General features: G+C 53.0%; 57 protein-coding genes and 1 pseudogene (2 of these 58 cut by a window edge). 41 read left to right on the top strand and 17 right to left on the bottom strand.

The genetic code is table 11. From position 1 onward, the window contains the following. On the bottom strand, positions 1–834 hold the start of the coding sequence (gene mfd, locus IDSA_RS05250; RefSeq protein ID WP_034774783.1) for a transcription-repair coupling factor. Its footprint begins 2,643 nt before the window's first position; the window shows 834 of its 3,477 coding nt (coding positions 1–834); it begins with the start codon at positions 832–834; the stop codon falls past the left edge of the window. Between the two features lie 155 nt (positions 835–989). Here mfd and IDSA_RS05245 point away from each other — a divergent pair, with 155 nt between their 5' ends. The 3 genes from IDSA_RS05245 to IDSA_RS05235 are packed head-to-tail and all read left to right on the top strand — an operon-like array spanning position 990 to position 4,165. Then, a complete protein-coding gene (locus IDSA_RS05245; protein ID WP_034774782.1) occupies positions 990–2,231 on the top strand; it encodes a lipoprotein-releasing ABC transporter permease subunit in 1,242 nt (413 codons plus the stop codon). Between the two features lie 6 nt (positions 2,232–2,237). Further along, on the top strand, positions 2,238–2,936 hold the full coding sequence (gene lolD, locus IDSA_RS05240; RefSeq protein ID WP_034774781.1) for a lipoprotein-releasing ABC transporter ATP-binding protein LolD: 699 nt from the start codon (positions 2,238–2,240) through the stop codon (positions 2,934–2,936). Then, on the top strand, positions 2,933–4,165 hold the full coding sequence (locus IDSA_RS05235) for a lipoprotein-releasing ABC transporter permease subunit (protein ID WP_034774780.1): 1,233 nt from the start codon (positions 2,933–2,935) through the stop codon (positions 4,163–4,165). The genes lolD and IDSA_RS05235 overlap by 4 nt, the downstream gene beginning before the upstream one ends. Here IDSA_RS05235 and IDSA_RS05230 read toward each other — a convergent pair. Beyond that, positions 4,153–4,728, bottom strand: coding sequence for a DUF2062 domain-containing protein (locus IDSA_RS05230; RefSeq protein WP_051986078.1), 576 nt, complete (start codon positions 4,726–4,728; stop codon positions 4,153–4,155). The two genes, IDSA_RS05235 and IDSA_RS05230, sit on opposite strands and share 13 nt — an antisense overlap. Before the next feature lie 39 nt (positions 4,729–4,767). On the opposite strand from IDSA_RS05230, the gene IDSA_RS05225 reads away from it, so the two are divergent. From IDSA_RS05225 to kdsB, 5 genes are read left to right on the top strand one after another with little or no spacing between them, the layout of a single operon-like run. After that, a complete protein-coding gene (locus IDSA_RS05225; RefSeq protein WP_034774779.1) occupies positions 4,768–7,071 on the top strand; it encodes a DNA internalization-related competence protein ComEC/Rec2 in 2,304 nt (767 codons plus the stop codon). A 58-nt stretch (positions 7,072–7,129) separates the two neighbouring features. Further along, positions 7,130–8,893, top strand: coding sequence for a lipid A export permease/ATP-binding protein MsbA (msbA, locus tag IDSA_RS05220; RefSeq protein ID WP_051986077.1), 1,764 nt, complete (start codon positions 7,130–7,132; stop codon positions 8,891–8,893). Further along, entirely contained in the window at positions 8,893–9,879 is a 987-nt protein-coding gene (gene lpxK, locus IDSA_RS05215) for a tetraacyldisaccharide 4'-kinase (protein ID WP_051986076.1), read from the top strand. The genes msbA and lpxK overlap by 1 nt, the downstream gene beginning before the upstream one ends. A gap of 22 nt (positions 9,880–9,901) precedes the next feature. Beyond that, complete coding sequence (locus IDSA_RS05210) at positions 9,902–10,099, top strand: Trm112 family protein (protein WP_198024038.1); 198 nt, start codon at positions 9,902–9,904, stop codon at positions 10,097–10,099. Beyond that, positions 10,096–10,848 carry a 3-deoxy-manno-octulosonate cytidylyltransferase gene (gene kdsB / locus IDSA_RS05205; RefSeq protein WP_034774778.1) on the top strand — a complete coding sequence of 251 codons (753 nt, stop codon included), beginning with the start codon at positions 10,096–10,098 and terminating at the stop codon, positions 10,846–10,848. The genes IDSA_RS05210 and kdsB overlap by 4 nt, the downstream gene beginning before the upstream one ends. Here kdsB and IDSA_RS05200 read toward each other — a convergent pair. From IDSA_RS05200 to IDSA_RS05185, 4 genes are all read right to left on the bottom strand, one after another. Further along, on the bottom strand, positions 10,826–13,894 hold the full coding sequence (locus IDSA_RS05200) for an efflux RND transporter permease subunit (RefSeq protein ID WP_034774777.1): 3,069 nt from the start codon (positions 13,892–13,894) through the stop codon (positions 10,826–10,828). The two genes, kdsB and IDSA_RS05200, sit on opposite strands and share 23 nt — an antisense overlap. Continuing rightward, positions 13,891–17,160, bottom strand: a complete 3,270-nt coding sequence (locus tag IDSA_RS05195) for an efflux RND transporter permease subunit (RefSeq protein WP_034774770.1) — start codon at positions 17,158–17,160, stop codon at positions 13,891–13,893. Before IDSA_RS05195 ends, IDSA_RS05200 begins: the two co-directional genes overlap by 4 nt. Continuing rightward, positions 17,157–18,251 (bottom strand): efflux RND transporter periplasmic adaptor subunit, encoded by a 1,095-nt coding sequence (locus IDSA_RS05190; RefSeq protein WP_034774769.1) that lies wholly within the window; start codon positions 18,249–18,251, stop codon positions 17,157–17,159. Before IDSA_RS05190 ends, IDSA_RS05195 begins: the two co-directional genes overlap by 4 nt. A gap of 258 nt (positions 18,252–18,509) precedes the next feature. After that, entirely contained in the window at positions 18,510–19,790 is a 1,281-nt protein-coding gene (locus IDSA_RS05185) for a citrate synthase (RefSeq protein WP_034774767.1), read from the bottom strand. 328 nt (positions 19,791–20,118) lie between these two features. Between IDSA_RS05185 and sdhC the strand changes: the two genes are divergently transcribed. The 14 genes from sdhC (at position 20,119) to IDSA_RS05115 (ending at position 34,301) form a co-directional block, all read left to right on the top strand. After that, positions 20,119–20,493 carry a succinate dehydrogenase, cytochrome b556 subunit gene (gene sdhC / locus IDSA_RS05180; RefSeq protein ID WP_034774765.1) on the top strand — a complete coding sequence of 125 codons (375 nt, stop codon included), beginning with the start codon at positions 20,119–20,121 and terminating at the stop codon, positions 20,491–20,493. Continuing rightward, positions 20,487–20,843 carry a succinate dehydrogenase, hydrophobic membrane anchor protein gene (sdhD, locus tag IDSA_RS05175; protein ID WP_034774764.1) on the top strand — a complete coding sequence of 119 codons (357 nt, stop codon included), beginning with the start codon at positions 20,487–20,489 and terminating at the stop codon, positions 20,841–20,843. Before sdhC ends, sdhD begins: the two co-directional genes overlap by 7 nt. A gap of 1 nt (position 20,844) precedes the next feature. Next, positions 20,845–22,611, top strand: a complete 1,767-nt coding sequence (gene sdhA, locus IDSA_RS05170; RefSeq protein ID WP_034774760.1) for a succinate dehydrogenase flavoprotein subunit — start codon at positions 20,845–20,847, stop codon at positions 22,609–22,611. 15 nt (positions 22,612–22,626) lie between these two features. Then, on the top strand, positions 22,627–23,340 hold the full coding sequence (locus tag IDSA_RS05165; protein WP_034774758.1) for a succinate dehydrogenase iron-sulfur subunit: 714 nt from the start codon (positions 22,627–22,629) through the stop codon (positions 23,338–23,340). A gap of 100 nt (positions 23,341–23,440) precedes the next feature. Then, positions 23,441–26,245, top strand: a complete 2,805-nt coding sequence (locus tag IDSA_RS05160; RefSeq protein ID WP_034774757.1) for a 2-oxoglutarate dehydrogenase E1 component — start codon at positions 23,441–23,443, stop codon at positions 26,243–26,245. A 12-nt stretch (positions 26,246–26,257) separates the two neighbouring features. After that, entirely contained in the window at positions 26,258–27,907 is a 1,650-nt protein-coding gene (odhB, locus tag IDSA_RS05155) for a 2-oxoglutarate dehydrogenase complex dihydrolipoyllysine-residue succinyltransferase (protein ID WP_034774754.1), read from the top strand. Between the two features lie 59 nt (positions 27,908–27,966). Then, complete coding sequence (gene sucC / locus IDSA_RS05150) at positions 27,967–29,133, top strand: ADP-forming succinate--CoA ligase subunit beta (RefSeq protein ID WP_034774752.1); 1,167 nt, start codon at positions 27,967–27,969, stop codon at positions 29,131–29,133. Beyond that, positions 29,133–30,005, top strand: a complete 873-nt coding sequence (gene sucD / locus IDSA_RS05145) for a succinate--CoA ligase subunit alpha (RefSeq protein ID WP_034774748.1) — start codon at positions 29,133–29,135, stop codon at positions 30,003–30,005. Before sucC ends, sucD begins: the two co-directional genes overlap by 1 nt. 131 nt (positions 30,006–30,136) lie before the next feature. Further along, positions 30,137–31,039, top strand: coding sequence for a DMT family transporter (locus IDSA_RS05140; RefSeq protein WP_084694041.1), 903 nt, complete (start codon positions 30,137–30,139; stop codon positions 31,037–31,039). After that, positions 31,026–31,697, top strand: a complete 672-nt coding sequence (locus IDSA_RS11805) for a response regulator transcription factor (RefSeq protein ID WP_051986075.1) — start codon at positions 31,026–31,028, stop codon at positions 31,695–31,697. Before IDSA_RS05140 ends, IDSA_RS11805 begins: the two co-directional genes overlap by 14 nt. A gap of 87 nt (positions 31,698–31,784) precedes the next feature. Then, positions 31,785–32,522, top strand: coding sequence for a CPBP family intramembrane glutamic endopeptidase (locus IDSA_RS05130; protein WP_034774746.1), 738 nt, complete (start codon positions 31,785–31,787; stop codon positions 32,520–32,522). Next, the gene (locus IDSA_RS05125; RefSeq protein WP_034774745.1) at positions 32,522–32,878 is read left to right on the top strand and encodes a DUF488 domain-containing protein; all 357 of its coding nucleotides are present in this window, start codon (positions 32,522–32,524) and stop codon (positions 32,876–32,878) included. The genes IDSA_RS05130 and IDSA_RS05125 overlap by 1 nt, the downstream gene beginning before the upstream one ends. A gap of 69 nt (positions 32,879–32,947) precedes the next feature. Beyond that, positions 32,948–33,907 carry a calcium/sodium antiporter gene (locus IDSA_RS05120; protein ID WP_051986074.1) on the top strand — a complete coding sequence of 320 codons (960 nt, stop codon included), beginning with the start codon at positions 32,948–32,950 and terminating at the stop codon, positions 33,905–33,907. Positions 33,908–33,926: 19 nt separating this feature from the next. Continuing rightward, on the top strand, positions 33,927–34,301 hold the full coding sequence (locus tag IDSA_RS05115) for a SpoIIAA family protein (protein WP_034774744.1): 375 nt from the start codon (positions 33,927–33,929) through the stop codon (positions 34,299–34,301). A gap of 50 nt (positions 34,302–34,351) precedes the next feature. Here the strand turns inward: IDSA_RS05115 and IDSA_RS05110 are convergent, their stop codons facing one another. Further along, the gene (locus tag IDSA_RS05110) at positions 34,352–34,984 is read right to left on the bottom strand and encodes a NirD/YgiW/YdeI family stress tolerance protein (RefSeq protein ID WP_034774743.1); all 633 of its coding nucleotides are present in this window, start codon (positions 34,982–34,984) and stop codon (positions 34,352–34,354) included. Positions 34,985–35,077: 93 nt separating this feature from the next. Continuing rightward, the gene (locus tag IDSA_RS05105) at positions 35,078–35,710 is read right to left on the bottom strand and encodes a hypothetical protein (RefSeq protein ID WP_034774742.1); all 633 of its coding nucleotides are present in this window, start codon (positions 35,708–35,710) and stop codon (positions 35,078–35,080) included. Between the two features lie 178 nt (positions 35,711–35,888). On the opposite strand from IDSA_RS05105, the gene IDSA_RS05100 reads away from it, so the two are divergent. The 6 genes and pseudogenes from IDSA_RS05100 (at position 35,889) to IDSA_RS05075 (ending at position 39,472) form a co-directional block, all read left to right on the top strand. After that, positions 35,889–36,107, top strand: a complete 219-nt coding sequence (locus tag IDSA_RS05100) for a hypothetical protein (protein WP_034774741.1) — start codon at positions 35,889–35,891, stop codon at positions 36,105–36,107. Between the two features lie 198 nt (positions 36,108–36,305). Continuing rightward, a pseudogene (locus tag IDSA_RS12195) lies at positions 36,306–36,446 on the top strand (excalibur calcium-binding domain-containing protein); the annotation flags it as partial. 47 nt (positions 36,447–36,493) lie between these two features. Continuing rightward, positions 36,494–37,177 carry an SDR family oxidoreductase gene (locus IDSA_RS05090; protein ID WP_034774738.1) on the top strand — a complete coding sequence of 228 codons (684 nt, stop codon included), beginning with the start codon at positions 36,494–36,496 and terminating at the stop codon, positions 37,175–37,177. 18 nt (positions 37,178–37,195) lie between these two features. Beyond that, positions 37,196–37,765: an HdeD family acid-resistance protein gene (locus IDSA_RS05085; RefSeq protein ID WP_198024036.1), complete on the top strand. Its 570-nt coding sequence runs from the start codon at positions 37,196–37,198 to the stop codon at positions 37,763–37,765. Between the two features lie 51 nt (positions 37,766–37,816). Then, positions 37,817–38,182, top strand: a complete 366-nt coding sequence (locus IDSA_RS05080; RefSeq protein ID WP_034774736.1) for a hypothetical protein — start codon at positions 37,817–37,819, stop codon at positions 38,180–38,182. Between the two features lie 15 nt (positions 38,183–38,197). Continuing rightward, entirely contained in the window at positions 38,198–39,472 is a 1,275-nt protein-coding gene (locus tag IDSA_RS05075; protein WP_034774735.1) for a hypothetical protein, read from the top strand. Position 39,473: 1 nt separating this feature from the next. Here IDSA_RS05075 and IDSA_RS05070 read toward each other — a convergent pair whose 3' ends face one another. Continuing rightward, positions 39,474–40,409 (bottom strand): hypothetical protein, encoded by a 936-nt coding sequence (locus IDSA_RS05070; RefSeq protein ID WP_034774733.1) that lies wholly within the window; start codon positions 40,407–40,409, stop codon positions 39,474–39,476. Beyond that, positions 40,396–40,740 carry a PadR family transcriptional regulator gene (locus IDSA_RS05065; RefSeq protein WP_034774732.1) on the bottom strand — a complete coding sequence of 115 codons (345 nt, stop codon included), beginning with the start codon at positions 40,738–40,740 and terminating at the stop codon, positions 40,396–40,398. The genes IDSA_RS05070 and IDSA_RS05065 overlap by 14 nt, the downstream gene beginning before the upstream one ends. A gap of 172 nt (positions 40,741–40,912) precedes the next feature. Between IDSA_RS05065 and IDSA_RS05060 the strand changes: the two genes are divergently transcribed. From IDSA_RS05060 to IDSA_RS05045, 4 genes are all read left to right on the top strand, one after another. Beyond that, positions 40,913–41,860 carry an MBL fold metallo-hydrolase gene (locus tag IDSA_RS05060; protein ID WP_051986073.1) on the top strand — a complete coding sequence of 316 codons (948 nt, stop codon included), beginning with the start codon at positions 40,913–40,915 and terminating at the stop codon, positions 41,858–41,860. A 149-nt stretch (positions 41,861–42,009) separates the two neighbouring features. After that, positions 42,010–43,257 carry an acyl-CoA dehydrogenase family protein gene (locus IDSA_RS05055; RefSeq protein WP_034774728.1) on the top strand — a complete coding sequence of 416 codons (1,248 nt, stop codon included), beginning with the start codon at positions 42,010–42,012 and terminating at the stop codon, positions 43,255–43,257. Further along, on the top strand, positions 43,254–44,330 hold the full coding sequence (locus IDSA_RS05050) for a phosphotransferase family protein (protein WP_034774727.1): 1,077 nt from the start codon (positions 43,254–43,256) through the stop codon (positions 44,328–44,330). The genes IDSA_RS05055 and IDSA_RS05050 overlap by 4 nt, the downstream gene beginning before the upstream one ends. Continuing rightward, positions 44,330–45,094, top strand: a complete 765-nt coding sequence (locus tag IDSA_RS05045) for an SDR family oxidoreductase (RefSeq protein WP_034774725.1) — start codon at positions 44,330–44,332, stop codon at positions 45,092–45,094. Before IDSA_RS05050 ends, IDSA_RS05045 begins: the two co-directional genes overlap by 1 nt. On the opposite strand, the gene IDSA_RS05040 is transcribed toward IDSA_RS05045, so the two are convergent. Together IDSA_RS05040 and IDSA_RS05035 are read right to left on the bottom strand one after the other, a co-directional pair. After that, the gene (locus IDSA_RS05040) at positions 45,091–45,585 is read right to left on the bottom strand and encodes a hypothetical protein (RefSeq protein WP_034774723.1); all 495 of its coding nucleotides are present in this window, start codon (positions 45,583–45,585) and stop codon (positions 45,091–45,093) included. The genes IDSA_RS05045 and IDSA_RS05040 overlap by 4 nt on opposite strands. Continuing rightward, positions 45,582–46,523, bottom strand: coding sequence for a pirin family protein (locus IDSA_RS05035; protein WP_084694040.1), 942 nt, complete (start codon positions 46,521–46,523; stop codon positions 45,582–45,584). The genes IDSA_RS05040 and IDSA_RS05035 overlap by 4 nt, the downstream gene beginning before the upstream one ends. 138 nt (positions 46,524–46,661) lie before the next feature. Here IDSA_RS05035 and IDSA_RS05030 point away from each other — a divergent pair, with 138 nt between their 5' ends. From IDSA_RS05030 to glnS, 7 genes are all read left to right on the top strand, one after another. Then, positions 46,662–46,841, top strand: coding sequence for a hypothetical protein (locus IDSA_RS05030; protein ID WP_034774722.1), 180 nt, complete (start codon positions 46,662–46,664; stop codon positions 46,839–46,841). Then, a complete protein-coding gene (locus IDSA_RS05025; RefSeq protein ID WP_051986071.1) occupies positions 46,831–47,118 on the top strand; it encodes a hypothetical protein in 288 nt (95 codons plus the stop codon). Before IDSA_RS05030 ends, IDSA_RS05025 begins: the two co-directional genes overlap by 11 nt. 28 nt (positions 47,119–47,146) lie before the next feature. Next, positions 47,147–47,551 (top strand): hypothetical protein, encoded by a 405-nt coding sequence (locus IDSA_RS05020; RefSeq protein ID WP_034774720.1) that lies wholly within the window; start codon positions 47,147–47,149, stop codon positions 47,549–47,551. 10 nt (positions 47,552–47,561) lie between these two features. Continuing rightward, entirely contained in the window at positions 47,562–48,302 is a 741-nt protein-coding gene (locus tag IDSA_RS05015; RefSeq protein ID WP_034774718.1) for a 5-oxoprolinase subunit PxpA, read from the top strand. Beyond that, the gene (gene pxpB, locus IDSA_RS05010) at positions 48,299–48,991 is read left to right on the top strand and encodes a 5-oxoprolinase subunit PxpB (RefSeq protein ID WP_051986070.1); all 693 of its coding nucleotides are present in this window, start codon (positions 48,299–48,301) and stop codon (positions 48,989–48,991) included. The genes IDSA_RS05015 and pxpB overlap by 4 nt, the downstream gene beginning before the upstream one ends. Then, positions 48,988–49,941: a 5-oxoprolinase subunit C family protein gene (locus IDSA_RS05005; protein WP_051986069.1), complete on the top strand. Its 954-nt coding sequence runs from the start codon at positions 48,988–48,990 to the stop codon at positions 49,939–49,941. Before pxpB ends, IDSA_RS05005 begins: the two co-directional genes overlap by 4 nt. Before the next feature lie 76 nt (positions 49,942–50,017). After that, positions 50,018–51,679, top strand: coding sequence for a glutamine--tRNA ligase (gene glnS, locus IDSA_RS05000; protein WP_034774716.1), 1,662 nt, complete (start codon positions 50,018–50,020; stop codon positions 51,677–51,679). A 21-nt stretch (positions 51,680–51,700) separates the two neighbouring features. Here glnS and IDSA_RS04995 read toward each other — a convergent pair whose 3' ends face one another. The 5 genes from IDSA_RS04995 to IDSA_RS04975 all read right to left on the bottom strand — a co-directional run bounded on the left by IDSA_RS04995 (position 51,701) and on the right by IDSA_RS04975 (position 55,220). Further along, positions 51,701–52,969 carry a DEAD/DEAH box helicase gene (locus IDSA_RS04995; protein WP_034774714.1) on the bottom strand — a complete coding sequence of 423 codons (1,269 nt, stop codon included), beginning with the start codon at positions 52,967–52,969 and terminating at the stop codon, positions 51,701–51,703. Between the two features lie 121 nt (positions 52,970–53,090). Then, positions 53,091–53,537 (bottom strand): ferric iron uptake transcriptional regulator, encoded by a 447-nt coding sequence (gene fur / locus IDSA_RS04990; RefSeq protein WP_034774713.1) that lies wholly within the window; start codon positions 53,535–53,537, stop codon positions 53,091–53,093. A gap of 83 nt (positions 53,538–53,620) precedes the next feature. Beyond that, positions 53,621–54,145: a flavodoxin FldA gene (gene fldA / locus IDSA_RS04985; RefSeq protein WP_034774712.1), complete on the bottom strand. Its 525-nt coding sequence runs from the start codon at positions 54,143–54,145 to the stop codon at positions 53,621–53,623. Between the two features lie 29 nt (positions 54,146–54,174). Next, positions 54,175–54,390: a DUF2788 domain-containing protein gene (locus IDSA_RS04980; protein WP_034774710.1), complete on the bottom strand. Its 216-nt coding sequence runs from the start codon at positions 54,388–54,390 to the stop codon at positions 54,175–54,177. Between the two features lie 44 nt (positions 54,391–54,434). Further along, positions 54,435–55,220, bottom strand: coding sequence for an alpha/beta fold hydrolase (locus IDSA_RS04975; protein WP_034774709.1), 786 nt, complete (start codon positions 55,218–55,220; stop codon positions 54,435–54,437). Positions 55,221–55,301: 81 nt separating this feature from the next. Here IDSA_RS04975 and IDSA_RS04970 point away from each other — a divergent pair, with 81 nt between their 5' ends. Both IDSA_RS04970 and pgm read left to right on the top strand, forming a co-directional pair. Further along, complete coding sequence (locus IDSA_RS04970) at positions 55,302–55,811, top strand: N-carbamoyl-L-amino acid amidohydrolase (RefSeq protein ID WP_034774707.1); 510 nt, start codon at positions 55,302–55,304, stop codon at positions 55,809–55,811. Continuing rightward, a protein-coding gene (gene pgm, locus IDSA_RS04965; protein WP_034774705.1) for a phosphoglucomutase (alpha-D-glucose-1,6-bisphosphate-dependent) crosses the window boundary here: on the top strand, positions 55,811–56,050 show its 5' end (the start). Its footprint extends 1,401 nt past the window's final position; the window shows 240 of its 1,641 coding nt (coding positions 1–240); its start codon is at positions 55,811–55,813; the stop codon falls past the right edge of the window. Before IDSA_RS04970 ends, pgm begins: the two co-directional genes overlap by 1 nt.

Here is a 56,050-nt window from a genome sequence, read left to right as displayed (position 1 = left end):
ATCGAATAAGCTGGCTGTTTCGTCAAAAAACAGCGGCAGATAATACTCGATACCGCCCGGGAACTGGCGGTTGGATACCTGGTGATAAACAGAATCCCGCTCATTGGAGGCGCCAAATTGCTCGCGGTAGCGCGCCCGGAACCCGTCGATGGCACTGGGGGTTGTTGGGAACTCATGGGCCGGCAGCAGGTTTATTGCTTCGATTTCAGTCGATGACAACTGGGTTTCGGGATCAAAGACCCGGATTGAGTCAATTTCTTCATCAAAAAAGTCGATGCGGTAGGGCTCAGTGCTGCCCATCGGATACAAGTCGAGCAACGAGCCCCGCGCGCAGAATTCGCCATGTTCCATCACCTGATGCACATGGCGGTAGCCGGCCCGTTCAAGCCGCTGCCGCAAGCCGTGGATATCCAGCACCTGGCCTTTATTGAGCTGTAAGGCCTGTCCGCTGACATAGCCCGTCGGCGCAATACGGTGCATCAGGGTATTGATCGACACAATGAGGGCGCCGCGCTGCATGTCAGGCAGGCGTGCCAGTACGCTCAGCCGTTCGGAGATGATGTCCTGATGGGGCGAAAAGCTGTCGTAGGGCAAGGTTTCCCAGTCGGGAAAGACCATGATCTGGTCGCGCAGGCTGGGCGCAAAATAGCGGATTTCCTGCTCGAGCCGGTGTGCCTGAGGCGCGTCGGGCGTGACGATCAGAACCGGACGCTGATGCTGCTCGGTAAGCTGCCCCAGGGCCAGCGCCACGCTACTACCGGAAAGCTGCTGCCAGGTTATATCTTTGGTGGCGTTCAGGGGCTTGGGCGGAGTTAAAATGGAAGCCTTTGTCATGAATGGGGTAAGTCTCTGCTACGTGACTGCAAATGGATTGCAATAAAGTATACCTGAACTTGCTGCTTGGATCAGCGCGCAGATTTCTTTATGCTTGCAGCGCACCTACCTGGCGCTTGAATCTGGGAGAACTCTGGGAGAATTCTGGGAAAACTATGTTTCAGCCGACCGCTTTATTTCTTGGCTCACGTTATAGCCGTGCTCGCCATGGCAGCCGCTTTACGCGGTTTATTAATCGCTTCGCGCTGGCGGGTATTCTGGTGGGCGTCGCTGCGCTTATCGTAGTCGGCTCGGTAATGAATGGCTTTGAGCAGGAACTTAAACAACGCATTTTAGGCGTAGTACCCCAGCTGACCGTAACCCCGGTGGATCAAAAAGGCCTGCGCGACTGGCAGCAACTGGCCGCGCGGCTACCGGTAGTGGAAGGGCAGCGCGCGGTGCTGCCGCAAGTAAGTAGCGCCGGGGTTATTCAGGGCGCAGGCCGGTTGCGGCCGGTGCTTATTCAGGGTGTTTTTCCTGATGCGCCGGGCAGTGAAGTGCAGATGCGACCGCTGCGCGAGCATTTACAGGTTGGTGAACTTGAGGCACTGGTGCCCGGTAGTTACCGGATTCTTATCGGTCAGGCGTTAGCGCAGGAACTGGATGTGTGGCCCGGTGACTCGCTGCGGGTAATCGCGGCAGCGGGCGGCATGTACACGCCACTGGGGCTGATGCCGGCCCAGCGCCGCTTTACCGTCGCCGGTATTATCGCCATGCAATCCGAAGCCGATAGCCAATTACTCATCATGCATGGCGTCGATGCCGCACGTTTATTGAGGATGGCCGATGGCGAGGTATCCGGGTTACGCTACTACTTTGAGGATCCGTTCCAGGCATTACCGGCGCAGCAACAATTGCAGGCCGTGTTAAGTGACGATTATCAGCTGGAAAGCTGGCGCGAGCGCTACGGCGAGCTCTTTGATGCCGTGAGCATGGAAAAACGCATGGTCAGCCTGATGCTGGGGCTTATTATCGCGGTGGCGGCCTTTAATATCGTTTCGTCACTGATGATGCTGATTCAGGATAAGCGCGCGGATATCGCGATTCTGCAGACCATGGGCTTGCGTCGCCGCAGTCTGTATCTGATGTTTATGGTGCAGGGCCTGAGCAACGGCGTGATCGGCAGTATTGGTGGTTTACTGGTGGGCTTAGCAACCTGCCTGTACCTGAACAATATACTGGATGTGTTAGGAATTAATACCGGTATGGCCGGAACCGGTGGTCTGCCGGTACTGATGGAAGCTGAACAAATTACCCTGATTGTGCTGGTGGCAGTGATTCTGACACTGCTGGCGACTCTGTATCCGGCGTGGCGGGCCAGCCGTGTGCTGCCAGCTGAAGCCCTGCGTTATGAGTGAGGAATTATGACTGAAGCAATACTTGAATGTCAGCAACTTAGCCGTGTCTATCAGGACGGCGCTCACCAGCTGCGGGTGCTGGATGGCATCAGCTTTACCATCAGGAAGGGTGAGATGCTGGCGGTGGTTGGCAGTTCCGGATCCGGTAAAAGCACCTTGTTGCATTGTCTGGGCGGCCTGGATCAGCCGACTTCGGGGCAAGTGTTATTTGAAGGCAAACCCATTCAGCGCTGGTCAGCGAATCACCTGGCGGACTGGCGCAACCGGGAGCTGGGCTTTATCTATCAGTTTCACCATTTGTTACCGGAATTCACCGCGCTGGAGAATGTGGCTATGCCGCTGCTGATCGCCGGTATGTCGGCAAAGGATGCCCGTATCAAAGCGCAGGGATTACTGGAGCGGGTGGGGCTGCAGGATCGTGGCACCCATCGGCCGTCAGAGCTGTCCGGTGGTGAGCGGCAGCGGGTCGCTATCGCCCGGGCGCTGGCCAACAGCCCCAGCGTGGTGATGGCGGATGAGCCGACGGGTAACCTCGATGATGTCACCGCCAAACAAGTATTCAGCCTGATGCAGGAACTCAATCGCGAGTTCGCCACAGCTTTTGTCATTGTCACCCACGATCGCACCCTGGCGGCACAGCTGCCGCGCACCCTTGAATTGCATCACGGGCAACTGCTGCCGGCAACAGCTGAGGCGCCGCTATGATTGGTCGCTGGCCGCTTAGCTGGTCGCTGGCACGGCGCTTTCGCCGCAAACAGGAACGCAGTGGCTTTCTGAGTTTTATTTCCGCGTCTTCCACGTTGGGAATCGCGCTGGGCAGTATGGTGCTGATTGCCGGCCTTAGCGTCATGAACGGTTTTGAAACCATGCTGGAGCAGCGCTTTCTGAGCCTGGTCCCCCAGGTTGAGTTCACTGCGGTAAAAGGAACGCTTCGCGATCCTGAAGATGTCATCCGCAAAAGCCTGGCTCACCCGCAAGTTATTGCCGCCCGTCCTGTCATCCGTACTCAGGCTATGGTGCAGCAAGGTACGCGCTTCACCGGTGTGCAGGTAGAAGGCATTGCCACTGATCAACAGCGGGCCATTACTGACTATATGGATGATGAGGTCTGGTCCACGTTGCAGCAAACGCCGCGCGGCGTGGTGCTGGGTAAGCAGTTAGCCGCTGATCTCAAGCTTAGTAAGGGCGATTCTGTCACCCTGCTGGTGGCCGAGCAGGGTAGCTTTCGCGAGCCACGGCGGATCCGGCTGGAGTTGCTGGGAACTTTCAGCTTCGGCGGCCAGGTTGATCACCAGTATGCCTATGTGAACCTGGATACGGCCCGCGATCTGATTGGCGTTGCTTCGGGCGTTACCAGTGTTGAACTTGAAGTACGGGATATTTTTGCCGCCCAGCAGGTGGCAAACGAGGTGGGGCATGAGTTGAACGACTATCTGTACCTCGATCACTGGATGCGCTCGCAGGGGCATTTATACCGGGATATTCAACTGGTGCGGCTGGTTATGTATCTGGTGCTGGTGCTGGTATTAGCGGTCGCGTCATTTAACATCGTGTCGACCCTGATCATGACAGTGCAGGAAAAACAGCGGCATATAGGTATTTTACGCACCATGGGGCTGCGCCAGAGCGCAGTATTGCGGATATTTATCTGGCAGGGCCTGCAGAACGGTTTGCTTGGTATCATTATCGGCGCAATAGGCGGTATCGGCCTGAGCCTGGCTTTACCGGATCTGATGAAGTTTATCGAATACCTGACTGGCCGGACGATATTAGCCAGCGATGTGTACTTTGTGAGTGAGATTCCGGTCAGCCTGCAGTGGCAGGATGTGGTGCTGGTGTCGCTGATTGCGGTCGTCATGAGTGCGCTGGCGACCTTGTATCCGGCCTGGTATGCCTCACGGACGCAGGTGATTCAGGCGATTCAGCGTAGCTGATCTTTCTTCTTAGCGGCGCTCTTTGCGGCACTTTTTGCGACATTCCGGCGTTTCATGCGGGCCCGGCGTGAGCGCCAGGCACTGACGACGGATTGTCGCCACAATAAGCGGATGGCAAAGTAACCTACGATACTGCTGACCACCGCCATAATCAGGCAGCCAAGCAGAAAAGCCGGGCCAATGGTGGTGATGCTGTTACCCAGCCATTCCCACGACAGTTCAAACATAAATTGCCGCTCTGGCTGGTCCAGAATCATGGCACCGAGCAGATAACAGAAATAGAAAAGTACCGGCATCGTTATCGGGTTAGAAACCCAGACTAAGGCAACGGAAAGCGGCAGGTTAACGCGAAAAGGAATAGCGGCGGCGGCCGCCAGAACCATCTGAAAGGGCACTGGAATAAAAGCACAGAAGAGCCCGATAGCAAATGCACCCGAAGCGGAGCGGCGGTTCATATGCCACAGATTAGCGTCATGCAGTAATCTGCCAAATATTTTCAGGCTGCGGCTGTTCTTGACTGTCTCGTGGCGCGGCATAATTCGCTGAAAAAACTTTTTCGGCATAAGTTTTAAACTCATCCTCAACGTTCAGGTACAACATCCATGGATCGGTGGTTGTGCGCGTTTTTAGCTGGCTTCGCGCTGTCATTTTGTTTTAGCAGTCATTTGCTGATGTGGCAATGGCTGGCAGGTGCAGTACTGCTTGCACTCTGCGGTTATCTGGCCATTTGCAAACTGCCGCTGATGGGGACTACTGTGGCCTTATTGTGCGGGATTGGGTGGGGATCTGGCAATGCTTATTTCGCCCAGAGCTGGCAACTTGACCCTGATCAGGCAGCTACACCGATTCCAATTGAGGTAGTCATCAGCCGCTTGCCGCAGTTAGCAGAAGGCTTCTGGCGGATTGAAGGAAAGTTGCTCAGCCTGGCAGGTGAAGCCATTCCGGCAGCACCCGGGATCCGTCTGAACTGGTACGATCCACCCGTTGAAACACAACCAAAGCTACCCCAGGCTGGTGAAACCTGGTTGCTGACTGTCCGTCTGCGCCAGCCCCAGGGGCCCAGAAACGAGGGCGGCTTTCTTTACCATCGCTATTTACTTGCCAGTGGCATTCGCGCTTTAGGGAGCGTGCAGGACGGCCGTTACTTTTACGGCGAGCCAACCTTGCGGCAACAGTTGTTCAACCGCATGCAGCAGCAACTTCATTCACTCGGGCAGGGGGGGGTACTGACGGCGCTGCTAATGGGCGAGCGGCAATTACTCACCGATGCGCACTGGTTTGTTTTTCAGCGCACCGGGCTTGCTCATCTTATCGCGATTTCCGGGCTTCATTTAAGCCTGGTGGCTGGCGCCGCTATTATCCTGCTCAGTTATTCCAGCCGCATGCTGGGGCGACGGCGTAGCCGCCGGGACCGGTTTAACGGTTTAATCTGGTGTTGGTGGGGCGCGCTGCTACTGGCCTGTGGTTATGCCTGGCTGGCTGGTTTTGGTACCGCCACGGTACGGGCGCTGAGCATGTTCGCGGTGTTGTTCCTGCATAAGAAGTTTGCCTGTTATACGCCGCCGGGACGGGTGCTGTTGCGGGCAGTCGGGGTGGTGGTGCTGATTGAACCCATGGCGCCGCTGCAGCCTGGCTTCTGGCTTTCGGTAACCGCGGTGGCGGCGATTTTGCTGATGAACTGGCGCTGGCAGGCGCTTGACGGGCGGTTTAAAGCACTGCGCATGCTATGGCGGCTGGAGCTGATGCTTACGCTTGCCTTGTGGCCGCTGACGCTATTGTGGTTCGGCGGACTGCCGCTGCTGGCGCCCGTAACGAACCTGCTGCTGGTACCGGTATTTAGCCTTTGGGTTCTGCCGCTGGCGCTGGTTGGGCTGGCGGCTATGCTGGCAGGCGGTGACAGCCTTGCTTACTGGATCTGGTGGCTGGCCGGGCAACCACTTGATTACAGCTGGCCGCTGCTAAACTGGCTGGCTGAACAACCCTGGCAATGGCTGGGGACTCAGGTTACGCCGCCCATTGGACTGATCATGGCCGGGTTACTGGCACTGGTCTGGCCGTGGCACTGGCGCTACCGGCTGCCGGCGCTGACGGCGGTGCTGGTGGCGGCAACTGTGCTGCATCAGCTGAGGCTTTACGATACGAATATGTATGTGCATGTGCTGGATGTGGAACAGGGCAGCGCACTGGTAGTGGAACGACAAGGGCAGGCGCTGTTGATTGACACCGGGGCCAGCTGGCAGCAGGGCGGTGATATGGCGGAGCGGGTGATATTACCCTTTCTGCGGCAACGGCGGTTGCAGCCTGAACTGGCGTTTGTCAGCCATGCTGACATGGACCACCGCGGTGGCGCTGATACCATCAAAAAGCATTATCCGGCAATCCGCTGGTTTGGCGCGGGTCAGGGGTTCATCTGTAGCGCCGGGCAAAGCGGCAACTGGCGCGGCGTGACGTGGCAGGTGTTGCATCCGCGCCTGGAAGGCCACAATCGCGGCAATAACAACTCCTGTGTGATACTGCTGCGGCATGGCGATTTGAAGATACTGATCCCGGGCGATATTGAACGGCGCGCTGAGCATGATTTGCTGGCTCGGCTGGCGCCGGTCAGTGCTCAGGTTCTGATTCTGGCCCATCATGGTAGCAACAGCTCGTCAGAGGATTACTTTTTGCGCGAAGTTGCGCCATCCGTCGCTATTGCCAGCCGTGGCCGTAACAACCCCTATAAGCTGGTTCATCCACTGGTGCAGGAGCGGCTTGCGCGTTTGTCTGTTCCGCTGCTGGATACTGCTGCCGGTGGTCAGGTGAGCCTGATCAGTGATGGCCGAATCTGGCGGGTATGGCAGCCGTTGGCGGCGGCTGCGGGTGCCTGGTTTGATGCCGATGCCGGCAGCGCGGCGACAGGAAACTAGCCAGAGTCAGCCGAAAGCGGTTAGAATGAATGGATTAGTTACCAGCAAAAAGTATTGCATGAGCGCAGAAAACGATATCGAAAATAAAAAGCAAAAAACCTTTCGGCGATTGTTGGCATACATAAAACCCTATCGTGCCGCCTTCATTTTGTCGATCTTCGGGATGCTGGGCTACGCGGCAGTTGACACCTTTTTCTTCTCGCAGATTGAAACGCTGATAGACGACGGTCTGACCCAACACAACCCGAAGATACTGCTGTACGGGGCTATTTTTGTTCCCGTTATCTTTATTGCGCGCGGTATCTTTAACTTTGTCTCGACCTACTTTCTTAACTGGGTCGGGTTTCGCGTGATCACCACGCTGCGACAGCAGCTGTTCGATCATATGATGCGTTTACCCGTGTCATTTCATGACCGGCATTCTACCGGCGACCTGATTTCCAAAATTACCTACACCACCCAGCAGGTGGCCGAGGCGACCAGCCGGGCATTACTGATCCTGATCCGCGAAGGTGCCTTTGTGGTCGGCCTGCTGTCGCTGATGTTTTATCACAGCTGGCAGTTATCCCTGGTGTTTCTGGTGGTCGGGCCGCTGGTCGCTAAAGTCGTTTCTGTGGTATCGAAGCGTTTCCGCCAGGTCTCCAGCCGCATCCAGACGGCGATGGGCAGTGTGACCACGACCGCCGAGCAAATGATTAACGGCCATAAAGTGGTGGTGATGTACGAGGGGCAGAAAGCGGAATCAAAACGCTTCAGTGAGATCAACAACATTACCCGTAACCAGAATATGAAAATGGTTAACGCGCAGACGGTCAGTACCTCGGTGATTCAGTTTATCGCCTCGTTAAGCCTGTCGATGGTGCTGGTGTTGGCAAGCTTCCCGGAGATGCTGAAAGACTTATCCGCGGGTGCCTTTACGACCCTGCTTACTGCCATGATCATGTTGCTGCGGCCGTTAAAGCAACTGACTACGGTCAACAGTGACTTTCAGCGCGGCATTGCTGCTGCGAAAAGCATTTTTGAAGTGCTGGACGAGCGCGCCGAGCGGGATACCGGTAAAAAGGTGATTCAGCGCGCCACCGGCAACATTCGTTTTGACAACGTCACCTTCGCCTATGACGAAATCGAGTCGCCGGCACTGGAAAACGTGAGTTTTGACGTGCCGGCGGGTAAAACCCTGGCATTAGTGGGGCGTTCGGGCAGTGGTAAATCAACGATATCCAACCTGCTGACCCGCTTTTATGCGCCGCAGTCGGGGGTTATTTATCTTGATGACGTGGATATCTATGATTACAAACTGAAATGCCTGCGCCGCCAGTTTGCGGTGGTGTCTCAGCATGTGACCCTTTTTAATGACACCATTGCCAAGAATATTGCCTATGGTGCGCACGGCAAAGTGAGCGATGAACGCATCCGTGAAGCAGCGGAGCAGGCTTATGTCACCGAGTTTAGCGATAATATGCCAAACGGTCTGAACACCATGGTTGGCGAAAATGGCGTGATGCTTTCTGGTGGCCAGCGTCAGCGTATTGCCATTGCCCGGGCCCTGTTGCGCGATGCCCCCATCCTTATTCTGGATGAAGCAACTTCAGCGCTGGATACCGAATCGGAGCGTCATATTCAGACAGCACTTGGCAACCTGCAAAAAGATCGCACGTCGATTGTTATCGCGCACCGCCTTTCGACCATTGAAAAAGCCGACGAAATTCTGGTGCTGGAAGATGGCAAGGTACTGGAGCGCGGTAGCCATAAAGAGCTATTGAGTCAGCAAGGCGCTTATTACCAGCTGCACAGCCTGCAGTTCAGCGGGGATGACCAGTAATGTGGTGGCAGCGTGCCTGGTACTCACCCGGCGTGCATCCGCTGCTTTGGCTGTTGCTGCCACTACACTGGTTGTTTGTGCTGGTTTCCTGTACCCGGCGGTTGCTGTACCGGTGGGGCTGGTTGCCGCGCCATAAGGTATCGGCGCCGGTTATCGTTATCGGCAATATTACCGTGGGTGGCAGCGGCAAAACGCCCGTCACTGAAGCGCTGGTTGGCTGGCTGCGCGAACATGGCTGGCGCCCCGGCATCGTGGCGCGCGGTTATGGCGGCCGCGGGCCTTTCCCTCAGATTGTCACCGACAGCAGCGATCCCAGGCGTTGCGGCGATGAACCTCTGTTACTGGTCAGACGCTGTAAGGTGCCGGTAGTAGTGGCGCCGGATCGCGTTGATGCTGCCAGAACGCTACTGGCTGAATTTCCAAAAGTAAATATTATTCTCTGTGACGACGGACTGCAGCACTATCGGCTGCAACGCGATATAGAACTGGTGGTGGTTGATGGTAACCGCGGGCTGGGCAACGGCTGGCGAATGCCGCTGGGGCCTCTGCGCGAGCCTGAAAAGCGTTTGCAACAAGCTGATCTGGTGGTACAGAACGGTCCTTCAGACAAGCATCAGTTTGGTTCAGTATTTACGTTGCAGCCGCTGGGCTGGCGGCGGGTTATGGACGATGAGCCGGTGGCAAAGTTACCGGTAGGGCGGGTTGTTGCGGTGGCTGGTATCGGGCACCCGCCGCGTTTTTTCGCTACACTTGAACAGTCAGGGCTGCGGCTGGATGCAACCAGGGAATTTCCGGATCATTATCCTTTTAGTGCCGCCGACTTTGACCAATTACCGGGCCACGATATTGTGGTTATGACGGAAAAAGACGCCGCCAAATGCCGGTCTTTTGCCCGGCCTGACTGGTACTATCTGCCTGTCAGCGCGGAATTTAACGAAGGCTTCTGGCAACAGTTTCAGCTGGCACTGGCAGCGCATACCAAATAAATGACGTTAAACAGGAGTGAATATGGCTATGGACGAACGCACCCTGGCAATTTTAGCCTGCCCGCTTTGCAAAGGCCGGCTGGTGTGGTGCAAGGATAAACAGGAATTGGTCTGCCGTGGTGATAAGCTCGCTTATCCGGTGCGCGATGATATTCCCATGCTACTGACTACTGAAGCCCGCGAACTCAGCAATGCTGAACTGGAGAAGATTCCGTCATGAGTTTTACCGTAGTAATTCCTGCCCGTTATGCGTCCAGCCGGTTACCCGGCAAACCATTAGCGATGATCGGCGATAAATCCATGATCCAAAGGGTGTACGAGCGTTGCGCGGCGGCCGGTGCCAGTGAGGTTATTGTCGCCACCGATGATCAGCGCATTATGGATGCGGTGGAGGCCTTTGGTGGCCGCGCCATGCTAACCCGCTCTGATCACCAGTCGGGTACCGAGCGTATCGCTGAAGTGCTGGAATACCTGGCCATTGCCGATGACCATATTGTGGTCAATGTGCAGGGGGATGAGCCTTTTATTCCGCCTGAAATTATCCGGCAGGTGGCTGATAACCTGGCTAATCAGAAGCAGGCACAGATGGCCACTCTGGCGGTTCCTATTCATTCCATTGAAGAAGTGCAAAGCCCGCACGCAGTGAAAGTGGTTACCGACGTCAATGGCTATGCGCTGTATTTCAGCCGGGCCATGATTCCTTTCGATCGGGACGGAAACCATAAAGCCCGGCTCTCTGACAGCGCCGACTATCGTCGCCACATTGGCATCTACGCCTATCGCGCCGGCTTTATCTGGCGCTATGTGGAATGGGAGCCCAGCCCCATCGAACAGATTGAGTCACTGGAGCAACTGCGGGTGCTCTGGTACGGCGAGCGCATCCACGTTGCCGAAGCGATCATTCCACCGCCGGCTGGCATTGACACGCCAGCCGACCTGGAACGGGCTAATCAGCAATTACCCGACTGACCAACAGGCTGGCGCGGCTGCGCAATGCCCGCCAGCGTGCCCTGATGCTCAGCAGTCGCACATAGGCGTACGGCACCAGATATAAGCTGGTAATCGTTGACAGGATAAGCCCTCCGATGATGGATATCGCCATCGGCGCATAAGGAGGGCCATCACCACCGATCTGCGTGGTACCAAAGGCCAGCGGCACTAAGCCCAGCACTGTGGTCGATACCGTCATCAGAATCGGCCGCAACCTGCTGACACTGCCATCAATCACCGCCCGCTCGAGCGAGTGACCGGCTGCTAACAGCTGGTTAATCCGGTCGACCAGCACAATGCCGTTATTCACCACGATCCCCATCAGGATCAGAATGCCGATCATCGCCATAATGGTGATTGACTGGCCGGTGATAAACAGCGCCCAGAACACTCCGACAATCGAAAACAACAGCGAGGTAATAACCGCTGTGGGCAATAGCACGGACTCAAACAGCGCCGCCATCACGATGTAAATCATGGCGACCGCCAGCAGGGTATTCACCAACATCACGTTTTCCGCTTCCTGCTGCCGCTGGAAGCTGCCATCCAGGCTCCACGCATAACCCTGCGGCAACTGCAGCTGGCTGAGCACCGCGGTTACCTGTTTGCGGGCTTCGCTGGTGGTCATTTCATGCAGGTTGGCGTCGATACTCAGCGAGGTGCGGCGGTCAATACGGCGGATCTCGCCCAGCCGCGGCTGCTGCTCGATGGTGGCAACACTATGCAGCGGAATCACCCGTTCACCGATCTTGATGATGGGCAGGTTTTTCAGCGCGTCGAGCGAAAACTCCAGTTCTTTATCAAATGCCACCCGCAACGGGATCTCGCCATTGGGATCGCCGCGGAATGAGCGCAGACGCTGACCACGAAGGGCAGTCGAAATAGCCCGGGCGACTTCGGCTGAACTCAGGCCGAGGCGGTATGCGCGCTCGCGGTCAACATGAATAAGCAATTCATAGCGCCCAGCATCCATTTCGGTCTGTACATCGGTGAGCCCCTCAATAGCAGCCAGACGCGGCACGATGTCAGTCGCCAGGCCCTGCAGTACGTCGGTGGAGTTCCCGCTCAGGGTAACCCGTACCCGGTCGCCACCACCGCCACCAAAACCGAACTGAGGTTCGCTCCGGAGCATTTTCGGGAAGCTTGTACGCATACGCTCCATCAAATCGCCCAGCTTTTCAGGCCGGTCTGGCTTCAGTAAGACTGTCGAAATGGCGTAATTAGGCGTGTAATAGCTGTAAACCGCGTCGATATGGAAGTCTTCCTGATTGCTATAGAGGAAGTCTTCCATAATGGTGACTTCATCTTCGACTTCACTCAGGCTGTACTGCGTATGTAAGTTGTAACTGATAAACACCCGGTCGTTAAAACCCTGCGGACCCTGGTCACCACTTACCCCGGCAAAGGGAATTACGATACTTACCAGCAACAGTACCGCGAACAGACCGGTCCAGCGGGGATGGCGCCAGGTCCACTCCAGGCTGCGCTGATAACGTGACTTGGCAACGGGTTGGTCAGTATCAGCCAGGGGCTTTTTCCGGGCTGTGATGAGCTTGCTGGTTAACAGCGGGATCAATGTCTGCGCGATCAGCAGCGATGCCAGTAACGACAGGCAGATGGCAATCGCCGTATGCTCCAGGAAGATGGTTACATCGATTTTTTTGCCAAAAATATTCGGCAGAAACACGATGGCTGTTGTTAGTGTACCGGCTATTACCGCCAGGGAAACGTTACCAACGCCCAGTATGGTCGCTTTTCGCGCTGATACACCCTGTTCACGCTCGTACTGAATGCTTTCGGTGATAACGACCGCGTTATCAACCAGCATCCCGACGGCCAGCATCAGGCCCATCAGGGACAGCACATTCAGTGAATAGCCAAGGAAGTACATACCACCAAGGGCAATACAAATAGCAATAGGCACGGACATCACCACAATCAGGGTAGTGACTATGTTGCGCAGGAAAATCAGCAGTACAATAAATGACAGCAGGGCACCCAGCATACCCGCCTTGACCAGGTCATTGAGTGAGGTGGTGACACCATCTGCAGTATCGTCCATCACATACAGATTAATGCCGTTAAACTGAGGATCCTGGCGGACGGTTTCGATAACTTCCATAACCCGGCGTGACACATCCACCAGGTTGGCGCTGGAGTCTTTGAAAACCTCCATGCCGATGGCGTAGCGCTGGTCTAAATGGCGGCCATCTGAACGCCGCGGCATCTCTCTGGTAATCTCTGCGATATCACCCAGTTTGAGATCAGATCGAATCGGGAAGTTACGGATCTCATATTCATTTCTGAACTCGCCCACAGGGTTAACCAGGATGCGCTCATAATCATTTTCGATATAGCCCGCTGTTAACGCGAAGTTTGCCTGTTGCAGGCGGCCGGTGACCTCGGCAGCGCTCAGGTTATGGCTCAGCAACCGGTTCTGATCGAGCCGGATGACGATTTGCTGTGGCTGTACGCCGTACAGCGTAACCCGCGATACGCCAGCGACCCGTTCGATAGGACGTCGCAGACTGCGATCGAGCAGATCCCAGGCGTTACTTAAGTCGCGCTGGCTGGAGATCCGCAGTTGAAAGACGGGCATGTCTTCAGTATTGAACTGCAGTACCTGAATGCGCTCGATATCATCCGGTAGCAGATGCTTAATACCGTCCACTTTTTCACGCGCCTCAATACTCTTGGCGTTGACGTCCTCACCCCATTCAAATTCCAGCTCCACCTGGGCTTGCTCAGAATTTGAACTGGAGTGCATGCGCTTAACATTACTGAGGGTCGCCAGCGCCTCTTCAATCGGCCGGGTGATCAGCCGTTCCACTTCAGCCGGGCTGGAGTTGGGATAGGGCACGACCACCACGATTTCCGGAATTTCAATGCCGGGAAACTTCTCCAGCGGCAACAACCGGGAGCTGATCCCGCCCAGTAAAACCATCGAAACAAACAGCATGCAGGTGGTTACCGGGCGCCGTAGCGCCCAGCGTGCCAGAGCTGACCCTATTTCAGCGGCGTTCATAGGGCGGCCTCCGGCGTTTTAACGGTTTTACGGTCTACCAGCAGATACAGGCACGGAATAAAGAACAGTGTCAGCAGGGTAGAGAACAGCAGGCCGGCAATAACACTAATCGCCATCGGTGCCCGGATTTCAGCGCCTTCACCCAGGCCTATAGCGAGCGGCAATAAACCGAGCACTGTGGTTAACATGGTCATCAGTATTGGCCGCAAGCGGTGCTGAGCGGCATCAAAGACGGCAGTAAAGCGATCCGCTCCTTCGCGCCGTAACTGATTGATGCGATCAACCAGAACGATGGCATTATTCACCACAATACCGGCCAGCATGATGAGGCCGATAAACACGATGATGCTTAGTTCAGTGCCCAGCAGGAACAGACCCAGCACCGAGCCGGCGCCGGCGAGAGGCACACTCAGTAAAATAAAGAACGGGTGCAGCAATGACTCGAACTGCGATGCCATCACCAGATACACCAGGAACACCGCCAGCACCAGCGCGAACTGCAGCGAACGGAAGGATGACTGCATCTCTTCGTTCTGGCCTGCTACCTGCGCATTGATGGTTAGTGGTAACTCGGTACCCGCTAAAATATCCCGTGCTTCGGTTACCGCGGCACCGAGGTCGCCGAAGGCCAGGTTGGCCTCCACCAGCGCGGTCCGTTGCTGGTCTACGCGGGTGATTTCGCTCGGCCCGATAATGGGCGTTATGGTCGCGATGGATTGTAATGGGATCTCGCGATCGGCGCCCGGATTGATAATCATCTGGCGGAGGTCGCGCAGTGAATCGCGGTCCTCAGCCTGGCTGCGCACCAGAATATCAATCTTGCGGTCCGCCAGGCTGAACTGAGTCGCAACCCGGCCGCCAATTTTGGTTGCCAGCAGCTCCGACACATCGGCGCTGGTGAGGCCGTACTGGCTGAGCTTGGCATGATCAAAGATGACAGCCAGTTCGGGCTGGCCATCCGTCATGTTCACGCGGATATCGGTGAAGCGCTCAGCGCCTTCAAGCTGCCGCGCTACCTGTTCAGCAGCACTTTGCAGCAAGGTCAGATCATAGCCGTTCAGCTCGATGGTAATCGGACTGCTGAAGCTGAACAGTTCCGGCCGGCCGAATTTGACCATGACCCCCGGCAGGGTACGGGTATAATCCCGTAAAGCCTGCTGTACCTGTGCTTCGGCTTCGGCATCGCCGCCACTTTGCATCACCACGTTAAGGCGACCCCATTGGTTGCCACTCTGGCCCGGTGCCGCGTTCAGTAAGCTGCCGGTGCCGGCAACACTGTAATAACGGCTGACGTGGCGTTGCAGCTGATCATTGCTGGCGATGACATTGCCCAGCCCTGCCAGCACGGTGTCGGTTTCATAAATAGTCGCACCTGGCTGCAGTTCAACTTCGACGTAGAACTCGCCTTGTGCCATATCAGGCAGTAATGAAACCGGCAACATTGGCAGCAGCGCATAACAGCCGGCCGCTACCAGTACGATTGCCGCCAGGGTGACTTTGGCATGAGCCAGCGCTTTTTCCAGCACTCGGCGGTAGCTATTTGCAAGCCGGGTATAGCCCCAGTTGAAGCCCGCCAGCAGCGGCCGCACGAGGAAGAAAAAGCCCCGTGCCAGCAGGCGCCAGATCAGCGTAAGCAGCATAATGACAGCCATAGGGATCCAGCGGAACACCAACAGCAGCGGGGTTGATAGCCAGAACCTCCAGCCACTTGTCGCCGCCGGGGAGCGCGGCGGTGATACCGGATCCGCGTCATCCTGCCGCTGTTTGCTGCGGGTAGACAACATAGGGATCAGGGTGAGCGCCACCAGCAGCGATGCCGCCAGTGAAAAGGTAACAGTCAGCGCCTGATCGCGGAACAGCTGGCCGGCAATACCTTCAACGAACACCAGTGGAAAGAATACCGCCATGGTGGTGAGTGTTGATGCGGTAATGGCACTGGCTACTTCACTGGTGCCGCGTTCAGCGGCAACGTCAGCACTTTGGGTTTCGCCATGGCGGGCAATATTTTCCAGCACCACAATGGCGTTATCCACCAGCATACCAACGGCCAGGGCAATGCCCCCTAACGACATCATATTCAGTGACACCTGATAGCCATGCATGAGGTTGAAAGTGGCAATAATTGAAATCGGAATCGCCAGCGAGATAATGACCGTGGGCCAGACGCGCTGCAGGAACAGGTAGATAATGACCATGGCCAGCAGGCCACCGATTATCGCGGAATCGCGCACTTCATCAATCGCGGCGCTGATAAACACCGCCTGATCGTATACCGGGCGGATGGTATAGTCTTCAGGCACCATCTTGTTGTTCTGCATGTATTGCAGATGGGCTTTGATTTCATCCGACACGCGAATGGTGTTCGCATCACCTTCTTTGTACAGCGATACTTCGACTGCTTCCATACCGGCAACCCGGCTGATTGAGTCGCGTTCTTTGTAGCTGTTTTTTACTTCTGCCAGATCCCGTAGTAAAACCGGACGCTCATTACGGGTGGCGATATAAATGGCCCGGATATCATCCAGATCCTGAAACTGATTTAAGGTTCTGACCAGATATTCAGAGCGATCAGATTCCAGCCGGCCGCCGGAGAGGTTGATATTCTCCTCCCGTAAACGGTCCATGATAAGGCTCATAGGCACTTGTAACTGGCTGGCACGCTGTTCATCCACCAGCACCTGGATCTCATCCTCAAGGCCGCCACCAAGGCGCACCGACGCAACCCCATCAACGCTTTCTAACTGGCGTTTGAGTTCTTCTTCAGCGTAAGTACGCAGACGTTTTAATTCGCTTATGGACGCCGCGCCAGTCAGCGGGTCAATCGCTGATTCCGACTCAATAGCCAGCGCCATTCTGAACACGGGCTCTTCCGACGGGTTAAAGCGCAGCAGAATTGGTTTGTCGATATCTAACGGCAATTCAACCAGATCCAGCTTCTCGCGTACATCGAGGCTGGCCATATCCATATTGGTACCCCAGGCGAACTCCAGCATGACATCGCTCTGGCCGGCACGGGAAACTGATTCGATGCGACGAATACCTTTCACGGTCCCCAGGTTCTCTTCAATGGGTTTGCTCACCAGCTGTTCAACTTCACCGGGAGCGCCACCGGGATAATCGGTACGCACCGTCAGGGTAGGGTAGGCAAGATCAGGCAGCAGGGTCACCGGGATGCGCCCCAGTGACACCATTCCGAATAACAGCACTGCCAGGGTGAACATCGAAATTGTTACGGGCCGGCGTACGGCCAGACGCACCAGGCTCATGATTTTTGCTCGCTACGGATGACCTCAACCAGAGCGGCGTCTTTCAGATTCGCCTGACCGCTCACCACAATTTGCTGGCCTGCAGTGAGGCCTTCAATAATTTCCATGCGGGTTTCGTCTTCAAAGCCGATTTTCACATCAACTTTATGGGCAACGCCCTCAGCGTCCACCGTAAACACACTGTACTGGCTGTCGAGGCTGGAAACCGCGTGACGGGGCACGACCACAGTTTGATCGCGGGTTGCGTAGTTCAGGCTGACATGGGCAAACATACCGGCCTTCAGGTCGAGGTCTTGATTATTAATGCTCAGCACCACTTTAAAGGTACCTGACTGGGTATCGACAACCGGGCTGATGCGCTCCACGGTGGCTTCAACCACTTTTTGTGGCAGCGCGCTGACGCGTAACTGAGCGCTCTGGCCGACGCGGATATTCTGCAGCTCACGTTCAGGCAGGTGAACATTACCCTGCAGTTGTTCCATCGCGACAATATGAAAGAGTTTCTTCGCTTCATACTGTTTGACCAGGTTACCGGTTTTGACGTAACGAACCGCAATATGGCCGCTGATGGGTGCGCGGATCGTGGTTTCAGCGAGATTAAGCGCTGCCATATCGTAGCGCGCCTGCATTAAATCAACCTGAAAGCGGAGCTTGTCGTAGGCATCCGCGCTAATCATGTCGCGGGCGGCCATATCTTTGATCCGGCGCAGCTCCTGCATGGCGCTATTCAGCTCAGCTTCAGCCTGACTTGCGGCAATCTGGTATTCATCGTCGCGGATATGGGCCAGTACCTGACCGGCTTTAACGAATTCACCTTCTTCAACCAGAATCTCTTCAACGATGCCGTTCGCTTTACTGACCACATCAGCTTCGGCGCGGGCTTCAAGTACCGCGGTTGTTTTGAAGTTAGAGGTGATCGAGTCCAGGTTAACCTGGGCGGTAGCGACCGGGATCCGGGCGGGTGGTTCTTCCGCTTTAGGATCAGAGGCGCCGGCCTGACCGCAACCGTTTAGCAACAGACTCGTTGTCAATATTAACGCGGCCAGACCGGCAAAAGGTTGAATTCGATGCGATGGCATAGTGGTTTTCATTAGATTCGTCCCGTGTAAAAAATGAAATGTGTTATCTGATGCCACAGGTGATGCATAAGTCATGCCAGCTTTATGGTTCGTTTTTTACGGCGCGGCGCTACTTCAGGCATATCAGGGTATACAGCAGGTGTGCGCTAATTAAGATGAGCCGAGGACGGGGAAAGTTTAGCGGGCAGGAAAATAAAAAAAGCACTCCGGAGAGTGCTTTTTTGTATGGTTTTCACTAATTAATGTTGGTTTTGACCAACAGCAGTCCGTTTAGCGCTTCAGTGGTTTGAAATCGCGCTTGGCTTCGCCGGTATACAGCTGACGGGGACGGCCTATCTTCTGGCTCGATTCGCTCATCATCTCGTGCCAGTGCGAAATCCAGCCGACAGTACGCGACAGCGCAAAGATAACGGTGAACATATTGGTCGGAATACCAATCGCTTTGAGGATGATACCTGAGTAAAAATCAACGTTAGGGTAGAGTTTCTTCTCAACGAAGTACTCGTCTTCCAGCGCGATACGCTCAAGTTCCATGGCTACATCAAGCAGCGGATCTTTGATGTTTAGTTCTTTCAGTACTTCATGGGCACTTTCACGCATTACTGTAGCACGCGGGTCAAAGTTCTTATAAACACGGTGACCAAAGCCCATCAGCCGGAACGGATCATTTTTGTCCTTCGCCCGTTCAATGTACTCAGGAATGTTATCAACGCTGCCAATTTCACTTAACATACGCAGGCAGGCTTCGTTGGCACCACCATGGGCTGGTCCCCATAACGAGGCAACGCCAGCTGCGATACAGGCATAAGGGTTAGCGCCTGAAGATCCAGCCAGACGAACGGTCGAGGTTGACGCATTTTGCTCATGGTCGGCATGCAGGGTAAATACCCGATCCATGGCCTTGGCAACGACAGGACTGATTTCATAGTCTTCGGCCGGTACTGAGAACATCATATTCAGAAAGTTCTCTGAGTATGACAGGTCGTTACGCGGATAAACAAATGGCTGGCCGATGCTGAATTTATACGCCATAGCAGCAATAGTCGGCATTTTAGCGATAAGGCGGTAAGCACTGCGCAGACGCTGTTTTTCATCGTGAATATCAAGGTCATCGTGATAAAACGATGACAGGGCACCGGTGACGGCACAGACCATGGCCATCGGGTGCGCGTCACGGCGGAAACCGTTGAAAAAGCCGTGCAGACCCTGATGAACCATCGTGTGATTGGTAATGGTTTCTTTAAATTCTTCGTATTCTTTTTCGTTCGGCGCTTCGCCGTGCAACAGCATGTAACAGACTTCAAGGTAGTCTGCCTGAGTTGCCAGCTGATCAATCGGATATCCACGATGCAGGAGAATACCTTGATCACCATCAATATAAGTAATCTTTGATTCGCATGAACCCGTCGCTAAAAAGCCCGGGTCGAAGGTGAAGTAACCATGCTTGCCTAAAGTACGCACGTCAACTACATCATAGCCGGCTGTACCAGTTAATACTGGCAATTCAATGGATTGGCCGTCAATCTGCAGGGTGGCTTTACGATCAGCCATAAGGAAATCTCCTTGTTTGAGTCTGCTTCATCACTAAAAAGAGCGCTAGTTTTACTTCATTTTAACGGTGTTTGTCAATTCAAACGGCCGTTTAAACCAGTTTAAGCAGCAGGATAAGACTAAGGTCGGATAGATTATTGTAATCGACTTTAGTGCAGTGATCGAATCTCAAAAAAATTACGTTTTTAACGGGAAAGCGCCTGTCAGAGAATTGTAATTGGCGCCATTGGCTTATATACTTTGGCGGCGATCTCACAGGGTCCTCTTCGCGGGGGATGTTTGAAGTTCCGAGCATGTTTACAATGCTTTTCCTAAAGGCACAACAATCGTGAAAAAACAAAGACCTGTACATTTAAACTTGTTAACTATCCGTCAACCGGCGGCGGCCATCAGTTCAATTCTTCATCGTGCATCCGGCGTTATTATGCTGTTTGCTGTGGTATTGCTGGTCTGGGCTTTAGCCGTGTCACTGCAGTCTGCTGAAGGCTTTGCGACCGTGCATGAGCTGTTTTCCGGCTGGTTCGCTAAATTTATCGCCTGGGGTATTCTCACCGCACTGGGTTATCACATCCTGGCTGGTATTCGTCACATGGTGATGGATATGGGCTACTGGGAAGAGCTTAACTCAGGCCGCATCAGCGCTATTACTTCGTTTGTGCTGGCGATTATTCTTTCGATTCTGGCAGGAGTCTGGTTATGGTAAGAGCAGCTGGAACATTTGGCCGTAGCGGCCCTCATGATTTTATTTTATTACGCGCCAGTGCCATCATTTTGGGGCTATATACGATTTTTCTGTTGAGCTTCATGGTTGCAGCTGACGAAATCACCTACGCCGTCTGGACTAACTTTTTTGCTGGCCTGGGCGTGAAGCTCTTTACTATGCTCGCTTTAACCGCCGTACTTATTCACGGCTGGATTGGCACCTGGCAGGTACTAACCGACTACGTAAAAATCGCCGGCTTACGAGCTTTTCTTCAATTTGTTTTCAGTGTTTCACTTATCATTGTCTGGTTAGCCGGTCTGTTGGTAGTGTGGCCTGTGGAGGGTGTGTGAAGTGAGCGTACAAACTCTCGAATTTGATGCCGTTGTAATCGGCGCTGGTGGTGCAGGCATGCGTGCCGCACTGCAAATTACTGAATCAGGGCTGACTTGTGCACTGATGTCCAAAGTTTTCCCAACCCGTTCCCATACTGTGTCAGCGCAGGGCGGTATCACCGTAGCCCTGGGTAATGCCCATGAAGATAATTGGGAATGGCACATGTTCGATACCGTCAAAGGTTCGGATTATATCGGCGATCAGGATGCCATCGAATATATGTGTAAGGCCGGCCCGGAAGCCATTCTTGAAATGGAAAATATGGGTCTGCCATTCTCGCGCTTTGAGAACGGTAAAGTTTATCAGCGGCCGTTTGGTGGTCAGTCTAAAGCCTTCGGTGGCGAGCAGGCTGCCCGTACTGCTGCTGCTGCCGACCGTACTGGTCATGCGCTGTTGCACCTGCTGTATCAACAGAACATTAAAAACAATACCACCATTTTCTCTGAGTGGTATGCGCTGGATCTGGTGAAGAACCAGGATGGCGCGGTAGTCGGAACCACCGCGTTAAACATTGAAACCGGTGAAATCTTCTACATCAAAGCCAAGGCGGTTGTATTAGCTACAGGTGGTGCCGGCCGGATTTATTCGTCTACCACGAACGCCCACATCAACACCGGCGACGGCGTTGGTATGGCCCTGCGTGCTGGCGTGCCGGTGCAGGATATGGAAATGTGGCAGTTCCACCCAACAGGTATTGCCGGCGCTGGCACACTGGTAACCGAGGGTTGCCGTGGTGAAGGTGGCTACCTGCTGAATAAAGATGGCGAGCGCTTTATGGAGCGCTACGCTCCGAATGCCAAAGATCTGGCCTCACGCGATGTCGTGGCCCGTTCTATGATGACTGAAATTCGTGAAGGCCGTGCTTTCAAAGGCGATTCAGGTCCTTATCTGAAGCTGAAGCTGGATCACCTCGGCCGTGACGTGCTGGAAAGCCGTCTGCCTGGCGTTTGTGACCTGGCGAAAACCTTTGGTCATGTTGACCCGGCTGAAGAGCCCATCCCGGTTGTACCAACCTGTCACTATATGATGGGCGGTATTCCGACTAACGTTGACGGTCAGGCGCTGTACATTGATGACAACGGTCAGGCGACTGCTGTGCCTGGCTTGTTTGCCTGTGGCGAAATTGCCTGCGTATCAGTACACGGTGCCAACCGCCTGGGCGGTAACTCGCTGCTAGACCTGGTGGTATTTGGCCGTGCCACCGGCCTGCACCTCGGTGAAGTTCTGGCGGCAAATAACGATGTTCTTGATGCCACTCAGGATGATATAGACGCTGCATTGGAGCGTATTAACCGCTGGGAAAATAACCGGGACGGTGAAGATCCGGTGCAAATTCGTAAAGACCTGCAAAACTGCATGCAGATGAACTTCTCGGTATTCCGTGAAGGCGACGCAATGAAGGAAGGTCTGGAAGAGCTGAAAAAGATTCGCGAGCGTCTGAAAAACGCGCGCCTGGATGACACCAGTAAAGAATTCAATACCCAGCGCATCGAGTGTCTGGAACTTGATAACTTAATGGAAACCGCCTATTCCACCGCGGTAGCGGCGAACTTCCGTACTGAAAGTCGCGGCGCGCATAGCCGGGCTGACTTCCCTGATCGTGATGATGACAACTGGCTGGTACACAGCGTTTACCGTCCGGGCGATGAATCTATGGTCAAACGTGAAGTAAATATGCAGCCGAAGCTGCGCGAAGCATTCCCGCCGAAAGCGCGGACTTACTAAGGTTAGGTGAAAACGATGAAGAAATTGAGCATATCAGTTTATCGTTATAATCCGGACGTTGATAATGCGCCTCACATGAAAGATTACACCCTGGAAGTTGATGAAGGGCGTGACATGATGGTGCTGGATGTCCTGCAGAAACTGAAAGAGCAGGATCCGACATTGGCGTACCGCCGTTCATGCCGTGAAGGCGTGTGTGGTTCTGATGGTCTGAACATGAACGGCAAAAATGGCCTGGCATGTATTACGCCGTTATCAGCCCTCAAAGGCAACAAAATCGTGATCCGGCCACTGCCCGGTTTGCCGGTTATCCGGGACCTGATCGTTGATATGAGCCAGTTCTATACTCAGTACGAGAAGATCAAGCCGTATCTGATTAACGATGACAAAACGCCGCCAGCACGCGAGCGTCTGCAGTCACCGGAAGAGCGGGCTAAGCTTGATGGTCTGTACGAATGTATCTTGTGCGCATGCTGCTCAACTTCATGTCCATCGTTCTGGTGGAACCCGGACAAGTTTATTGGTCCGGCTGGCTTGCTGCAGGCTTACCGTTTTCTGATCGATAGTCGCGATACGGCAACTGAGCAACGATTAGACGATCTTGATGATGCATTCAGCGTGTTTCGTTGCAAAGGTATCATGAACTGTGTCGACGTTTGCCCGAAAGGGTTGAACCCAACCAAGGCTATTGGACAGATCAAATCCATGCTATTGAGTCGGGCGATTTAATAAAATCGCTCTGATTTGCTATAGTTGTGGCCGAGCTGTATCGAAATAGCCATCCAGCTCGGATGGCTATTTTTTTATAAACAAGTGTGAAGGAACAGCGATGCAAGATGGCGTAATGCAAGCCTGGCTAGAATCCTCCCACCTTGCCGGTGGTAATATGGCTTATATCGAGGAGCTCTTTGAGCTATACCTCGACGATCCAACATCCGTCAGTGATGAGTGGCGAGAGTTTTTCGATCAACTTCCGCGCGATGATTCCAATCGCGATATCAAGCACAGCCTTATCCGCGATGAGTTTCGCGAAGCAGCCCGAAATAAGCTGAAACAGGCTGGTAGTACTGTAAGCGGACCGGATTTTAAACAGGTCAAAGTACTGCAACTGATTAACGCGTATCGCTTCCGCGGACACCAGCACGCTAATCTTGATCCGCTGAATCTCTGGCGCCAGCCGGAAGTTCCTGATCTGTCGCTTGCGCACCACGATCTCTCGAAAGATGATTTTGATACCGAATTCAATGTGGGTTCGCTGGCAGTAGGCCGCGAAACCATGAAACTGGGTGAAATCCGCGAGGTTCTCGATCGTATCTATTGTGATTCGATCGGTGCTGAGTACATGCATATTGTCTCGACCAAAGAGAAACGCTGGATTCAGCAGCGCCTGGAAGGCGTTCGCGGCACCCCAACCTTTAAAGCGGAACAGCAGCGCAAGGTTCTGCGTGAACTGACAGCGGCTGATGGCCTGGAAAAGTATCTTGGCTCGAAATTCCCGGGCGCGAAACGCTTTTCGCTGGAAGGCGGTGACAGCCTGGTTCCTATGCTGAAGCATCTGATTAGTCGCGCTGGTGAGCAGGGCGGCAAAGAAGTTGTTATCGGTATGGCCCACCGCGGCCGCTTAAACGTGCTGGTCAACGTGCTGGGTAAAAAGCCCCAGGAACTGTTTGATGAGTTTGCCGGTAAGCACGGCGCCAGTAAAGGCTCCGGCGATGTGAAATACCATATGGGCTTTTCATCTGATTTCGCTACACCAGGCGGTAATGTGCATCTGGCGCTGGCCTTTAATCCATCGCACCTGGAAATCGTTAACCCGGTCGTCATGGGCTCGGTGCGCGCGCGGATGGATCGTCTGGACGATAAAGACGGCTCTAAAGTACTGCCTGTTACCATTCATGGTGATGCTGCTATTGCTGGCCAGGGTATCGTGCAGGAAACCTTTAATATGTCGAAAACCCGCGCCTATCAGGTGGGTGGTTCGATTCGTATTGTGATCAATAACCAGGTTGGTTTTACCACCTCGAAGCGCGAAGACGCGCGTTCAACGCAATATTGTACCGATATCGCTAAGATGGTGCAGGCGCCAATATTCCACGTCAATGCGGACGATCCTGAAGCGGTTCTCTTTATTTGTGAACTGGCGTTGGATTATCGCAATACTTTTAAGCGCGATGTCATGATCGACCTCGTGTGTTATCGCCGTCATGGTCATAACGAGGCCGACGAGCCGAGCGCAACCCAGCCACTGATGTATTCAAAAATCCGCCAACATCCGGTTGCGCGAGAACTCTATGCGCAGCGCCTGAAGAAAGCTGGTGTGATTGAAGATGATTATGCTGAAGATCTCATCAGCGATTACCGTGATCAGCTGGATAAAGGCGAGATTGTATTACCTGAATTCCGTGAAATGGAAGCGCACTCGGTAGACTGGTCGCCCTATATCGGCAACGAATGGGATGTCGATTACGACGCCAAGATTAGCAAGGACAAGCTGAAAGAACTGGGCGAAGCGATGAGCTCGGTGCCGGACAGTGTGCCGCTGCATTCACGGGTCCAGAAAGTGTATGACGAGCGCATGAAAATGGCGCGCGGTGAAAAACTGGCTGACTGGGGTTTCGCTGAAACCCTGGCGTACGCCAGCTTGGTTGATCAGGGCTATCATATTCGTCTGACCGGACAGGACAGTGGCCGCGGCACCTTCTTCCACCGCCACGCCGTGCTGCATAATCAGGACGACGGTTCGACCTATATGCCGCTGAACAATATCCGTCCGGAGCAGGGACAGATTGAAATTTATGACTCAGTATTGTCAGAAGCTGCGGTGGTTGCATTCGAATACGGTTACGCCACGGCAGAGCCCAAAGCGATGGTCATGTGGGAAGCGCAGTTTGGTGACTTCGTGAACGGCGCGCAGGTGGTGATTGACCAGTTCCTGAGTTCCGGTGAGCAGAAGTGGGGCCGTTTGTGTGGCCTGACGTTATTGCTGCCGCATGGTTATGAAGGCCAGGGGCCTGAGCATAGTTCTGCCCGGCTTGAGCGCTTCCTGCAATTGTCCGCTGACCATAACTGGTCGGTGTGTGTGCCAAGCACTCCGGCGCAGGTATTTCATATGATCCGCCGTCAGCAGTTGCGTCCGGTGCGTCGGCCGTTGATTGTGATGACGCCAAAATCACTGCTGCGTCATCAGCTCGCGGTATCGGATCTGGATGAGCTGACCACTGGTGTATTCCAGAACGCGATTGGCGAAATTGATTCATTGAAGCCGAAAAAAGTGAAGCGCGTGGTATTCTGCTCAGGAAAAGTTTTCTATGACCTGCTGCAGGAACGCCGCAAGCGTGAACAGGATGACGTCGCTATTGTGCGGATTGAACAGCTTTACCCGTTCCCCGCTGAAGAAGTTGCTGACATTTTGAAAGATTATCAGCATGTTAAGGATTTTGTCTGGTGTCAGGAAGAGCCGCAGAACCAAGGCGCGTGGTATAGCAGCCAGCATCATTTCCGCGGTGCCATTCCGAAAGGCGCAGATCTGACTTATGCAGGCCGTGAGGCGTCAGCCGCCCCTGCAGTCGGTTATTTGTCTGAGCATAATAAACAGCAGCAACGATTAGTCGATGACGCACTAACCATTAAATAGGTGATATTGACCATGGCTATAGAGATTAAAGTTCCTCAACTCCCTGAATCTGTTGCAGATGCAACAGTAGCGACCTGGCATGTAAAGCCCGGTGATAAAGTTTCACGCGATCAGAACCTGGTCGATATTGAGACCGATAAGGTGGTGTTGGAGGTTGTCGCTCCTGAAGATGGCGTGATTGATGAAATCATTGCTGACGAAGGCACTACGGTAAATGCTGAAGAAGTCATCGGAAAGATGAAGAAAGGCAATGGTGATTCTTCTGGTGATGACTCGGATTCGTCTGATAAGAAAGAGAAGAAAGACGATAAAGAGAAAGAAGACAAAGAAGACAAAGAAGACAAAGAAGAGAAAGAAGACAAAGACAGCGATAACGGCGACGAGAAAAAAGATAAAAAAGAGAAAAAAACCGCGGATAAGAAGTCATCCGGCGGCGAAAAACTCGAAGTGAAAGTGCCGACTCTGCCTGAGTCTGTATCGGACGCAACTATTGCCACCTGGCACGTTAAAGCTGGCGATAAAGTAACCCGCGACCAAAATCTGGTTGATATCGAAACCGACAAGGTTGTGCTTGAAGTGGTGGCACCGGCCGATGGCGTACTGGCTGAAATCAAGCATGATGAAGGCGACACGGTTGGCGCTGAAGATGTGATTGGCATTGTCGAAACCGGCGATAGCGGTAACGGCGAAGAAGATAAGTCAGAAGACAAGTCAGAAGACAAATCTGAGAGCAAAGACAAAGAGTCAGATGAATCGGACGCCAGCGATAAAGAAGTTGCTGGCCCGGCGGTTCGTCGCCTGCTGTCTGAGCATAACCTGAGTGTCAGTGATGTAAAAGGCACCGGCAAAGGTGGCCGCGTCACTAAAGAAGACGTCGAGAAACACGTGAAAGAGCAATCAAGCAAAAAAGACAGCGATAAGAAAGACGCTGGTAAAATAGCAACCACAACAACTTCAGGCGACCGTGACCAGAAACGGGTACCGATGACGCGTCTGCGTAAAACTATCGCGAAGCGTCTGCTGGAAGCGAAAAACGCAACTGCCATGCTGACGACGTTTAACGAAGTCAATATGAAGCCGATCATGGACCTGCGCTCGAAGTACAAGAAAGAATTTGAAGAGCGCCATGATACCCGTTTAGGTTTCATGTGTTTCTATGTTAAAGCGGTGACTGAAGCGCTCAAGCGGTTCCCTGAAGTGAATGCTTCACTGGACGGCGATGACATCGTTTATCACAACTATTTTGACATCAGCATTGCGGTATCAACGCCACGTGGTCTGGTAACCCCGGTATTACGTGACACCGATAAGATGAGCATGGCTGATGTCGAGAAGAACATCAGAGAATTGGCTGAGAAAGGACGGGATGGCAAGCTGACCATGGATGACATGCAAGGCGGCAACTTCACCATTACCAATGGCGGAGTATTTGGCTCGTTGCTGTCGACACCAATTCTCAACCCACCACAAAGCGCAATCCTGGGTATGCACAAGATTCAGGATAGGCCTATGGCGGTTGACGGTAAGGTGGAAATCCTGCCGATGATGTACCTGGCATTGTCATATGATCACCGGATCGTTGACGGTAAAGAGTCGGTTGGCTTCTTAGTAGCCATCAAAGAATTGTTAGAAGATCCGCAGCGTATGTTGCTGGATATTTAACTCTTGGGTAAGCAGCCCGCAGGGCTGCTTTAAATGTTCAAACGAATTGGAAAAACATCATGAACTTGCATGAGTATCAAGCCAAACAACTATTCAGAGAGTTTGGTTTGCCAGTATCTGAAGGTTACGCAGTAGACACTGCTGACGAAGCGGTAGAAGCGGCCAAGAAAATTGGCGGTGACCGCTGGGTAGTTAAAACTCAGGTTCACGCTGGCGGCCGCGGTAAAGCGGGCGGCGTAAAACTGGTATCCAGCCTCGACGAAGTACGTGAATTCGCTAATAACTGGATCGGCAAAAACCTGGTCACTTATCAAACTGACGAAAACGGCCAGCCAGTTGCTAAAATCCTGGTAGAAAGCCTGACTGATATCGACCAAGAACTGTATCTGGGCGCGGTAGTTGACCGTGCGACACGTAAGATTGTGTTCATGGCGTCTACTGAAGGCGGCGTTGAAATTGAGAAGGTTGCTGAAGAAACCCCTGAGAAGATTCTTAAAGCCATTATTGACCCGACTGTTGGCGCACAGCCATACCAGGGTCGTGAACTTGGTTTTAAACTGGGTCTGAACCAGGATCAGGTCAAGCAATTTACCAAGATCTTCATGGGTCTGGCTAAAATGTTTGAACAGTATGATTTCGCACTGCTGGAAATCAATCCTCTGGTTATCACTGAACAGGGCAACCTGCATTGCTTAGACGGCAAAATCAACATCGACGGCAACGCTTTGTACCGTCAGCCGAAAATCAAAGAAATGCATGATCCGTCACAGGATGATGAGCGTGAAGCCCGTGCCGCCAAGTGGGAACTGAACTATGTAGCCCTTGATGGCAACATCGGTTGTATGGTTAACGGTGCTGGCCTGGCAATGGGTACTATGGACATCGTGAAGCTGTCTGGCGGCGAGCCGGCGAACTTCCTGGATGTTGGCGGCGGCGCGACCAAAGAGCGCGTATCTGAAGCATTCAAAATCATTCTTTCTGACAACGCTGTGAAAGCGGTTCTGGTTAACATCTTCGGCGGTATCGTTCGTTGCGATATGATCGCAGAGGGTATTATCGGCGCGATCGAAGAAGTTGGCGTTAAAGTACCCGTTGTTGTGCGCCTTGAAGGGAACAACGCAGAAAAAGGTCGGGATAAGTTAAAAGAGAGTGGCCTGAACATCATCGCAGCTGAGAGTTTGTCTGATGCGGCTGATAAAGTGGTTGCTGCGGCAGGAGGTCAATAATGAGCATCTTGATCGATAAGAACACCAAAGTTATTTGCCAGGGTTTTACTGGCGGTCAGGGTACTTTTCACTCTGAGCAAGCTATCGCTTACGGAACGCAAATGGTTGGCGGTGTAACGCCAGGCAAAGGCGGCCAGGAGCACCTGGGTTTACCGGTATTTAATACCGTACGTGAAGCCGTTGAGCAAACGGGTGCGACAGCATCAGTAATCTACGTCCCGGCGCCATTCTGTAAAGATTCAATCATCGAAGCGGCGGATGCCGGTATCGAACTGATTATCTGTATCACTGAAGGCGTACCAACGCTGGATATGCTCTATGTGAAAGAATATCTGACACATAAAGGCGTACGCATGATTGGACCAAACTGCCCGGGTGTGATTACTCCTGATGAGTGCAAGATTGGTATCATGCCTGGTCACATCCATAAGAAAGGGAAGGTGGGCATTGTTTCACGTTCAGGAACCCTGACTTATGAAGCGGTCAAGCAAACCACTGACGAAGGCTTTGGCCAGTCAACTTGCGTTGGTATCGGCGGTGACCCGATTCCGGGCTCAAACTTCATTGATATTCTGAAGTTATTCGAAAAAGATCCGGAAACTGAAGCCATCGTGATGATTGGTGAAATCGGCGGTACTGCAGAAGAAGAAGCTGCAGAGTACATCAAAGAAAACATCAGCAAGCCTGTGGTTTCTTACATCGCTGGCGTAACAGCTCCTCCAGGTAAGCGCATGGGCCACGCCGGTGCAATTATTTCTGGCGGTAAAGGTACTGCGGACGAAAAATTCGCTGCCCTTGAAGCTGCTGGCGTGAAAACTGTACGTAGCCTTGCTGATATCGGCAAAGCACTCCGTGAAAAAACTGGCTGGTAATTTTACCGCCGGTAATCGGACCCCTGAAAGGCCGCTCAGTGATGAGCGGCCTTTTTTATTGCTTGAAGCTTAAAATGTTAACCCGTATTGTCGGTATTTATTGTCCTGACAGAGTTCATTGACCTAACAACATGAAGATGCTGACAAAATTTACCGGTGGTCCGCTGGCAACCGGTACCTTTACGCTCCTTGCGCTGATTGCCTTCGCCGGCAACTCGGTGTTATGCCGGCTCGCGCTGGCCGACGATAGCATTGATCCGGCCAGTTTCACGGTGATCAGGCTATTGTCGGGCGCAATCATACTGGCGCTGATTATTCTTGTTAACCGGCGGCCACAGATTAGCGGGCAAACGGGGAGCTGGACTGGCGCGGCAATGCTTTTTGTTTATGCGGTAGGATTTTCCTACGCCTATGTGTCGCTGGATACCGGCGTTGGCGCGCTGATCCTGTTTGGTGCTGTGCAATTGACGATGATTCTCACCGGTCTGGCTACCGGCAATAAAATTCGGCACCCGGAGTGGGCTGGCCTGATTCTGGCATTTGCCGGATTTGTTTACCTGATTCAGCCGCGGTTGACCGTGCCGGAGTCAGCCGCCGGCGTGGCGATGATGACCCTGGCCGGAATCGCCTGGGGATGTTATTCACTCAAAGGGCGTGGCTCCCTAGGGGCTATCAACGATACCGCTTATAACTTCTTCCGGACTATCCCTTTTGTACTGGTACTGGCATTGGTTACTCTTGATGGCGCGTACTGGTCCCAGACCGGCTTATTGCTGGCGGTGGCATCAGGTGCAGTAACCTCCGGTATTGGCTACGCGCTCTGGTATATAGCGCTGCGTAATTTGTCAGTGACCGTAGCCGCGGTCGGTCAGCTGTCAGTGCCGGTTATCGCGGCAGTGGGAGGTGTTATTTTTGCCGGTGAACTTATCACTATGCGGATGTCACTAGCAGCGGTGCTGGTGCTGGGGGGCATTTTTATCGTGGTGATGAGTCGTTACCGCCACGCCAGGATGGTGGCCCGTGAAGGAAGCTGAGTACCGACGTCTACGCTTGGCTTATAGGCGCGCCATACTGGGTGCTACAGCGCTTAATCTGGTTATTGGTGTAGCAGCAGTGCTGATCTGGTTTAAATGGCAGCAGCCGAGTTTTCTGGATCGTGGGCAACTATTCCTTATTTTGCCGCTGTTGCTGATCTGGGCGATTCTACTGAGAAAATTTCCGCTACGCGTTTATCAGATCCGCCGAGATCTTATTTCCCGCCGGGTCGAAACTGTCATTGGCGCCGGGGTGCTGCATCCGAAGCCCGGCTTTCGATTGTTCGCGCCGCCACGTCAGGAATTCACCGTTGATGGTATCTCGTTTAGTGCCGACGGCCTGTCGGTCAGTGAGCTCTATCTTGGCAAAAAAGTACTGGTGCGCTATGGCTGTCATTCGGCTAGCTTATTATCCGTGCAGGAACTTGATAGCGGCAAGGTAAGGGCAGGCACCGGAATCGAATTCAGTGATCAGGAGATTGCTATACTCAAGCTGATGCGTGCCGGCAAATCCGATAAGCTCATCGCCCGTGAACTCGATCTCAATCCCACCACCATCCGCACCTATAACTCCAACCTGTACCGCAAGTTGTCGGTAACCAGCCGCAAGGCGGCTGTAGCTGAAGCCCGTCGGCTTGGCCTTTATGATGTTAACTGACATCAACTGACATCAGCGCAGGCGACCTCGCTGCACAAGCCCTTTATGCTGCTGCAAACAAAAACTGGCAGGTAAGAGGGAAACATCATGCTGAACAGCAAGTTAGCAGGGCCATGGAGTCGTAAACAGGGCTTCGCGATATTAATTAGTTTTGTGGTTATTTACTTTGGCCTGTCCTGGTTGAGTATGCTGGCGGTGAAATACACCATCGGCTTTGCCGCGTTGTGGGGCGACAGCAAATCACCACCGGCTATATTGTTAACACTAAGCCAGCTGCTTAAGGCACTGGTTATTCTGGCTGTGATCTGGTCGCTGGCACTAAAGCGTTATCAGGTATCCTGGTCGGCGCTCGGTTTTCGCAGGGTATCGGTGCGATGGCTTTATCTGGCAGCAGGCATTGCCATCGCTGGTTTTCTGCTCCGTATTTTACTGGCCAAAGTGATGGTGTTCGCGGTGCCGGACTGGGCCGCCTTTGCGGCAGCGCCGATTCAGCTTGCCGGCACCAGCACTCTGCAACTGATACTTTTTCTGGTTATGACGGTGCTGATCACGCCGGTGGTCGAGGAGGTTTTTTTCCGCGGCTTTCTGTTCCAGTGGATGGCAAGTCGGCACCGGCTCTGGTTAGCCGCCTTGATTAGTTCGGTCATGTTTGGTGCGTCACATATTATTCCGCCCCAGGCTATCAGCGCCGCGTTGATGTCGCTGTTAATCATCTACCTGTTCGTGGCCAGCAAGTCGCTGTGGCCGCCGATTGTTTGTCATATCGTGAATAACCTGCTATCCGTTAGTGGTAACTTATTGATTCCACTGTTGGAGGCAGGTTGATGGAAATCAAGCTGAAACGCATTTATGACGAACCTGCGGATAATGACGGACGCCGGATACTGGTCGACAGGATCTGGCCGCGGGGCCTTTCTAAGGATGAAGCACAGCTGGACGAATGGATGAAAGATATCGCGCCATCGGATCAGCTGCGTCAGGACTTTCATGATGACGAATTGAGCTGGGGCGAGTTCCGTAACGCTTATCTGCAAGAACTTAAGCAATGCCGCAATGAACTTGAAGCGCTGATCGAACTTTGCAAACAGGACAAAGTTACCTTGCTATATAGCTCTAAGGACGAGCAACACAATAACGCAGTCGTGCTGAAAGATTATTTAAAAATGCTTGAGACAAACTGATCCGGACCACCTGGCTGCGATATACAATAGGGCGGTGAATTAACCTTTTTGGGTATGTGAGGACGATGTATGGCGATGGATTTATTGTTTGTGCTGATCGGGGTAGCTTTACTGACTGGCGGCGGTGAGGTTCTGATCCGTGGCGCACTGGGCGCGGCTAAACGACTTAACGTGTCGCCATTGCTGAGTGGCCTGGTTATCGTCGGTTTCGGTACCTCGTCACCGGAATTGGTCGTTTCTATTGATGCGGCCATCAATAACCAGCCTGATATAGCTATCGGCAACGTGGTCGGCAGTAATATTGGTAATATTCTGCTGATTTTAGGGCTCTGTGCGATGATTTCACCGATGGCGGTCAAGCCGCTGGCGCTGCGTCGTGATGCCATTACCGTGGTGGGTGCCAGCGTGCTGTTCATGGTGCTGGTTGCCGGCAGTGCCTTAGCTCGCCCTGACGCTTTTATTTTACTCCTTTCGTTAGCAGCCTACCTGGTTTGGGCTTACTGGACTGAGCGTGGTCACAATTTGCCGTCAGGTGAAGTGTATCTGGCGGAAGCTGAGGAAATTACCGCGGTACCTCAGTCTGTATGGGTTACCACGGGCGCGGTATTGCTTGGTCTGGTGTTGTTAATCGGCGGCGCCCGTATTCTGCTGCATGGTGCGGTATCTATTGCCGAAGACTTTGGCGTATCAGAAGCAGTTATTGGTTTAACCCTGGTTGCCGTAGGTACCTCGCTGCCTGAACTTGCTATCTCGGTAATTGCGGCATTCCGACGCCATGCTGATGTGGCAGTGGGCAATATTCTGGGCAGTAATATCTTTAACCTGCTGGGTATTCTGGGCATTTCTGCGCTGCTGCAACCGCTGCCGGTCGCCGCGCGCATTGTCCAGTTCGATCAGTGGGTTATGTTAGGTACCGCGGTACTTTTATTAGTCTTCCTGTATACTGGACGGCGGCTAAGCAGGCTCGAAGGAGGCATACTGTTCAGCGCTTACATTGGTTATATCCTGCTGAGCTTTTACGCCTTCTGACACAACGAGGAGAAAATTCATGTTGAATATCAACTTGCTGGATACGGATGCGATTGCGGTTCTGGAGCCCAAGGGAAAGCTGTCTGAAGCGGACTTCAAATTCGCGTCGGATGTAATCGATCCCTACGTAGAAAAATCAGGTGGCTTAAAGGGTATTATTATTCGCAGTAAAGAATTTCCCGGCTGGGATTCATTCTCTGCTCTATCTGAGCAGGTAAATTTTGTTAAAGACCATCATAAGAAGATTTCGCACGTGGCCGTGGTTACCGACTCATCATTGGCCGGTTTGGCGGAAAAAGTCGGTGGTGGTTTGGTTGACGCGGAAATTAAAACATTCTCTTATGGGGAGCTTGAACAGGCGAAATCCTGGATCCTTGCGGCGCACGGTGAATAAAAAAGGCGCTTCATGAAGCGCCTTTTCACCATTATTTTGGCTGGCTGCTGTTACGACTTATCGGAAAGGGTGGTGACATATTCCGCTTCAAGCACCTGGCCTTCAAACAGATCATTATTGATCTGGCCGCTTACGCTTACCACGTCGTTTACCTTGATCTGCTGATAACCTTCCTCGTCCAGCGGATCGTACGACATCTTGTCGGTTTTAACGGTCATCAGACGTGCAGCACTATTGATGGTAAATTCATTTGCTTCGGGATCAACCGATGTTACGGTGCCGTGAACGGTCGCTTCTGCGATCTCGACAGGTGCCGAAAGCATAAATCGTGGCGTGTCTTCATCGACCACACTGGCATAGAAGGTGGTACCTATATTTTGTACATAAATGCTTCTGGCATCGATGGTGGTAGTTTCATAAAAGTGATCATCAATAAGACCTGAAACGGTTACTTTATCATCGGGCAGTAGCTGATAAGCGCTCGCATCACGGTCAGCATCGTCCATTTCGACGGTTATAGTGCCGTCACCATAATCGAGAGTAAAGCTGTCGGTAGCGACCGATTCTACAGTACCACTAATCTGTATCCAGCTGTCATCAGGTTGTTGAGAAGGGTCCTGGCTCCATGCCGGGGCGCAAAGTAAAACACTGGAAATCACTGCAACCAATTTGCTGGTGTACATAGTTTCCTCCTTGGGTTTCAAAGGACATGAATAAAAGAGGCGCTTTAAAGCGCCTCTTTACGGTATTTTCCGCCATCTACTTGCCGTCTGCCGTTAGGGATGGTCGTACAGGGTCGTGACATAATCAGCTTCAAATACCTGACCTTCAAATAAATCATTATCAATCTGGCCGGTCACGCTAACCACATCATTTATGCTCACCTGTTGGTAGCCTTCGTCGTCAAGCGGGTTATAAGGCATTTCATCCACTTCGACTGTTACCAGGCGGGTGCCGGTGTTTAGCGTAAATTCGTCAGCAATAGGATCAACCGCTGATACGGTACCGCGGACAGTTGCTTCAGAAACGGTTACGGGCACAGAAAATGCGAAGATTCGATCTTCTTCATCAATCGCGCTGGCGTAAAAGTAGGTGCCGATATTCTCTACGTACACACTACTGGCGTCGATGGTGGTGGTTTCGAAAAAGTCGTCATCGATAAGGCCTGAAACCGTTACTTTATCATCTGGCAATAGTTTGTAGGCGTCGGCATCGCGGTCGGCATCGGTCATTTCGACAGTAATGGTGCCGTTACCGTAATTAAGAATAAAGCTGTCGGGCGAAACCGACTCTACCGTACCGCTGATCTGTATCCAGGTATCGTCAGGCTGTTGATATGGGTTCTGGCTCCATGCCGGAGCGGTAAGTAAAACACTGGAAATCACTGCAACCAATTTGCTGGTATACATAGTCTCCTCCTTTTGTTTTAACTAGCTCAAAATGTATTTACTAGCCCTATAAACATAGGAGAGCCTCTCTGATACTGTCAAATAAGGGACCGGGCGAGTCTTGTTGGCGGCGGGGTTGCCTGTTATATTCATGTTGCCTAAGCGCCGGAAAACTAAGTGAAACAAGGATGATCTATAAATGAATATAAATATGACTCTTGTAGGGCAGGGAATTCTGCTTATCGCGATAATTTTTGGCTTGATAAGCTACTACCTGGGCAGACGAAAAACGACTAATCCGGTTATTGCGGGTTTTATCGGGTTTGTATTATCACTAGTACCATTACTTGGAATTATTTACCTGGCCATTCTGGTACTGAAAAAAGATGTCAATGAGCCACTGCGGCATTCAGCCTGATCACCCCTTAGACGCTTACGGAGCCCGGCAATGAAAAAAGTTATCTTACTTATTTTATTGATTGCAGCGGCCTGGAATTTTTATCTGACTGAGGCGCAGCGGGTCAACGTGAAACAAAGCGTTGAAGAATACACCCAGCCCGATACCCTCAACAGAGTTCTCACCGGCAAAGCTCCGCGCTACGCTGCGAAACAGTCTGCATTTCGTTGTGACGGGCGCCAGTACTGCAGCCAGATGAATTCGCGCGCAGAGGCCGAGTTCTTCTTAAACCATTGTCCTGACGTCAAAATGGACGGCGATGGTGACGGTGTTCCTTGCGAAAATGATTCGCGCTTCTAGACTTAACTATAACGAATACGGCCAGTTGGTTGCTGAGGTAGATGAGCATGGAGTCAGGGATACTGACGGATAAACGGATATTAGTTACGCACGCGGAACGTTTTATGGGGCCGGCGCTGGTTGATGCGTTCAGACGCCAGGGCGCCACCGTGATTGCCGACAATGACGATTTAGGTACTGCCGATGCAATCAACGAAGTTATAGCCAGCGCCGGTGACATTGATGTGCTGGTTATTAACCTGGCTATTGCGGCACCGACCAGCCGCCTTACTGAGGTTGAAGATGACGAATGGCAAAGTGTATTTGCCACTTTGGTTGATCCGTTGCCACGCTTATTTAAAGCCGTACTGCCGGCGATGATGGAACGCCAGCGCGGAAAGATTCTGCTGATGGGCAGTGCCGCAGCGTTACGAGGCATGAAACGGACCTCAACTTATAGCGCTGCCCGCGGTGCCCAACTAGCCTATATTCAGGCAGCGGCAGTTGAAATGGCACCGCATAATATTCAGATCAATGCGATTGCCCAGAACTTTGTTGATAATCCGACTTATTTCCCCGCTGAGGTGCAGTCCGATCCGCGTTTTCAGGCACGACTTAAACGCGAAGTGCCGTTGGGTCGACTGGTTTCTGCCAGCGAGGATGCTTCCTTTGCCGCCTACCTGTGCAGTGACCAGGCCGATTGCTTTGTAGGGCAGGTGTTTCCGGTTACTGGCGGCTGGATAAATCGCTGAAACCATAAGGAGAATTTTATGAATACTGATATGAGCTTAACGGGTGTAATTGCCCGCAACTGGTGGACGCTGTTGCTGCGCGGGCTGATTGCGCTGGCCTTCGGTATTTTCATTTTCTTGCAGCCTGATATTTCATTAACGGTACTGATCCTGGTTTTTGGTATTTTCATTTTCGCCGACGGTATCCTCGGTGTATGGACGGCACTGGCCGGGCGCAAATCTGATGAAGACTGGTGGGTCTGGTTACTCTGGGGGCTGATCGGTATTGGCATTGGTATTCTTGCCTTTTTAGCCCCGGACATTACCGCGCTGGCGCTGCTGTTTTATATCGCTATCTGGGCCATCGCTACCGGGGTACTCCAGTTGGTAGCCGCGATCCGGCTGCGCAAAGAAATTACCGGCGAGTGGCTGCTGATTATCGGCGGCATCGCTTCCGTATTGCTGGGCGTTCTGCTGATAGCGCAACCCGGAGTCGGTATTCTGGCTTTGCTCTGGTTGCTGGCGGCCTACGCCGTGTTATTTGGTCTGATTATGATATTTCTGGCATTTAAAGCGCGCGCCTTTGGCCGCGAGTCAGTCCGTTTATAACCGCGTCAGCTATGCTGTTAATTCTTATGTTCGATAATGAGGAGCATCCTAGTGCTGAAATTCGATACGGAAAAAAAGAAACGTAATTATCTGGGCATTGCCTGGCTGGTCGCTATGTTTGATGCGCTGGCCTATTTACCCGTGGGGCTCGGAGTGTTCACGATATGGCTGTTGGGGCCGGCCCAGGAATATGGCAGTGACGTAGGCTGGCTGTTTTTGGTGATTTCGGCGTTTTGCCTGATCATCTGGGTTGCCGCTATTGCTTACCTGGTCATGAACAAGCGTTTTTCGGTGGACAACTTTCCGACCGCATTAAGATATAGCTTACTGCCAATGCTCGGGATGGGCGTCGCCGCTGCCGGTTTATTGCTGGTTTTTATCGGGTTTCTGATGGGTAGCCTTGGTAAGGCCTATTAACGCCATGGCTGACGCATGAGTAGCAAAAAGCTGTTATTCAGCTTAGCAGCAGGGGCGGGCATAATCTGGGTGGCCGCTCATTTTTATGATGCGTCAGTTACGGAAACCGTCCGCGTCGTTATGCAGAAAACCGATGGTACGCATTGGTCGGTTCATTATGAGCTTGAACAGCAAACTGACCGGCTGGTATTCGTCCGCGCTCCCGATCATACCCGGGTTAATCGATGGCAGCCGGTTTCCGATCAATTTATGGTGGCGGTAGATACGGCGACCAATGAGGAATTTCTGGCTCGCCGCGATGGCCAGCCGTTCGATCAGGTCAGTATCAGTCTCACGCCGACTTACATTCCGCTACTTAAAGATTACGCTCCTTTTTCTCCGTTTACTGATGGCGGCATGGCCTGGTTTTCGGGGCGCTTTAAGGTGTGTCCGCTGACCTGCGATGATGCCAGACGGCTGACCTACGATTTTCGGATGGAGGCGCAGCGGCTGGATTATATTCGCCTGCCCGGTTTAAGCGGGCAGCAGGCGGTAAGCTGGCAGGAGTCGGCTGACGATGGCTATATGGTTTATGTGGGGCCGCTGGCACCCGCTATAACCAAGCTGGAGACCATTATTGATCCCGGGCTGCCGCCGGCGTTGCAGGCAAGTTTACAACGTGACCTGCCGCCGCTTATGGGCTATTTTTCGGATCGACTCGGAGCACTGAACGAGCGGCCGATGATTATGGCTTCGTTCAGTAGTACCAGTGACGGGCGCTATGGCCAGCAGGGCGGGGTTATCGGCTCACAGCTGTTCGTTCACTGGTACGGGCATAGCCTGTATGAGCGAATGAAAAATAACGACTTCGTCAATGAGACCCTGTGGTTCTTCGCCCATGAAGTGGCCCACCTGTTTCAGGGTAATTTATTCAGTAATGAAGACTCCTGGATTCATGAAGGCGCGGCTGAGTTTATGGCCTATGAGTACCTGCAAAGTCAGGGCATGAGTGATACCTTTCTAAGCCAACAGCTGGCATCGGCGCTAACCTTGTGTGAAGAGCCGTTAACCGATGATTTGTTTGCTAAACACTACGCCTGCGGGTTGGTGGTTGCCAGCCGTATCGATAGTGAACTGAAAATGAATTACCCCCTTGGTTTGTTCCGGCTCTGGGAGCTCTATCAGCTGCACGTTGAGCAGCACCCGGATGAAGTCGGGGCTGATGCCTACTTCCGGATTCTTGCCGAACTGACGTCCCAGAACTTCGCCAACAGTGTACGAAGTTATCTGGAGCGCCAGTTCAGCGCCTGACTTATTGTTGTTGTCGTAGCTGCCGCAAGCGACGTCCGTCGCGCACCATTTTCACCAGGTAAATAACCGCAACCAGGGCCATCAGGCCGCGGATCAGCTGGTTAATCCATTCGGGCGAAAGCATCAGTGTGGTCTCGCTGCCGAAAATTATGAATTCCGACAGGCTTGCCAGATAGCCGAAAACCACAACGTAAATGGCACTCATCAATAAATTGATACTGAGCAGACGGGCGGTCCAGTAGGGCTTGCGCAACAGCCAGAGTTGTTTGGCAATGGCTACGGCTACCAGCGCCGTCAGCGCAATGCGCCAGTCCGCCAGGCCAGGTGCGATCATCATCGTCGCGTTGTAGGAACTCAGTACTTCAGGCCCCCAGACGTTGTACCAGAGCAACAGCAGGATAAAAATACCTTCGGCAATATCACTGACAATATCGGACAGACGAATACGCTGCCATGGTCGGCCTGCCTCTGGCAGGCTATGAGGATCCCATTTATCTTCTGGTTGCGGCCGGGTATTGATGGCCCAGAAAATGAGGGTTACCACGGCAAAGCCAAACAGACCCAGGTCAATAAAGCGAAATATAAACTGACTGATAAATTGGCTGAAATGAAAGCTCTCGCTGGCAATCACTGAAAAGTAGCTTTTTATTAGCGTGAGACCAAAAGCGACGGCGATCACATATCGTAGCACCAGCATATATTTAGGCATCTGCTCCGGCTTTACCGGTTGCGGGCGCGGCGCATAGCGCTGGGCGACTTGCTCCGGAGAGCCGAATCGTTGCAGCAGCCCGGCAATCTCGTGCTCAGTCGGCTGGCCGTCGGACAGGGCGTCAACTTCGTTTTCCAGATGTTCCCGCAGGTCATCGGCAACACTCTGTTGTTGTGCCGCTGGCGCATACTGCTGCACAGCGAAGATATATCGGTCAATGAGATTCATGTGACGTCTCCATTAAAGCCTCGAGGGTAGTATTTAGTTGTTGCCACTCGGTGACGAGAAGTTGCAGGACGGTTCGGCCTTCGTCAGAAAGCTGGTAATACCGGCGCTTGCGCTGCTCAGCCTGCTGCCATTCGCTCTCCAGCAGGCCTTGTTCGGCCAGCCGGCGAATGAGCGGGTAGAGCGTACCTTCATCAATGTCCAGGCCAGCTTCGTTAAGTTGTTTACGAAGCGAATAGCCATAGTGCGGTTTTTGCAGAGACTGCAGTACCGCCAGCACCAGAATTCCCCGTCGCAGTTCCAGCTTGATCTTGTCGAACTTATCGTTAGCCATGAGCCACCTGTTGAAAGTCGTATTATTGGTACTGTGTGCTACACAGTACCAATAATACTATGTGCCACATAGTATGCAAGTCAAGGTTATTTTTTAACCAGAACCTTTTTATTGATTTGGGTAAGGCCTCAGCTAGTATTAACAGCAGATAGTTGAGAGGACGGAGGTTCAGATGAGAAAGGCAATTACATTGATGCTGACGGCAGGTTTAGCCGTTGCCGGCACCGCCGTACAGGCGACACCTGAGGATAGCAGCCAGGCACCGGGGTATTACCGGATGCCGCTTGGCGATTTTATGATTACGGCGCTTTCTGACGGCACCGTGGATCTTCCGATGCACAATCTGTTGCATCTGGATGCGGCGGAAGTGCATCAGCGGCTGGCGAAAGATTACCTTGAGAGCCCGCTGGAAACGTCGCTTAACGGCTTTCTGATCGACACCGGCGACAAACAGGTGCTGGTCGATACAGGGGCCGGTAGTATGTTTGGCCCGACCCTGGGCAAGTTACCGCAGCATCTGCAAGCGGCGGGTTACCAGACTAATGATATCGATGTGATCCTGATCACGCATATGCACCCTGATCATGTCGGTGGGCTGGTGCGGGATGGCGAGCGGCTTTACCCGAATGCCAAAGTTTATGTGCACAGGGATGATGCGAATTACTGGTTAGATGAAGCACACCTGAATGCCGCACCGGAAGGCCAGAAGGACTTCTTTCGTGGTGCCATGGCCGCACTGCAGCCGTATCAGGAAAGTGGCCAGCTGAGCTCCTTTACTGGCGTGACTGAGATTTTGCCGGGCTTTGTGGCGCATCCCACCGTTGGTCATACGCCGGGGCATAGCGGCTACCACGTGAGTAGCGCGGAGCAGACCATGGTGTTCTGGGGCGATGTGATTCATGTCGCGGCCATTCAGTTTGCTGATCCCGAGGTAACTATAGATTTTGATACCGATAGCGCGGTAGCCAAAACGGTTCGCCAGGGGGTGTTCAGTTCAGTTGCCAAAGAGGGATACTGGGCCGCCGGTGCGCACTTATCCTTCCCCGGTATAGGTCACTTAGCTACGCGAGATAAAGGCTATCGCTGGATACCGGCGAACTATACTACGCAGTTTAAATAAGGCAACTTAAGTAAGCATCCCGCGGTTTCAGAAGTTATTCAGAATAAAGCTGTCGGTTACTGGTTAACCGACAGCTTTAATTGGTTTACAATCATTTAAACAAGCGTTTGAACATACGCAACTGAACGTCCTCATCAGGAAGGTACATAATGGATTTTACACCGAGCCCCAGAACGCTGGATTACCGGAAAAGACTCATCGCTTTCATGCGGGAACACATTGAGCCAGCCGAAGCCAACTATCAGAAAGAAAACCGGCGTCTTAACCCCGATGGCAACTGGCGTGAGTGGCAGGTTCCGCCGATGGTCAGTGAACTGAAAGCGAAAGCTAAGGCCGCCGGCCTGTGGAATTTATTCTTACCCGACGACAAGCTTGGCGCGGGCCTGACCACCCTTGAATATGCGCCACTGGCAGAAGTGATGGGGCATAGCCTGTTGGCGCCCGAAGTATTTAACTGTAATGCACCGGATACCGGCAATATGGAAGTGCTCTACCATTTTGGTACCAAGGCGCAGCAGGACCAATGGCTAAAGCCGCTGCTAAAGGGTGAGATCCGCTCGGTATTTTGCATGACAGAACCTGATGTTGCCTCATCCGATGCGACCAATATGCAAGCCAGTATTGTTGCTGACGGTGACGAAGTGGTGATTCGCGGCCGCAAATGGTGGTCGACCGGATTAGGACACCCCGACGCACGCTTTGCCATCGTTATGGGCCTGACTGATGCCGGTGCGGCCAAGCATCAGCGGCATAGCATGGTGCTGGTGCCCCTGGATGCAGAAGGCGTCATCATTGAACGGATGTTACCGGCGTTCGGCGAATACGATGCGCCTTATGGTCACGGTGAAGTCATATTTGACAATGTGCGGGTGCCAAAAGCCAATCTGATTGGCGGGCTTGGCGATGGCTTTAAGATCGCGCAGGGGCGTTTAGGCCCTGGCCGTATCCATCACTGTATGCGGGCACTGGGCGCGGCTGAGAAAGCCTTACAGCTGTTCATGCAGCGGGGCCAGGATCGGGTCGCGTTTGGTAGACCTTTGTTGCAGCTAGGCGGCAATATGGAACGGGTGGCCGATATGCGGATTGCTATCGACCAGGCGCGTCTGTTGACCTTTTTTGCTGCCTGGAAGATTGATCAGGTCGGCGCGATGAAAGCCCTGACCGAAATCTCAGCGATTAAAGTCGCGGCGCCTAATGTTCTGCAGAAAGTTGTGGATGAAACCATTCAGCTCTATGGCGGTGCTGGTATGAGCCACGATGTGCCGTTAACAGCTCTCTACGCCATGGCACGGGCCTTGCGCATCGCTGATGGCCCCGACGCCGTACACCGCGCCACCATCGCCAAAGTTGAGCTGGCCAAATACCGGGATCACCCAAATGTGCGGGATCCTCGATGAGTACAGTGACCAGACTGGAAGATAAGGCCGGTGAAGTTCGGGAAGGCGAGCAGTTGCCTGAGCGGCAACTGAGTAGCTGGTTGCGTGAACAGTTGCCTTATCTGGAAGGCAGTATGAAGGTGACTCAGTATGCCGGAGGGGCCTCCAACTGGACCTATCGTCTTGAGTTTGACAACGCAGACTTGATATTGCGACGGCCACCAGCCGGCACTAAGGCAAAGTCAGCCCACGACATGGGTCGTGAATTCAGGCTACAGCAGGCGCTCAAGCCGGTTTACCCCTATGTGCCACAGATGCATCTTTATACTGACGATGAAAGCATCATCGGCGCTGAGTTTTACATTATGGATCGGGTGGCCGGGATCATTCCGCGCAAAAACATGCCTCGCGCGTTAGAACTCAGTGAAGGCCAAACCCGCGAACTGTGCCGGAATGCGCTGGATTGTCTGATTGAATTGCATCAGGTTGATATTGAGGCGGCTGGCCTTACCGGGCTGGCAAAAGGCGAGGGTTATACGCAGCGGCAGGTGACGGGCTGGAGCGAGCGCTACGGTAAGGCGAAAACCTGGAATGTTCCTTCTGGTAACGGCATTATCAGCTGGCTGAAGGATAATATGCCCGCGCATGAAACCATCTGCATGACTCATAACGATTTTCGTTTTGATAACCTGGTACTGGCCCCGGAAGAACCGACCCGGATTATTGGGGTACTGGACTGGGAACTGGCCACTCTCGGTAATCCGCTGATGGATTTGGGCAATAGCCTGGCGTATTGGATTCAGGCCGACGATGATCGCATCGCCCAGTCGACGCGCCGGCAGCCGACCCACCTCAAAGGCATGTTTACGCGGGCCGAGGTTATCGATTATTACTGCGAGAAAATGCAGGTTGATGTTACTGACTTTAAATTCTACGAAGTATTCGGGCTGTTTCGTCTGAGCGTTATCGCCCAGCAGATTTATTATCGCTACTATCATAAACAGACCCGTAATCCAGCCTTCAAACATTTCTGGTTTTTGGTGAATTACCTGCACTGGCGGGCCCGGAAACTTATTAAACAGGACCACAGCTAATGCCCGATAAGATCCGCAAGACAATACTAATAACTGGCGCAAGCTCCGGCCTGGGCGAGGGCATGGCCCGGCAGTTTGCTGCTAAAGGGCGTAATCTTGCGCTTTGTGCCCGCCGCACTGACCGTCTGGATAAACTGAAAGAGGAACTGGAGTCGACCTATCCGGACTGTAAAGTGAGTGTGCGGGCTCTGGATGTGAATGATCATGCCCGGGTGTTCGAGGTTTTTAAGGAATTTAAAGCAGAGTTTGGCCTGCTTGACCGGATTATCGTGAATGCGGGTATGGGTAAGGGCGCGTCGCTGGGCACTGGTTATTTTCATGCGAACGTGCAGACGGCACAGACCAACTTTGTCGCGGCGCTGGCCCAATGTGAAGCCGCGCTGGAGATTTTCCGCGAACAGAATGACGGCCATCTGGTCACCATCAGTTCCATCAGTGCCTTACGGGGCATGCCCCGCGCCATGACGGTTTATGCCGCCACCAAAGCCGGGTTGCTGTCACTGACTGAAGGGATCCGGGCGGATTTGATTCGCTCCGGACTGCCGATAAAGACCAGCGCAATTTTGCCCGGCTTCATTCGCTCCGAAATTAATGAGAAAGTGAAGAACACGCCCTTTATGGTGGATACGGAAACCGGTTGTAAAGCGCTGGTTAAAGCCATCGAGAAAGAGCCGGTACAAGCTTATGTTCCCGGCTGGCCATGGGCCTTGATTGGTTTTCTGATGAAGCGGTTACCGTTAAAAATGGTTATGAAACTGGGCTAAGGCCCCGGCATAGGGCAATTATCCTGGCGTTCCGTGTTTATCGACAAGGTTTCCGGGCGGCCCTGTGGGTCGTAGTAAATCACTGAGCTTTGGGCGACATTCAGGTCGCCACGGCTCTGGCTATGGAACACCTCAAGCGATTTATCCTCACGCCAGCCAAGGCTCATGCAGGCTGCCGAAGATTCGTTACTGGCAGCGGTAAGCACGCGCTGCCACGCCAATGTGTAAGGCTCATACAACCAGACTTCATAGCCCTGCCAGTTACCTTCTTTGCCGCGCTGGCACTGATACAAATGGGCTTCAACGGCGCTGTCCGCGCTGATTAAAATCTGTAGCGACTGACATTCGGCGGTGGTCGGTGGGTCAGGCTCGTAAACGGTCCATTTATAAATCAAAACTGAGGTAAAGAGTACGGCCAGCGTGATGCCAGCGGCAATGAACCAAAGGCCCACCCGGCGGCTGAATTCCCGTAAGCTATGTAACAGGCTCATGTCGGTATCTCCGGCGCCATTAAGCGCTCGCCCTGGTAGCCTTTCACTTCGCCAAAACGGGAATGACCGGCATTCCATTCCTGTTGCGCCTGTTCCAGCCGCTCAGTCTGGCTGCTGACAAAGTTCCACCACATCCGCACCGGCTGCTCAAAGGCCTCGCCCCCAAGTAATATAGCGGTGGTATCAGCGCCCATTTCGAGTTCAAGATGGCTGCGGTTACTGCCAAGGTTGATTAAGGTATGTTCGCGCACCGTCTGGTTCTGGGTATCAATGCGCCCCTGGCAGACATAAATCGCATATTCAAATTCGGTTTCCAGGTTAAGGCTTATCGCGGTTGACAGAGGGCTCTGCAGGATCATGCCAATGCCGGGATGAAAACTTACCGCGGGGGATTCATATACCGACTTATTGCCGGTGTAGCGGCCGGTAATCAAGGTTGCCAGGCAATTTCCTATACTGAGCTGCGGAAGCTGCTGATAATGATCGAAACGTGGCTTGGTTTGCTCATGCTTTGGTGGCAAGGCAAGCCAGAGCTGTAACCCATGTAAGGGATCCCGAGGGTGGTTATCGGCGATTTCAGCATGGCTAATGCCGTTACCGGCGGTCATCAGATTCAGTTCACCGCGGCGCAAGGATTGCTCGTAACCCAGACTGTCTTTATGGGATAGCTGACCTGAAAACAGCCAGGTAATCGTCTGTAACCCAATATGGGGGTGAGGGGGCACATCAAACTGGCGGTAATCCGCTGGTGCCACCGGGCCGAAATGGTCAAGGAAGCACCAGGGGCCGATCATCTTTAATTGCCGCTGGGGTATCACCCTTTGTATTTTAAGTTGCGGTGTCAGCTGGCGGGGCGATGATGAAAACAACGTAGCGTCCCGCTGCAGGTAGTCCGACTCACAAGTCTGCAACTCATTATCTTGTCTGGTTCGGGTCATTCGCCGGGGTCTCCGCTGGTAAAAACCAATGCAACTGAGTATGCCACCGCTTAATATAATAGTCGAATAAGCACCGCAGAGACTTTTCTAAAGTGTGCGGATTGGGTATGGTAACTTTAAGCTACCAAGGAGGTTACGATGTTGATTGCTTCGTTAGTCATAATTATCGGTTTTGTCGCCATATTAAGCGGTGCCTGGGAGCAAAACATGGTAACCATTTTCATCGGTGTGCTATTGATGATTGCCGGTTGGGTTAGTTTTTATCTGAGCTGGCGCAAAGCCTCCAAAGAAGGACGTATAAACAAAAATGAACAGTAGCATTATCAAACGTATCGCCGCTTTAGCCGTTATTATTTTTGGCCTGTTGCTTGGGGTTCTGACCCCCGCGGGTGGAAGCTCGACCGCCTGGAAATTTTTTGGTCTGGCGCTGATTATTTTCGGCGTTATCTGGCTGTTCAACCAGAGCCGTCCGCCACGCCGTATTAAAGGCGAAGCTGAACCCTATAAGGCGCCCGAACTTAAGTGGTATCAGTCGGCTATTTTGTGGGTGCCGGTAATTATCGTCGTACTATTCTTATTATCATTATTATACTGAACACCTAAACAGCGAAGGAATATTGCGCATGTCGTTAACCAAACGTCTGGTAATTCTGGCTGGCCTGGTCGGGCTATTGTTTTATAATGCGACAGAAGCGCAACTCTGGGCCGCTATAGTGGACTACCAGTTAAGCTGGTATAAGTTAGGCGTACCGCTGGCCTGGGGGCTTATCCTGGGGGCTCTGGTGAGCTTAGTCGGGTTACGCTCGTTCCAGCGCTGGCTGGAGCCGATTACCTTTGTTGCTGTATCTCTGTTGACGCTGGGTTTAACCGGCAGTGCGGCCGTTTTTGCTGCCCATCAGATCGGCGGCTTAATGTTACCGCCAATGCAACTGGCGGCGACGGGCTTAGGTATTTATCTGTTTGGCTACAGCTACGCGCGATTTAACGCCGCCAGCAATGCAAAAAAAACCACCAAAGATGAAGATTAGGTTGTAAAACATGCTGCTCAACTGTGACATGGGCGAACGTTGCGAGGCGTGGCCGGTAGGCGATGATGCGGCGGTGATGCCGCACATCGATATGGCGAGTATTGCCTGCGGTTTTCACGCCGGTGAGCCAGCCACCATGCAACACACCATCCGTTTAGCTAAAGACCAGAAAGTACGAATAGGCGCGCACCCGGGCTACCCGGATATCGCCAACTTCGGGCGGCGCTCAATGCAGTTTAGTGCCGGAGATCTGCGCGCTATTCTGCTGTATCAGATAGGTGCGCTGGATGCGTTGTGCCGGGCAAACGATGTCACCCTGAGCTACGTTAAACCCCATGGCGCCCTGTACAATGATAAACAACAGCAACGTGAGCTGTTTGAAACCGTTGTCGCTACTATTGCCGATATGAACCGCGAGCGCCCGCAACCGTTGCAACTGGTTACGCTGGCCAAGCTTGATAACCGCTGGCAGGAAGACATTGCAGCGGATTTTCAGGTGCAGCTATTGCACGAAGTATTTGCGGACCGTCGCTATGACGCGGACGGCAGTTTGCGTTCACGACAATATGCCGATGCCGTATTAACAAAGCGCGAAGATATTCTGCGGCAGGCGATTAACTTTGCCCGTGGCGCAGCCATTACGGCCAGCGATGGTAGTCAGCTGAAACTGACCGCCGACACACTCTGTGTGCATGGGGATAACCCTGAATCTGTTGCCACAATTGCGGCTATCCGTGCTGCCCTCAAATGACCACCGGTATGAACCTGCCTGACGAAACAGCAAAAGTACGCGTTGTTAGCGCCGCCGTTGACGCGGTTATGGTCGAGTTCGCCGCTGTGATCAGTCCCCGGGTGAACCGTCAGGTGCACGCCCTGGCTAACTGGCTTGAGCAACAGCATAGCGAGGTTATCCTTGAGCTGGTGCCGGCTTATCGCACACTCATGGTTTACTACAATATTGCCCTGGCCAGTGAGGCTGCGGTTCGTCAGATTATTGAAAAGGGTATTGAGCAGCTTACCGCCGATACCGGCCAGTCTGCTGACAAGCGTTCAGTGATTCCGGTCGAGGTTTGCTATGACCCGCAGGTGGCTTTAGATATGGACGCGGTGACTGAACTGACCGGTTGCAGCATCGAGGACATCATCCGGCTGCACACGGAGCCGGAATACCTGGTTTATGCGCTGGGCTTCGCGCCCGGGTTCGCCTATATGGGTGATGTACCGGAACGTTTACGTATACCCCGGCTGGATACCCCGCGCCAGAAGGTTCCCGCCCGCAGCGTGGCGATAGCGAACCAGCAAACCGCTATCTATCCGCGGCAATCACCGGGCGGCTGGCGCATTATCGGGCGGGTAAGAGAGCTGCCACAGTTGCAGCCGGGCGATCAGGTTAAGTTTGTATCCATATCCCTCGCTGAGTTTAACCGGGGGCAATCGTGACTGATATCCTACAAATTCAGCAGCCCGGTTTGCTGGCAACACTGCAGGATTTTGGCCGTTATGGTTACCTGGCGCAGGGTATAACCACCGGCGGTCCGGTCGATGAACATGCCTTTTTATGGGCAAACCGGTTACTTGGAAACCATTACAACGCAGCGCAGATAGAAATTACAGTGGGCGGTTTTTCGGCGCTTATGAAGGCGCGCACGCAGTTGGTTATCACAGGTGCCTGGGTTGAAATACGCTTAAACGGCAAAGCGCAGCCTAATTGGCAGGTACTTGCTGTCAATGCCGGTGATCGACTCGAAGTTAACCCGGCCAAGCAAGGCTTACGGGCTTATCTTGCGGTAACCGGGGGATTCAAAGCCCCTTTGGTAAAAGGCAGCGTGGCAACGGTGCAACGCGATGGCCTGGGTGGTTTGCAGGGCACCGGTAAGCCACTGGCTGCTGGTGATACGGTGGCGGGTATCGCGTTGAAAGGGGATCAGGAATTTTTACCGCGCCGGCCACAGAGTCGTTTTATCACCATGCCGGGCAAGAGCAGTTTGCAACTTGAGGTGGTGGCAGTGGCTCAGGCTGACCAGTTCAGCGCCGCTGCGCGCGAGCAATTCAGCCGCCAGCATTTTGAGATGACCACCGCTCAGGATCGCATGGGAGCACGGCTGAAAGCCGCGAAACCCATTAGCTGGGAGGGCCCTCAGCTTATTTCTGAGCCGTTACCGGTTGGTGCCATCCAGATCCCGCCTGATGGTCAGCCTATCATAATGCTCAATGACCGGCAGACGCTTGGCGGTTATCCCAAGATCGGCGTACTCAGCTGGCGTTCGCGTTCGTTATTGGCGCAGGCAGTTGCTGGTACACAACTGCAATTTAAATGGATGGACCTGCTTGATGCGCAGCGTCAGCAACGCAGCGCCTACTGCTTTTTTAACGTACTCACCAGCCGTTAACAGCCCTTGCCAGCCGGGGCGGAAACTGCGATCATAACCGCCATTTTTCAGGTGAAACACCGGAGACCTTGCACCCATGGCAGCAGAAGCGCCCCGTAGTAATTTTATCCGCCAACTCATAGATAAAGATCTGGCCAGCGGTAAGCATGATCAAGTGCATACGCGATTTCCGCCAGAGCCCAATGGCTATTTGCATATCGGCCACGCTAAATCGATCGTGCTCAACTTTGGCATAGCCCAGGACTACCAGGGAACCTGCAATCTGCGCTTTGATGACACCAACCCGCTGAAGGAAAAAGTTGATTATATCAACTCGATTCAGGAAGACGTGCGCTGGATGGGCTATGAGTGGGAAGGTAAGCCGCGCTATTCATCTGACTACTTTGACAAGCTCTACGGCTTCGCGGTGGAGTTAATCGAAAAAGGCCTGGCCTACGTCGATTTCTCGACCCAGGAACAGATGCGCGAAATGCGTGGCACGCTCAAAGAGCCGGGCGTGAACAGCCCCTATCGCGATACGCCGGTGGCTGAAAACCTCAAACACTTTGAAGATATGCGCAACGGCAAATACCAGGAAGGCGAGGCTAGCCTGCGGGCAAAAATCGATATGGCATCGTCGTTCATGGTGCTGCGTGATCCGGTTATTTACCGGGTGCGTTTTGCCCATCATCACCAGACCGGTGATAAGTGGTGCGTGTACCCGATGTATGACTTCACGCACTGTATCTCGGATGCGCTCGAAGGTATCACCCATTCGCTTTGTACCCTGGAATTCCAGGATAACCGTCGCTTATATGACTGGGTGCTGGAAAATATTTCCGTTGATTGCCATCCGCAACAGATCGAATTCTCGCGCCTGAATCTGCAATACACGGTGATGAGTAAGCGTAAGCTGAATGAGCTGGTGGAAGAAGGGCGGGTGAGCGGCTGGGACGACCCCCGGATGCCGACTATCGCCGGATTACGCCGGCGTGGCTATACCCCGAATTCTATTCGTGAGTTCTGCCATCGCATTGGCGTCACGAAAATGGATAACCAGGTTGAGATGAGTATGCTCGAATCCTGTATCCGTGATGAGCTGAACGTTAACGCCCCGCGCGCGCTGGCAGTGATTAATCCGGTTAAACTGGTGATCGAAAACTACCCGGATAACAGCACTGAAGAGTTACAGGCGCCGAACCATCCTAACGATGAATCCATGGGCACCCGGACGCTTCCTTTTGGCCGTGAGATTTATATCGAAGCGGAAGATTTCCGTGAAGAAGCCAATAAGAAATTTAAACGGCTGGTGCTGGGGAAAGAAGTTCGTCTGCGCAATGCTTATGTGATCAAGGCAGAGCGGGTTGAGAAAGACGATGCGGGGCTGGTACGTACCATTTACTGTACTTATGACCCGGACACGTTAGGCCAGGATCCGGCCGATGGCCGCAAAGTTAAAGGCGTCATTCACTGGGTTGCTGCCAGCCATGCGGTGCCGGCCGAGTTCCGGTTATATGATCGTTTATTCCAGGTGCCTAATCCGGCGGCTGAGCAGGACTTTTTCAGTACCCTGAATCCGTCATCACTACTGGTGCATCAGGGCTATGTTGAACTGAGTCTGCAGTCGGCAAAGCCGGAGCAGGCCTATCAGTTTGAGCGGATTGGTTACTTCTGTGCGGATAGCAAAGATAGCGCTGCGGATAAGCTGGTATTTAATCAGACGGTAGGATTACGCGATACCTGGACTGACGAGGCCTGATAGCCTCGTCATCCGGTTTTATCAGCGGTTGCGGCCCGAGCCCTGGCTACGGCCGCCATCGCGTCCACGCTGGGTGCTGTCGCGCCCGCGTCCACCGCCACCGCCACCGCCACGATTTTGCTGTTGCTTAGCTGGTGCCGGCCGGCCACGAACCAGATCGACAGGAATAAAACCTTCGGCTTCAAGCCGTTCGATTTTCTGATCGATCAGCTTTTCAATTCCCCGTAGCTGTTTGACTTCTTCCGGGCTGACCAGCGATAACGCATGGCCACTGGCTCCGGCACGGGCCGTGCGGCCAATCCGGTGCACATAATCTTCTGATACGTTAGGCAGGTCGTAATTAACTACCAGCGGTAACAAATCAATATCGATGCCACGTGCAGCTATATCTGTCGCGACCAGCACATTAACGCGGCCCTTTTTAAAATCATCCAGCGCTTTGGTACGCGCGCCCTGACTTTTATTGCCGTGAATAGCCGCCGCCAGGAAGCTGTTTGCTTCCAGTTGCCGTACCAGCCGGTTTGCCCCGTGCTTGGTGCGGGTGAATACCAGGGCCTGCGGGGTACCGCGGGCGCGCAACAACTGGCATAACAAGGCCGTTTTTTGCGACTGCTCAACGCCATATAGCGACTGCTCTACGCGTTCAGCAGTGGTGTTTGGCGGGGCAACTGAAACTTCAACCGGGTTATTTACCAGGCCTTTGGCTAATGCCCGGATCTCATCCGAGAAGGTAGCGGAAAACAGTAAGTTCTGGCGCTTGGGCGGCAGCAGCTTAAGGATGCGCTTAATATCATGGATAAAGCCCATGTCCAGCATCCGGTCAGCTTCGTCAAGAACCAGAATTTCCAGATCGTTAAACTTCACAGCCTTTTGCTGATACAGATCTAATAAGCGGCCTGGTGTGGCAATCAGAATATCGACGCCTTTGCGCAGTTTCATCATCTGTGGATTGATACCTACGCCGCCAAATACCACTGCTGAAGATAGCTTGCTGTCGCGACCGTAAGTGGCCACGCTTTCAGCGACCTGTGCCGCCAGCTCGCGGGTGGGCGTGAGGATCAGTGCGCGCACATGATTGGAACTGGCGCGCTCGCCACCTTTGAGTAACTCAAGCATGGGCAACGTGAAGCCCGCAGTTTTACCGGTACCGGTCTGGGCTGCAGCCATTACGTCGCGGCCAGCCATAACGGCGGGTATTGCTTGCTGTTGAATCGGGGTGGGGGTGCTGTAGCCTTGTTCTGCAAGTACAGCTAGTACGGGCTTTGATAAACCTAAATCGTTAAAACTCATGTATTGGGGATGTCTCTTGTTTGTGCGGATAAGGCAGCACAGGCAAGGAAAAGCCTATACTGCGAAAAAGTGGTAATTGTCGGGTAAGCATACAGGAGTTCTGTAAGCGGAGCAAAAAGCCTTACTCTTGTTCGGCCTGGTTATGCTCGCAATGATCGGCTTTCTGGCACTCACCATAGAGATATAAGCTATGGTTTGTTAGCTTAATTTCGTTCGCTTCTGCTATCTGAACCTGGCGGTCTTCGATAACATTATCTTCAAATTCAAACACATGACCACAGGTCAGGCAGACCAGGTGATCATGATGCTCTTTATTGCTCAGCTCGAACACCGAGCGGCCGCCTTCAAAGTGATGACGGCTGACGATGCCAGCGTCATCAAACTGGTTCAGCACGCGATAAACGGTTGCCAGACCAATTTCTTCGTTTTTTTCCAGCAGGATCTTATACACATCTTCAGCGCTGACATGTTGATTGGCAGGATTTTTAAGAATCTCCAGAATCTTGATTCGCGGAGAAGTTACTTTCAGGCCTGCTTTTTTTAGTTGTAGCTCGTCTTTGCTGCTCATTATTCTGTCGCCGGTTTTTTTAATAAATTAGTCGGTTTACCGCGCCATTATAGACACATCACTGAAAGCTTTGGAATGCTTTATTAACTCAGCTGATCCAGCGCCAGTTCATCGCGCAGTTGTGCGCACCAGCCCTGTACCCGCTCTTTGGTCAGTTCGGGCTGACGATCTTCGTCAATACCCAGGCCGACAAAGTGATTGTCGTCCACTAACGCTCGTGATGCGTCAAAATCGTAGCCTTCGGTAGGCCAGTGACCCACAATAATGCCGCCGCGCGCTTCGACGATGTCGCGGACTGTGCCCATAGCATCAAGGAAGTATTCAGAATAGTCTTCCTGGTCGCCGCAGCCAAAAATCGCAATCAGCTTATTGTTGAAATCAATTTCTTCGAGGTCAGGGAAAAAGTCGTCCCAGTCGCACTGCGCTTCGCCGTAATACCAGGTTGGAATACCGAACATCAGTAAATCATAGGATGCGATGTCTTCTTTGCTCGATTTGGCAATGTCATAGACATCGATAAGCTGCTTACCCAGTTCTTTCTGGATCATTTGTGCAACAGCTTCTGTGTTGCCGGTGTCACTGCCAAAGAAAATACCAACACTTGCCATAACGTCGTTACTACCTGCCTGATGAAAGTTTAAAGACCTGGTTCCAGGAATGCCTGAATAATGCCCTTAGCAATAAATCCTGCACAACCAAGAAATAATACCAGCCATACAAACCAACGGCCGAATTTTGGGACATTGCCACTTTTTAACACATCATGAATCGCTAAGCCGATCAGGATGAAAAGAATCGCTATGGCGAAATTCATGCCCAGCGTTTCGATTAATTCAAAATGTTCTGACAGCATTACGGACCTCTGTAATTAAGCGCGGAGTATAACACGGGCACCGCTTAGGTGCGAGAATGTTGCTCCAGAAAGCTTCGGGCTGTGCGGTTAAAAATGCGCGGCTTTTCAGCATGTAGCCAATGTCCGGCACCTTCGATAACCTTGAGATCCACATCACTGAACCGTTCACGGATAGCGTCTTCGTATTCTGCTGTTAAATAATCCGATTCGCCGCCTTTTATAAACAATACGGGCCCGTCATAAGAGCCTTCGCGGACAGCGTCTGAGAGTTCGCCGTAACAGGCATCCAGTACCGGCAGGTTCAGCCGCCATTCATAGCTGTTGTCTTCGCGCCGCTCCAGGTTCTTCAGTAAAAACTGTCGCACGTTATGTCCGTCGATATGCTGCGCGAGCAGTTGGTCGGCATCTTTGCGGCTACTTACTTTGCTCAAATCGAGCGCTTCGAGGGCATCAAGAATGTCCCGGTGCCGGGTGTCGTAAGCCACAGGGGCGATATCGGCGACCACCAGACTGATAACCCGATCGGGATTGGTGAGGGCAAATTCCATTGCCAGCTTGCCGCCCATCGAGTGGCCGACCATGTGTACCTGCTCAAGCTCAAGGTGATCGAGTACACGCGTGACATCATCAGCCATAGCTGAATAGTTCATCGTATCGGCGTGAAATGAGTCGCCATGATTGCGGATATCCACCATGATAACCTGGAAATCTTCCTGCAAGTCGCGGCCCAGACCTTTAAGGTTGTCTAAATCGCCAAACAGGCCATGCAGTAACAACACCGGTTCACCCGAACCTGTTGTTTCATAATTCAGAAGCTGTGCTTTGCTCATACTGATTTCCTGTACCCGTGAGTGTGCTTGGGTATAATAGCTGAAATGGGCTAAGCCATAAACCAGAAGAAGTGTAGGGTAATGAGCAAACGCATTGAAATTGATGATGAGTTATACCGTTTTATCGCAGGACACACCCAGCATATCGGCGAAAGTGCTTCGTCAATTTTACGGCGCCTGCTGGACCTGGAAACAGTGGATGCGCCGCCAGCAGAAGCCTCACGGGCGACTGCGAGTGGCCGGGAGCGTAGCCGCAGAAGCATTTTTGACAGCATGACCCGCGCCGATCTGGCCGGTCAGCGCAGCGCTGTGGCGCGGTTTCTTTATATTCTGGGTATGCTGTATCGCTGTCACAGTGACGAGTTTGCCGCGGTGCTTAAAATCAGCGGCCGTGATCGTCAGTACTTTGCCGTCAGTGCGGCAGAGCTCGAGGCCCATGGCTCCAGTACCAATCCGAAGCAAATCCCGGGCTCGCCTTATTTTGTCGTAACCAATAATAATACGACCCGCAAAAAATCGATGCTGACTCAGGTGGCGGAAGAACTTGGCTACACTCCACCAGAAGCTGAACAGATAAGGGACTTTCTCTGATGGCATTACATGAACGGGCCGGCCAACCGGCGCAACCGCAGGATTTAACCAATATCGCACAGCTGGTCAGCGCTTATTTTGTCAATGAAGTGGACCCGCGAAATCCCGCCGAGCAGGTCAAATTTGGCACCTCCGGCCATCGCGGTTCGGCGTTCGAGAATTCTTTTAATGAAGCGCATATTCTGGCAATGAGTCAGGCACTGGTGGCCTATCGCGAAGAACAGGGCATTACCGGGCCC

Source organism: Pseudidiomarina salinarum (assembly GCF_000753715.1).
Taxonomy (GTDB): domain Bacteria; phylum Pseudomonadota; class Gammaproteobacteria; order Enterobacterales; family Alteromonadaceae; genus Pseudidiomarina; species Pseudidiomarina salinarum.
This window is presented reverse-complemented; position numbering and strand designations above follow the sequence as displayed.

What these genes read in the sequence shown, in the direction of transcription:
- IDSA_RS05245 (WP_034774782.1), top strand. Translation starts at nt 990, where the DNA reads ATGTTTCAGCCGACCGCTTTATTTCTTGGCTCACGTTATAGCCGTGCT.
- lolD (WP_034774781.1), top strand. Translation starts at nt 2,238, where the DNA reads ATGACTGAAGCAATACTTGAATGTCAGCAACTTAGCCGTGTCTATCAG.
- IDSA_RS05235 (WP_034774780.1), top strand. Translation starts at nt 2,933, where the DNA reads ATGATTGGTCGCTGGCCGCTTAGCTGGTCGCTGGCACGGCGCTTTCGC.
- IDSA_RS05230 (WP_051986078.1), bottom strand. Translation starts at nt 4,728, where the DNA reads ATGCCGAAAAAGTTTTTTCAGCGAATTATGCCGCGCCACGAGACAGTC.
- IDSA_RS05225 (WP_034774779.1), top strand. Translation starts at nt 4,768, where the DNA reads ATGGATCGGTGGTTGTGCGCGTTTTTAGCTGGCTTCGCGCTGTCATTT.
- msbA (WP_051986077.1), top strand. Translation starts at nt 7,130, where the DNA reads ATGAGCGCAGAAAACGATATCGAAAATAAAAAGCAAAAAACCTTTCGG.
- lpxK (WP_051986076.1), top strand. Translation starts at nt 8,893, where the DNA reads ATGTGGTGGCAGCGTGCCTGGTACTCACCCGGCGTGCATCCGCTGCTT.
- IDSA_RS05210 (WP_198024038.1), top strand. Translation starts at nt 9,902, where the DNA reads ATGGCTATGGACGAACGCACCCTGGCAATTTTAGCCTGCCCGCTTTGC.
- kdsB (WP_034774778.1), top strand. Translation starts at nt 10,096, where the DNA reads ATGAGTTTTACCGTAGTAATTCCTGCCCGTTATGCGTCCAGCCGGTTA.
- IDSA_RS05200 (WP_034774777.1), bottom strand. Translation starts at nt 13,894, where the DNA reads ATGAACGCCGCTGAAATAGGGTCAGCTCTGGCACGCTGGGCGCTACGG.
- IDSA_RS05195 (WP_034774770.1), bottom strand. Translation starts at nt 17,160, where the DNA reads ATGAGCCTGGTGCGTCTGGCCGTACGCCGGCCCGTAACAATTTCGATG.
- IDSA_RS05190 (WP_034774769.1), bottom strand. Translation starts at nt 18,251, where the DNA reads ATGAAAACCACTATGCCATCGCATCGAATTCAACCTTTTGCCGGTCTG.
- IDSA_RS05185 (WP_034774767.1), bottom strand. Translation starts at nt 19,790, where the DNA reads ATGGCTGATCGTAAAGCCACCCTGCAGATTGACGGCCAATCCATTGAA.
- sdhD (WP_034774764.1), top strand. Translation starts at nt 20,487, where the DNA reads ATGGTAAGAGCAGCTGGAACATTTGGCCGTAGCGGCCCTCATGATTTT.
- IDSA_RS05165 (WP_034774758.1), top strand. Translation starts at nt 22,627, where the DNA reads ATGAAGAAATTGAGCATATCAGTTTATCGTTATAATCCGGACGTTGAT.
- IDSA_RS05160 (WP_034774757.1), top strand. Translation starts at nt 23,441, where the DNA reads ATGCAAGATGGCGTAATGCAAGCCTGGCTAGAATCCTCCCACCTTGCC.
- odhB (WP_034774754.1), top strand. Translation starts at nt 26,258, where the DNA reads ATGGCTATAGAGATTAAAGTTCCTCAACTCCCTGAATCTGTTGCAGAT.
- sucC (WP_034774752.1), top strand. Translation starts at nt 27,967, where the DNA reads ATGAACTTGCATGAGTATCAAGCCAAACAACTATTCAGAGAGTTTGGT.
- sucD (WP_034774748.1), top strand. Translation starts at nt 29,133, where the DNA reads ATGAGCATCTTGATCGATAAGAACACCAAAGTTATTTGCCAGGGTTTT.
- IDSA_RS05140 (WP_084694041.1), top strand. Translation starts at nt 30,137, where the DNA reads ATGAAGATGCTGACAAAATTTACCGGTGGTCCGCTGGCAACCGGTACC.
- IDSA_RS05130 (WP_034774746.1), top strand. Translation starts at nt 31,785, where the DNA reads ATGCTGAACAGCAAGTTAGCAGGGCCATGGAGTCGTAAACAGGGCTTC.
- IDSA_RS05125 (WP_034774745.1), top strand. Translation starts at nt 32,522, where the DNA reads ATGGAAATCAAGCTGAAACGCATTTATGACGAACCTGCGGATAATGAC.
- IDSA_RS05120 (WP_051986074.1), top strand. Translation starts at nt 32,948, where the DNA reads ATGGCGATGGATTTATTGTTTGTGCTGATCGGGGTAGCTTTACTGACT.
- IDSA_RS05115 (WP_034774744.1), top strand. Translation starts at nt 33,927, where the DNA reads ATGTTGAATATCAACTTGCTGGATACGGATGCGATTGCGGTTCTGGAG.
- IDSA_RS05110 (WP_034774743.1), bottom strand. Translation starts at nt 34,984, where the DNA reads ATGTACACCAGCAAATTGGTTGCAGTGATTTCCAGTGTTTTACTTTGC.
- IDSA_RS05105 (WP_034774742.1), bottom strand. Translation starts at nt 35,710, where the DNA reads ATGTATACCAGCAAATTGGTTGCAGTGATTTCCAGTGTTTTACTTACC.
- IDSA_RS05100 (WP_034774741.1), top strand. Translation starts at nt 35,889, where the DNA reads ATGAATATAAATATGACTCTTGTAGGGCAGGGAATTCTGCTTATCGCG.
- IDSA_RS05090 (WP_034774738.1), top strand. Translation starts at nt 36,494, where the DNA reads ATGGAGTCAGGGATACTGACGGATAAACGGATATTAGTTACGCACGCG.
- IDSA_RS05085 (WP_198024036.1), top strand. Translation starts at nt 37,196, where the DNA reads ATGAATACTGATATGAGCTTAACGGGTGTAATTGCCCGCAACTGGTGG.
- IDSA_RS05075 (WP_034774735.1), top strand. Translation starts at nt 38,198, where the DNA reads ATGAGTAGCAAAAAGCTGTTATTCAGCTTAGCAGCAGGGGCGGGCATA.
- IDSA_RS05070 (WP_034774733.1), bottom strand. Translation starts at nt 40,409, where the DNA reads ATGAATCTCATTGACCGATATATCTTCGCTGTGCAGCAGTATGCGCCA.
- IDSA_RS05065 (WP_034774732.1), bottom strand. Translation starts at nt 40,740, where the DNA reads ATGGCTAACGATAAGTTCGACAAGATCAAGCTGGAACTGCGACGGGGA.
- IDSA_RS05060 (WP_051986073.1), top strand. Translation starts at nt 40,913, where the DNA reads ATGAGAAAGGCAATTACATTGATGCTGACGGCAGGTTTAGCCGTTGCC.
- IDSA_RS05055 (WP_034774728.1), top strand. Translation starts at nt 42,010, where the DNA reads ATGGATTTTACACCGAGCCCCAGAACGCTGGATTACCGGAAAAGACTC.
- IDSA_RS05050 (WP_034774727.1), top strand. Translation starts at nt 43,254, where the DNA reads ATGAGTACAGTGACCAGACTGGAAGATAAGGCCGGTGAAGTTCGGGAA.
- IDSA_RS05045 (WP_034774725.1), top strand. Translation starts at nt 44,330, where the DNA reads ATGCCCGATAAGATCCGCAAGACAATACTAATAACTGGCGCAAGCTCC.
- IDSA_RS05040 (WP_034774723.1), bottom strand. Translation starts at nt 45,585, where the DNA reads ATGAGCCTGTTACATAGCTTACGGGAATTCAGCCGCCGGGTGGGCCTT.
- IDSA_RS05035 (WP_084694040.1), bottom strand. Translation starts at nt 46,523, where the DNA reads ATGACCCGAACCAGACAAGATAATGAGTTGCAGACTTGTGAGTCGGAC.
- IDSA_RS05030 (WP_034774722.1), top strand. Translation starts at nt 46,662, where the DNA reads ATGTTGATTGCTTCGTTAGTCATAATTATCGGTTTTGTCGCCATATTA.
- IDSA_RS05025 (WP_051986071.1), top strand. Translation starts at nt 46,831, where the DNA reads ATGAACAGTAGCATTATCAAACGTATCGCCGCTTTAGCCGTTATTATT.
- IDSA_RS05020 (WP_034774720.1), top strand. Translation starts at nt 47,147, where the DNA reads ATGTCGTTAACCAAACGTCTGGTAATTCTGGCTGGCCTGGTCGGGCTA.
- IDSA_RS05015 (WP_034774718.1), top strand. Translation starts at nt 47,562, where the DNA reads ATGCTGCTCAACTGTGACATGGGCGAACGTTGCGAGGCGTGGCCGGTA.
- pxpB (WP_051986070.1), top strand. Translation starts at nt 48,299, where the DNA reads ATGACCACCGGTATGAACCTGCCTGACGAAACAGCAAAAGTACGCGTT.
- glnS (WP_034774716.1), top strand. Translation starts at nt 50,018, where the DNA reads ATGGCAGCAGAAGCGCCCCGTAGTAATTTTATCCGCCAACTCATAGAT.
- IDSA_RS04995 (WP_034774714.1), bottom strand. Translation starts at nt 52,969, where the DNA reads ATGAGTTTTAACGATTTAGGTTTATCAAAGCCCGTACTAGCTGTACTT.
- fur (WP_034774713.1), bottom strand. Translation starts at nt 53,537, where the DNA reads ATGAGCAGCAAAGACGAGCTACAACTAAAAAAAGCAGGCCTGAAAGTA.
- fldA (WP_034774712.1), bottom strand. Translation starts at nt 54,145, where the DNA reads ATGGCAAGTGTTGGTATTTTCTTTGGCAGTGACACCGGCAACACAGAA.
- IDSA_RS04980 (WP_034774710.1), bottom strand. Translation starts at nt 54,390, where the DNA reads ATGCTGTCAGAACATTTTGAATTAATCGAAACGCTGGGCATGAATTTC.
- IDSA_RS04975 (WP_034774709.1), bottom strand. Translation starts at nt 55,220, where the DNA reads ATGAGCAAAGCACAGCTTCTGAATTATGAAACAACAGGTTCGGGTGAA.
- IDSA_RS04970 (WP_034774707.1), top strand. Translation starts at nt 55,302, where the DNA reads ATGAGCAAACGCATTGAAATTGATGATGAGTTATACCGTTTTATCGCA.